This window comes from Thermogemmatispora aurantia, from assembly GCF_008974285.1.
Classification (GTDB): Bacteria; Chloroflexota; Ktedonobacteria; order Ktedonobacterales; family Ktedonobacteraceae; genus Thermogemmatispora; species Thermogemmatispora aurantia.
In genome coordinates, this window is the sequence record NZ_BKZV01000004.1 from 223,699 (window position 1) to 281,369 (window position 57,671).

At 63.0% G+C, this 57,671-nt stretch carries 39 protein-coding genes (1 of these 39 running past the window's edge); 18 read left to right on the top strand and 21 right to left on the bottom strand.

The genetic code is table 11. The annotated features are described in order from the left end of the window. Window positions 1-82, bottom strand: partial view of an L-rhamnose mutarotase gene (locus KTAU_RS13515; protein WP_112432160.1) — the 5' end (the start) only. The gene continues 242 nt to the left of window position 1, outside the view; 82 of the gene's 324 nt are visible here — the first part of the coding sequence; the start codon lies at window positions 80-82; its stop codon lies beyond the left edge, outside the window. Between the two features lie 110 nt (window positions 83-192). Next, window positions 193-1,527, bottom strand: coding sequence for an L-fuconate dehydratase (locus KTAU_RS13520; RefSeq protein ID WP_228026461.1), 1,335 nt, complete (start codon window positions 1,525-1,527; stop codon window positions 193-195). 1,193 nt (window positions 1,528-2,720) lie between these two features. Here KTAU_RS13520 and KTAU_RS13525 point away from each other — a divergent pair. The 4 genes from KTAU_RS13525 (at window position 2,721) to KTAU_RS13540 (ending at window position 7,768) form a co-directional block, all read left to right on the top strand. Further along, window positions 2,721-3,500, top strand: coding sequence for a GntR family transcriptional regulator (locus KTAU_RS13525; protein ID WP_151728884.1), 780 nt, complete (start codon window positions 2,721-2,723; stop codon window positions 3,498-3,500). Window positions 3,501-3,818: 318 nt separating this feature from the next. Further along, on the top strand, window positions 3,819-5,339 hold the full coding sequence (locus tag KTAU_RS13530) for a sugar ABC transporter ATP-binding protein (RefSeq protein ID WP_174844068.1): 1,521 nt from the start codon (window positions 3,819-3,821) through the stop codon (window positions 5,337-5,339). Further along, on the top strand, window positions 5,336-6,364 hold the full coding sequence (locus tag KTAU_RS13535; RefSeq protein WP_151728885.1) for an ABC transporter permease: 1,029 nt from the start codon (window positions 5,336-5,338) through the stop codon (window positions 6,362-6,364). The genes KTAU_RS13530 and KTAU_RS13535 overlap by 4 nt, the downstream gene beginning before the upstream one ends. 372 nt (window positions 6,365-6,736) lie before the next feature. Beyond that, a complete protein-coding gene (locus tag KTAU_RS13540; RefSeq protein ID WP_151728886.1) occupies window positions 6,737-7,768 on the top strand; it encodes an ABC transporter substrate-binding protein in 1,032 nt (343 codons plus the stop codon). Between the two features lie 734 nt (window positions 7,769-8,502). On the opposite strand, the gene KTAU_RS13545 is transcribed toward KTAU_RS13540, so the two are convergent. From KTAU_RS13545 to KTAU_RS13585, 10 genes are all read right to left on the bottom strand, one after another. Next, window positions 8,503-8,727 carry a hypothetical protein gene (locus KTAU_RS13545; protein WP_112432173.1) on the bottom strand — a complete coding sequence of 75 codons (225 nt, stop codon included), beginning with the start codon at window positions 8,725-8,727 and terminating at the stop codon, window positions 8,503-8,505. A gap of 359 nt (window positions 8,728-9,086) precedes the next feature. Next, window positions 9,087-11,378 (bottom strand): Eco57I restriction-modification methylase domain-containing protein, encoded by a 2,292-nt coding sequence (locus tag KTAU_RS13550; RefSeq protein WP_151728887.1) that lies wholly within the window; start codon window positions 11,376-11,378, stop codon window positions 9,087-9,089. A 297-nt stretch (window positions 11,379-11,675) separates the two neighbouring features. Further along, on the bottom strand, window positions 11,676-12,899 hold the full coding sequence (locus KTAU_RS13555) for a sugar ABC transporter permease (protein ID WP_151728888.1): 1,224 nt from the start codon (window positions 12,897-12,899) through the stop codon (window positions 11,676-11,678). After that, window positions 12,896-13,678 (bottom strand): ATP-binding cassette domain-containing protein, encoded by a 783-nt coding sequence (locus KTAU_RS13560; RefSeq protein ID WP_151729152.1) that lies wholly within the window; start codon window positions 13,676-13,678, stop codon window positions 12,896-12,898. Before KTAU_RS13560 ends, KTAU_RS13555 begins: the two co-directional genes overlap by 4 nt. Window positions 13,679-13,976: 298 nt before the next feature. Continuing rightward, complete coding sequence (locus KTAU_RS13565) at window positions 13,977-15,092, bottom strand: sugar ABC transporter substrate-binding protein (protein WP_151728889.1); 1,116 nt, start codon at window positions 15,090-15,092, stop codon at window positions 13,977-13,979. Between the two features lie 89 nt (window positions 15,093-15,181). Further along, a complete protein-coding gene (locus tag KTAU_RS21605) occupies window positions 15,182-15,346 on the bottom strand; it encodes a hypothetical protein (RefSeq protein ID WP_170293283.1) in 165 nt (54 codons plus the stop codon). A 209-nt stretch (window positions 15,347-15,555) separates the two neighbouring features. After that, entirely contained in the window at window positions 15,556-16,959 is a 1,404-nt protein-coding gene (locus tag KTAU_RS13570; RefSeq protein ID WP_151728890.1) for a PTS sugar transporter subunit IIC, read from the bottom strand. Next, window positions 16,956-17,288, bottom strand: coding sequence for a PTS sugar transporter subunit IIB (locus tag KTAU_RS13575; RefSeq protein WP_112432183.1), 333 nt, complete (start codon window positions 17,286-17,288; stop codon window positions 16,956-16,958). Before KTAU_RS13575 ends, KTAU_RS13570 begins: the two co-directional genes overlap by 4 nt. Window positions 17,289-17,753: 465 nt before the next feature. Beyond that, on the bottom strand, window positions 17,754-20,870 hold the full coding sequence (locus KTAU_RS13580) for a sigma-54-dependent transcriptional regulator (RefSeq protein WP_151728891.1): 3,117 nt from the start codon (window positions 20,868-20,870) through the stop codon (window positions 17,754-17,756). Between the two features lie 289 nt (window positions 20,871-21,159). Next, window positions 21,160-23,130, bottom strand: coding sequence for a glycosyltransferase family protein (locus tag KTAU_RS13585; protein WP_151728892.1), 1,971 nt, complete (start codon window positions 23,128-23,130; stop codon window positions 21,160-21,162). Window positions 23,131-23,423: 293 nt separating this feature from the next. Between KTAU_RS13585 and KTAU_RS13590 the strand changes: the two genes are divergently transcribed. After that, complete coding sequence (locus tag KTAU_RS13590; protein WP_151728893.1) at window positions 23,424-23,996, top strand: DUF1697 domain-containing protein; 573 nt, start codon at window positions 23,424-23,426, stop codon at window positions 23,994-23,996. Between the two features lie 143 nt (window positions 23,997-24,139). Here KTAU_RS13590 and htpG read toward each other — a convergent pair whose 3' ends face one another. Continuing rightward, the gene (gene htpG, locus KTAU_RS13595) at window positions 24,140-26,020 is read right to left on the bottom strand and encodes a molecular chaperone HtpG (protein ID WP_151728894.1); all 1,881 of its coding nucleotides are present in this window, start codon (window positions 26,018-26,020) and stop codon (window positions 24,140-24,142) included. A gap of 413 nt (window positions 26,021-26,433) precedes the next feature. Between htpG and KTAU_RS13600 the strand changes: the two genes are divergently transcribed. Then, complete coding sequence (locus KTAU_RS13600) at window positions 26,434-26,763, top strand: hypothetical protein (protein WP_151728895.1); 330 nt, start codon at window positions 26,434-26,436, stop codon at window positions 26,761-26,763. A 109-nt stretch (window positions 26,764-26,872) separates the two neighbouring features. Here the strand turns inward: KTAU_RS13600 and KTAU_RS13605 are convergent, their stop codons facing one another. After that, the gene (locus tag KTAU_RS13605; RefSeq protein ID WP_151728896.1) at window positions 26,873-28,549 is read right to left on the bottom strand and encodes a thiamine pyrophosphate-binding protein; all 1,677 of its coding nucleotides are present in this window, start codon (window positions 28,547-28,549) and stop codon (window positions 26,873-26,875) included. 418 nt (window positions 28,550-28,967) lie between these two features. Between KTAU_RS13605 and KTAU_RS13610 the strand changes: the two genes are divergently transcribed. Next, the gene (locus KTAU_RS13610; protein WP_151728897.1) at window positions 28,968-30,737 is read left to right on the top strand and encodes an ABC transporter substrate-binding protein; all 1,770 of its coding nucleotides are present in this window, start codon (window positions 28,968-28,970) and stop codon (window positions 30,735-30,737) included. Between the two features lie 31 nt (window positions 30,738-30,768). Here the strand turns inward: KTAU_RS13610 and KTAU_RS13615 are convergent, their stop codons facing one another. The 4 genes from KTAU_RS13615 to KTAU_RS13630 all read right to left on the bottom strand — a co-directional run bounded on the left by KTAU_RS13615 (window position 30,769) and on the right by KTAU_RS13630 (window position 35,393). Next, complete coding sequence (locus KTAU_RS13615; RefSeq protein WP_170293284.1) at window positions 30,769-31,653, bottom strand: DegV family protein; 885 nt, start codon at window positions 31,651-31,653, stop codon at window positions 30,769-30,771. Between the two features lie 136 nt (window positions 31,654-31,789). Continuing rightward, window positions 31,790-32,704 (bottom strand): glycerol-3-phosphate acyltransferase, encoded by a 915-nt coding sequence (locus KTAU_RS13620; protein ID WP_170293285.1) that lies wholly within the window; start codon window positions 32,702-32,704, stop codon window positions 31,790-31,792. Between the two features lie 547 nt (window positions 32,705-33,251). Further along, window positions 33,252-34,310 (bottom strand): hypothetical protein, encoded by a 1,059-nt coding sequence (locus KTAU_RS13625; RefSeq protein ID WP_151728900.1) that lies wholly within the window; start codon window positions 34,308-34,310, stop codon window positions 33,252-33,254. 117 nt (window positions 34,311-34,427) lie between these two features. Then, complete coding sequence (locus tag KTAU_RS13630; protein ID WP_151728901.1) at window positions 34,428-35,393, bottom strand: aromatic ring-hydroxylating dioxygenase subunit alpha; 966 nt, start codon at window positions 35,391-35,393, stop codon at window positions 34,428-34,430. A gap of 376 nt (window positions 35,394-35,769) precedes the next feature. On the opposite strand from KTAU_RS13630, the gene KTAU_RS13635 reads away from it, so the two are divergent. From KTAU_RS13635 to KTAU_RS13685, 11 genes are all read left to right on the top strand, one after another. Then, the gene (locus KTAU_RS13635) at window positions 35,770-38,073 is read left to right on the top strand and encodes a DUF8189 domain-containing protein (RefSeq protein ID WP_151728902.1); all 2,304 of its coding nucleotides are present in this window, start codon (window positions 35,770-35,772) and stop codon (window positions 38,071-38,073) included. 305 nt (window positions 38,074-38,378) lie between these two features. Next, window positions 38,379-39,266: a class I SAM-dependent methyltransferase gene (locus KTAU_RS13640; protein WP_170293286.1), complete on the top strand. Its 888-nt coding sequence runs from the start codon at window positions 38,379-38,381 to the stop codon at window positions 39,264-39,266. Window positions 39,267-39,408: 142 nt separating this feature from the next. Then, window positions 39,409-39,810 (top strand): secondary thiamine-phosphate synthase enzyme YjbQ, encoded by a 402-nt coding sequence (locus KTAU_RS13645; protein WP_223258410.1) that lies wholly within the window; start codon window positions 39,409-39,411, stop codon window positions 39,808-39,810. Between the two features lie 276 nt (window positions 39,811-40,086). Continuing rightward, window positions 40,087-41,676 carry a serine/threonine protein kinase gene (locus KTAU_RS13650; RefSeq protein WP_151728904.1) on the top strand — a complete coding sequence of 530 codons (1,590 nt, stop codon included), beginning with the start codon at window positions 40,087-40,089 and terminating at the stop codon, window positions 41,674-41,676. 168 nt (window positions 41,677-41,844) lie between these two features. Continuing rightward, the gene (locus tag KTAU_RS13655) at window positions 41,845-42,729 is read left to right on the top strand and encodes a VWA domain-containing protein (protein ID WP_151728905.1); all 885 of its coding nucleotides are present in this window, start codon (window positions 41,845-41,847) and stop codon (window positions 42,727-42,729) included. Window positions 42,730-42,818: 89 nt separating this feature from the next. Then, window positions 42,819-44,009: a protein phosphatase 2C domain-containing protein gene (locus tag KTAU_RS13660; RefSeq protein ID WP_151728906.1), complete on the top strand. Its 1,191-nt coding sequence runs from the start codon at window positions 42,819-42,821 to the stop codon at window positions 44,007-44,009. A 5-nt stretch (window positions 44,010-44,014) separates the two neighbouring features. Beyond that, window positions 44,015-47,080 carry a protein kinase family protein gene (locus tag KTAU_RS13665; RefSeq protein WP_151728907.1) on the top strand — a complete coding sequence of 1,022 codons (3,066 nt, stop codon included), beginning with the start codon at window positions 44,015-44,017 and terminating at the stop codon, window positions 47,078-47,080. Between the two features lie 126 nt (window positions 47,081-47,206). After that, the gene (locus tag KTAU_RS13670; RefSeq protein ID WP_151728908.1) at window positions 47,207-48,565 is read left to right on the top strand and encodes a TRAFAC clade GTPase domain-containing protein; all 1,359 of its coding nucleotides are present in this window, start codon (window positions 47,207-47,209) and stop codon (window positions 48,563-48,565) included. Window positions 48,566-48,659: 94 nt separating this feature from the next. Continuing rightward, window positions 48,660-51,605, top strand: coding sequence for a GAP1-N2 domain-containing protein (locus KTAU_RS13675; RefSeq protein WP_151728909.1), 2,946 nt, complete (start codon window positions 48,660-48,662; stop codon window positions 51,603-51,605). Window positions 51,606-51,711: 106 nt separating this feature from the next. Next, the gene (locus tag KTAU_RS13680) at window positions 51,712-53,256 is read left to right on the top strand and encodes a hypothetical protein (RefSeq protein WP_151728910.1); all 1,545 of its coding nucleotides are present in this window, start codon (window positions 51,712-51,714) and stop codon (window positions 53,254-53,256) included. A 142-nt stretch (window positions 53,257-53,398) separates the two neighbouring features. Beyond that, window positions 53,399-53,953 (top strand): hypothetical protein, encoded by a 555-nt coding sequence (locus KTAU_RS13685; protein ID WP_151728911.1) that lies wholly within the window; start codon window positions 53,399-53,401, stop codon window positions 53,951-53,953. 92 nt (window positions 53,954-54,045) lie between these two features. Here KTAU_RS13685 and KTAU_RS13690 read toward each other — a convergent pair whose 3' ends face one another. The 3 genes from KTAU_RS13690 to KTAU_RS13700 form a co-directional block, all read right to left on the bottom strand. Further along, window positions 54,046-54,942 carry an ABC transporter permease gene (locus KTAU_RS13690; RefSeq protein ID WP_170293287.1) on the bottom strand — a complete coding sequence of 299 codons (897 nt, stop codon included), beginning with the start codon at window positions 54,940-54,942 and terminating at the stop codon, window positions 54,046-54,048. Between the two features lie 437 nt (window positions 54,943-55,379). Continuing rightward, entirely contained in the window at window positions 55,380-56,273 is an 894-nt protein-coding gene (locus KTAU_RS13695; protein WP_151728913.1) for an ABC transporter permease, read from the bottom strand. 6 nt (window positions 56,274-56,279) lie between these two features. Then, window positions 56,280-57,362: an ABC transporter ATP-binding protein gene (locus KTAU_RS13700; protein ID WP_228026463.1), complete on the bottom strand. Its 1,083-nt coding sequence runs from the start codon at window positions 57,360-57,362 to the stop codon at window positions 56,280-56,282. Between the last annotated feature and the right edge of the window lie 309 nt (window positions 57,363-57,671).

Sequence of the window (57,671 nt, forward strand, 5' to 3'; positions counted from 1 at the left end):
CCGGCCAGACAGCGGCGTGCAAACGCTCGTAGGTCTCGATAGCGTCTGGCTTGAGGCCAATGATCTGTCCAACTCTGCGCATGGCTGGCAATCCTCCTGTTATTGTAGCGCGCGCGGCAGGCAGGTGGAAAGCCTTTCCCTGTTCGGTCCAGGCCAGGCTCCGCGGCGCCGCACTTGGTAGCCGATCAAGCCTCACTCGCTCAGTTGCTCAGCTTCGGTACGCCGCATCTCCGCCCAGACCGGCCCATTGGGAAAAGAGTAGGCCGCAATCGAGTCGGCATGCATCGTTGCGCTGTAGCCTGGGGCCAGCGGCGGCAGATAGCGCCCGTTGCGCATCACCACTGGGTCAACAAAATGCTCGTGCAGGTGCGGCGTATACTCGATCATGCGCCCCTCCAACGAGCCGCTGACAGCGATATAATCGAAGATCGCCAGGTGCTGCACATACTCAGAGAGGCCCACGCCGCCAGCATGGGGGCAGACCGGTATCCCGTATTTGGCGGCTAGCAAGAGTACAGCCAGCACCTCATTGACACCACCCAGGCGACAGGCGTCAATCTGACAGAAGCCGATGGCCTGAGCCTGAAAGAGCTGCTTGAAGATGATGCGGTTCTGCACATGCTCACCCGTTGCCACCCGCACGGGAGCGATGGCGCGGGCGATGGCGGCGTGGCCGAGAATATCATCGGGGCTGGTTGGCTCCTCAATCCACAGCGGCTGGAACTCTGCCAGCTCCTGCATAACGGCGATGGCCTCTCCCACCTCCCACACCTGGTTGGCGTCCATCATCAGCGTGCAGTGGGGGCCGATCTCCTCGCGCATGATGCGGGCGCGCTGGCGATCCCGTTCCAGACCGAGGCCGACCTTGAGCTTGAAATGGCGCCAGCCCTCGGCCAGTGCCTGGCGACAGAGGAGCCGCAGCTGCTCATCGCTGTAGCCCGACCAGCCGGCTCCAGTCGTGTAGGCCGGATAGCCAAGCCGCAGCAGCTCCGCCTCTCGCTCAGCGCGCGTCGGCGCCAGACGCTGCAGCAGCTCCAGAGCCTCGGCGGGCGAGAGCACGTCGCTCAGATAGCGGAAATCGATGCAGGCCACCAGCTGCTCGGGCGACATGTCCACCAGCAGCTTCCAGAGCGGCTTCCCCTCGACCTTGGCCCACAGATCCCAGACCGCGTTCACCAGAGCCGCCGTGGCCATGTGAATGACCCCCTTCTCCGGCCCGATCCAGCGCAGCTGACTGTCGCCCGTCATGTGGCGCCAGAAAGCGCGCATATCGGTGGTAAACTCCTCCAGTGTGTGCCCACGCACCAGCGGCGCCAGGGCCCGAATGGCGGCTACACAGACCTCGTTGCCGCGCCCGATGGTGAAGGTAAAGCCGTGTCCCTCTAGCCCGTTGGGATGATCGGTCTGCAGGATCACGTAGGCCGCCGAGTAGTCGGGATCGGCATTCATGGCGTCAGAGCCGGCCAGCGTGCGTGAGGTGGGGAAACGAATGTCGTAGGCCCGGACATCAACGATGGTTACTGTCAATACACCACTCCTTTTTACCTGGCTGGCAACGCGCTGCCCCTCCGCCCGAGCAGACAGGCGAACTGGAGACCTTGCCCTGAATCTGGCTGCTCTCCCTCTCTCCCCTGCTGAAAATCCCGTGATCCCCCAGGCCCTCCCGCAATCCCAGCATGGCCCTGACCTGGCGGGGAGCGCCGGGGGCCTCTTCCACCGCATGGCTCGCCGGAGGCAGAGGGGCGAGCGCCTGCTTGACGCTGCGCCATCTGAAGGTATACTATATTCTGTATTCAGAATACAGTACAGCCAGTGGCAAAGTCAAGCAGGCTGGAGCCGTGAAAACAGCAAAAGGGAAGCTCTAAAGAGATGCAGCAGGTTGGAGAGACCCGCTGCATCGAAGCGCAGCCTTTCCCTGTAGCGTGCCTCAGACCAATCAAGGCAGAGCCAAAGTGGTCGGCAAGGGGGCCTGACGGCTGGCCTCTCTACCAGACCTGGTGCTCTAGAGGCGATGAGCGACCTTCCAGATAGCGAAGACTACTCCAGCGACGATGAGGAGTACAATCACGGTGAGCGGAGTGAACACTACTTGCATAAGCTAAACCACCCTTTCTCTTGACTGGCTGGCTGGCAGGGGAACAAAGGGCTTTTCTCTCCAGCTGGCGGCGCAGAGCCAATGCACCAGGCGGCGATCGCTCGGCTTGGCGCTCTACCTTCCAAGCAAGATATACGTTCAAGACGAGTGAAAGTTGTGCAACCGGGACATACAGATAATAGTGTCTCTTAATCCGAGAGGTTATTTTCCTGCTCTCTCATACAGAGCATCTCTTGCTCGAATTTTGCCTTGAGTTGAGCTATTTCTTGAACGCGCAGGGCGCCATGCTCGCTGGAGCGTCGCGAGCATCTGCGAGTTGGACGTTGGAAGGACTGGAACGGCGATAGCTGCCTTGACCTGGGCGGCCCTTCTGGGTATACTATATTCTGTATTCTGAATACAGCACACTCTTTACAAAGTTGGGCGGGCGCGCCAAAATAGAGGGGCGCACCGCGGGCAGGCTCGGAGCCAGGCGGTTCAGAGCAAGCGACGGAGGCAGAGATGGGTCGCTGGGGCCGCGGGGCGTAGCGGGTCCGAATCTCGACCCTGGCCCAATGGAGAGAGCCGGGATCGAAGCGAGAGGAGGATCAGGTGAGACCAGCAAGCAAGACAGGAGCGAGCAGGTATGAGGCAATCTGAAGCGGAAACCAATCATCGGCAGGGGGCAACGGCAGCGGTTGCCGACGTTGTTGACGAGCGCTTCGTCAGCGAACTCTTTGACCTGCTCTGGGGGCAAGAGCGCACCGCCACCCCTACCGTCGCCGACTACGCCTACGAGCAGCTCTGGAAGCGAGTCATCCTGCTTGGTGGTAGCGAAGAGCAGCGCCTTTCTGACGTGGCTCTTGCCGAGCAACTGGGCGTCAGCCGCACGCCAGTACGTCAGGCCCTGGAGCGGCTCGTTCAGGAGGGGCTGGTGCGCTCCGATCCGCGGCGGGGCTACTGGACGCGTACCTTCACCGCTCAGGACATCCACGAAATCTATGACCTGCGCGAGGCGCTGGAGGTGCTCGCGCTGCGGTTAGCGGCGCCGCATCTGAAGCGCGAAGAGCTGCAGGCTCAACTTGATGAGCTAGAGGCCATCCGTGCCGAGCTGGCCAGCAATCCCTTTCTGCGCTTTCTCAAAGTCGATCTACTCTTTCATCTCCTGATCACACGGGCCTCGCGCAACGGGCGCCTGATTCACTGTCTCTCGGAGCTGCGCAGTCAGCTCTGCATGTTCCAGATGCGCGATAGTTTCTATCCGCGCCGCATTGAGATCGCGCTCAACGACCATGAGCAGATCCTGCGGGCCTTACTCGCCGGCAAGCCCGGCGAGGCTGCCAGCCTGTTAGCGGCCCATATCCGCCACTCCAAAGAGGGAGTGCTTGCCGATATCTTTGCCGAAGAGAGTCAACTCCCCTCCTAGTCAGTCGGAGAGAGACAAGGGGCCGTGTCGTGTCGCGTCGCGTCGCGTCGCAGCGCCCGCGGCAGCGGCCAGCTGAAGTAACCGGCTCAAGCCAATTCTGAATGGCTGGCGAGGCTCTTCCGAAACCGGGCAATGAGGGCAGAGCGCCGCCTGGCAAGCGGCGGAGCCAGACAGCACGGGCCAGCGGCCGGAGACAGGGAGAGGTGGGGCGAGAGGCTAGGAGAGGCTAGATGTAGATCGGGGAGGCAGGGTAGAAGCAGGGCACAACGAGAGCGGGCGGGGCTATGAAGCTGCTGCCACACTCGCAGGGAGGTCGTCATGCCTTCGACTTCGATGGAGACGGAGCAGTCACCGATCATTCGCCTGCGCAAGATCACCAGGCGCTTTCCGGGCGTCACCGCCGTCGCCGAGGTTGACCTCGACATCTATCCCGGGGAAGTTCACGTCGTGGCCGGCGAAAACGGGGCGGGAAAATCGACGCTCATGAGAATACTCTATCAAGTGGAGCGTCCCGACGCCGGTCAGATCTATCTCAACGGCGAGCCTCTCAGTTTTCACGGGCCGCACTATGCCCGCGCGCTCGGCGTCGCTATGGTGCACCAGGAATTTGCCCTTGCGCCGCACCTCTCCGTCGCCGAAAACCTCTTCCTCGGGCGCGAGCCGCTGCGCTTCGGCTTCATCCGCCGACGTCGCGAGCTGGCCGAGGCGCGTCGCCTACTCGAGCAGGTTGGTCTCGACCTGGACCCGCGTCGCCTGGTGGCCTCGCTCTCCGTGGCCGAGCAGCAGCTTGTTGAGATCGCTCGGGCCATCAGCTTCAATGCGCGCGTCCTCATCCTTGACGAGCCGACCGCCACCCTCACTGAGCAAGAGATTGCCCGCCTCTTCGAGGTCATTCGTCAGCTCACGGCTCAGGGAGTGGCCGTCCTCTATATTTCCCATCGCCTCGATGAGATCTTCCAGATCGCTGACCGCGTGACTGTCATGCGCGATGGGCGCGTTGTGGCCACCCTTCCGCTGGCCGAACTCAGCGAGCAGAAGCTGGTCCAGCTCATGGTCGGGCGCGCCATCACCAACCTCTACCCGCGGCCCGAGACCCATCCGGGCCCTGTCCTGCTGCGCGTCGAAGGACTGAGCCGACGCGGCCTGCTGCACGACTGCTCATTCGAGGTGCATGCTGGCGAAATTCTGGGCCTGGCCGGGCTGATTGGCGCGGGACGGAGCGAGCTGGCGCGCGCCGTCTGTGGAGCTGACCCTATCGACAGTGGGCGTATTCTCCTCGACGGCCACGAGCTGCACATCCGCCGTCCCGCTGACGCCATTCGGGCTGGACTTGCCTACGTCACCGAGGATCGCAAGCGCGAGGGATTGGCCCTTGATCTGGGCGTCGATCAGAACATTACCCTGGCCAGTCTGCCCGCCCGTCTGGGGCTGCTGCTCTTGCGTCGCGAACGCAGTGTAGCGCTGCACGCCTGTCAGCGTCTCAATATCCGCACTCCTTCGGTACGTCGCAAGGTGCGCCTCCTCTCGGGTGGCAACCAGCAGAAGGTTGTCGTCGCGCGCTGGCTGGAGACGCAGGCCAGAGTCATCTTTTTCGACGAGCCGGCGCGCGGCATCGATGTCGGCGCCAAAGCTGAGATGTTCGCTCTGATCGGCAGGCTGGCAAGCGAGGGGCGGGCCATAGTGCTCATCTCCTCCTATCTCCCCGAGCTGCTCAACATGTGTGATCGTATTGCAGTGATGCGCGAGGGGCGCATCGTCGGCACGCTCTCGCGGGGACAGTTCAGCGAAGAGCGCATCATTGCCCTGGCGACTGGGGCCAGTGAGGTGACCATCCCATGAAGGAATCTCTGAGCAGGAACGTTGCCAACGAGCCGGGCGCGGAGGCCGGCCTCTCCTGGCGCCGGCTGGTGCCGACCCAGATCTCCGACCTTATTTCACAATTCGCTGCGGCGGGCGCGCTGATCATCATCTGTATCGCGCTCTCCATCGCATCGCCGGTCTTTCTCACCCTCTACAACCTCTTCAATATTGTCTCACAGACCGCCGTCACGGCCATTATCGCCCTGGGCATGACCTTCGTCATCATCACTGCTGGCATCGACCTCTCGGTCGGCTCGGTAGCAGCTCTGGCTGGAGTGTTGGGCGTCAAAATGATGGTCGATCTCGGTCTGAGCTGGCCGCTGGCGGTCCTCGGCGGCACCCTGGTCGGGGGGCTGGCTGGTCTGGCCAATGGCCTGCTGATTACCCGGGCCCGCCTGGCGCCCTTCATTGCCACCCTGGGCATGATGAGCGTGGCCCGCGGCCTGGTGAACATTATCACCGGGGCAACAGCCGTCTTCGGCGTTCCCGATTCCTTCCGCCTGCTCGGCCAGGGCATGATCGACGGCGTGCCCATCCCCTTGATTACGCTGATAGTGCTGGCTGTGGCGGCCCACCTGCTCTTGAGTCGCACACGCCTGGGACGCTACACCTACGCCATCGGCTCCAATGAGGAGGCGGCCCGCCTGGCAGGCATTCGCGTTAGTGCCTATCTGGTGGCCGTCTATGTGCTCCAGGGCCTGCTGGCCGGCTTCGGCGGTATGGTGGCCATGTCACGTGTGGCCTCGGGCCAGCCCAACTTTGGCGACGGCCTGGAGCTGGATGTGATCGCCGCCGCCGTCATCGGAGGCTGCAGCCTCTTCGGCGGCCAGGGCACCATTCTGGGCACACTGATCGGTGCCTTCCTGATGGCAGTGATCCGCAACGGCGCAGTCCTGCTCAATATCGATACCTTTACGCAGAGCGTCATCATCGGCGTCATTATCTGGCTGGCAGTGATTTGGGACCAGTTCCGCCGCCGTCGCTTTGCGGAAAGCACCCGCTAAGCGCGATCCGATCCGCGTCGCGCCGCGCGCTCGCCAGCCAGCGGCTGTGCTTTCTCAGGACGCTCTACACAACATTGTCGACCAGAGAAAGGGGGTGGCCTCTCTTCTCGCACATGCTCTCTGATATCTCTGAGACATCTCTGACCGGCTGCCAACTCTTCTGGCGGGCCTGTCCGCTCACTCACAAGCGGACAGGTTGAGCCGGCGATGATGATCTGTGATTGGCCACTGCCGCATGAGGCGCAGACAGAGAAGATATGGCATCAAGGATGATGAGCGATCGGCGCGGCCTGGGTTGGCGAGGCCCGCCGCTTCAGTGAGGAAACAGACGACCGCGGGGCACCGCGGTCAAAGGCAAAGGAGGCTGTTCTGATGCGACAACTTCTGCGCAGACTGGTGCGGGATATCTTCTTTCCTCTCTGGCTACTGCTGGTGGCCGGCCTGGTAAGTGCCTGTGGCAGCGTCACTGTACAGTCATCAGGCAGTAATAACAACACTACTGCCTCTGGACCGCTCAGGATTGCGGTCATTCCCAAAGCCATCGGCTTCGACTTCTGGGAGCAGGTGCACAAAGGGGCGGAGTGCGCCGCTTCGAAGCAGCAGCAGGTCTCAGTGATCTGGAACGGCGTGACCGCTGAGACCGACGTGACCGGGCAGATCGACCTGCTGACCAACTATATTACGCAGCGTGTCAATGGCCTGATCTACGCCGCTACCGATGCGCGAGCCCTCTACCAGGTGACGCAGCAGGCCCTCAAGGCAAACATTCCCGTGGTCAATATCGACTCGGGCACCTATCCGCAGCCGTCCAACGTGCCGCTCTTTGCCACTGATAACATCGCCTCAGCGCGCAAGGCTGCCGATCTGCTGGCTCAGCAGCTCAACGGTCATGGCAAGGTCGCCCTGATCGAGTTCCAGCCGGGCAGCGCCACCAATGATCAGCGTGTCCAGGGCTTCAAGCAAGAGCTGGCCAAGTATCCGGGCATTCAGCTCGTCGCTGACCAGTCCAGCCACAGCGACTACAACCAGGCGCTGAGTGTGGCCGAGGATATCCTGACGGCTCACCCTGACCTGAACGGGATCTTTGCCGCCAATGAGCCAAGCGTGCTCGGAGCGGCGGAGGCAGTGCGCCGCATTGGCAAAGCTGGCAAGATCACGATCATCGGCTGGGATGCCGCGCCCGACGAGGTCAAGGGAGTGCAGCAGGGAACGATTTCGGCCCTGGTGGTGCAGAACCCCTTTAGGATGGGCTATGACAGCGTCAACGCAATGGTGCGCATTCTGCGCCAGCACGCCACCGTCCAGAGCGAAGATACCGGGGTGACGATCCTCACCAAGGCCAATCTGAACGATCCCAAGGTGCAGGCAGTGCTCAATCCGAGCTGCCAGAATCCTCCGCTGTGAGCCGGCCAGGCTGTTGTGTGCCGGTGAAGGCTCAAACGACTCGGACCAGCTCACGACAGCCCAGATAGAGAAAGGTCCAGCGCCCAGGGAAGGGAGGCGACGAGGAAATGCAAGGTGGGCAGTTGCTCGCGCTTCCTCCCTGGGTGCTGGACCATCTTGTTCAAGTCATTTAGACCGCCTGTCTGCTCTGTTGCCCTTTCCGCTCGCAGTGCCTGAGCGAGGCAGGCACGATCAGTCTGGATCGCTCTCCTGCCGGCTGACCAGCTCAGACCGCCAGACAGGTGTGCCAGAAGATCATTCCTTGATCGGCCGGCTGACGGGAGCTGTCTACCCCTGGCACGCGTGGCGTGGCTATGCCGGCGGAGGTGCTTCCTGCCTTCGTTCGTTCGTTCCCAGTTCGCTCTGCAGTGAGTGGGTGGCTTGACGGAAGGTCAGAGCTTCGGCGAAGCAGAAGCGGGCCAGATAGACGTCATCCTGTCGTGTGCTCTCTGCCAGCAGTCCCCAGGCTGCTGGAAAGGGTGAGAGGCTAGCCAGGCTGGCCCTCGTTGCCTCAGAGTTGCCGTGCTTAGCTGTCACACAGCGATCGTCGCTGCTGGACGCGGACCGGTCGCAGTCAGTCAAGTCCGATCACGATTCAGGCGCGAGATTGCCGTACTGGCTTGCGTCTTTCTTGATGAGCGCGCTCTCTCAGACCAGGCGAGACTACCCAGATGCGCGTGGCTTGCACTGCGCGCTCAAGGCTTGATCAGGGCCTCATAGTAGTCTGCACAGTCGTCGCAGAGGATTGTCGCTATCTTGGTGATGTAGTCGCGAGTAGACTGCTGATGCTCAGGGCACACGGGCATCTGGCAGCGCGCACATAGAGCTGTCGCCTTGGCCCCACACACGTAGCATTTCCTGGGATCGATCTTGCCTCCCTCGTTCTCGGGAGGGATCTCTGTGATCTGCTCTTCTAACATGGCTCCTCCTTCGTGTCCATGATGACGCGCTGTTTCGGCTCGTTGCACTGACCGATCCGACCGCCCTGCGTCCTGACTGACAGGCGCAAAAAAAGCCCTGACTCCTATCGTTGTACGCGAAAATCTGCTCTTCTGTCAAGTTGCTGCAAGCTGTACCATGACGGTTCAACGCCTACGGGCTGCCCCCCTTCTGCCGGGCCGGCTGGCTCCCGCCCCTGCCTGGGCGAGATATCACCCAGGCGCGAGCATCACCCAGACGGCGAGCACTGGGCCAGAATAGGGTCAGTCCCCTGACGAGGCGGATAGACAGGCCTCCTGCCCGCTTCTCTCCCCGCTCTCGCCGACGTTACCCTCTTATTTTATACCGCGCTTTCAAGCAGACGCGTTTCAGCCTCGCTGAGACCGTAGAGGCGAAAGACCAGGGCGTTGATCTGGGTCTCCAGCGTCTGACGTTGCTGGTAGAGGGCCAGGCGCTCCTCCGACCTGGTACTGGATGCCAGGCGCTCCTGGAGAGCCATCATGGCACGCGCGGCGGCGATCAGCGGCTCCTGGTGGGCCGCCAGATGCCGCGGCAGAGGAATGGCGGCCAGCGTTGTCTGATTGAGCTGAGGAAATAAGCGTTTGTAGGCTGTAAATGTCTTGTAGAGGTAATAATCGATCAGGCGGCTGTTGAGAATTGCGAGCAAAGCCTCATAGGCGAGGCGCTCATCGAGCAGATGCAGGTTATAGAGTGACTGCATGGTCGCCAGGCCGGCGGTCTCCAGCGCGGCCACGCAGCGCCGGCCCGTTTTAACCACCACGATTTTGGGCGCCTGGTAGCAGCTGGCAGGCTTCGTCAGAGTATGGACAAAGCGCGTTGGGGGAGCGATATAGTAGCGGGTCACATTGTCGCCGGCCAGGATCGGCAGCGGGCCTGTCGCAGCCACGTGCCGCTTGCCGATTTCCTCGCCGCGTGAGATATGCACCCGCTGGCCGAGCGGCTCGCCCTCGCGCTCCAGGCGAGCCAGCAGCGCTGCCTCTTCATCGCTCACGTGCACCAGCAGGCGATGGCCGGCGTCATCCAGAAAGCGCTGCCGGCTGCAGAGGGCACGTGTATACACCGGCAGTGCTGGCAGGCCCTCGCTGGCAGGAGAGGCTGCCGCTGGCGCTGGTACATCGCAGGCGATCGTCGATGGCTGAGTGCCGCGCTCGACGACCAGCACGGCGGCGGAGACGCAGGCGCGGAAGACAGGGCCGCAGTGGTAAACGCGGAGCAGCCCCTCGCGTAGCAAAGTAGCGCGGGCCTGGCGAGCCTCATCGCGTGCCAGCAAGGCGTCGGGCACCACGAAAGCAAAGCGCCCACCGCGGCGAGTCAGCTTAAGACCCTGCTCGATAAAGAGCCAGCATGCATCGTACTGGCGACGCGCCAGGGTGAAGGCCGCCTCCAGATAGGGGCGCGCCGTCTGCGGGCGCTGCTCGCCGAACAGGTAGGGTGGATTGCCAATCACCGCATCAAAGCCCCCCGTCCCGCTCTGGGTCTGCCTCTTGAAAACCTGCGGAAAGGCTATCTGCCAGTGGAATGGGGTGACCTCTGGACTCAGAGGACTGCCCAGAGCGTTGCCGCAGCGGATCGTCATCTCCAGGCGTGGCAGTACCCTGGCTGCCTGGACCCGCTCGCGAGCGCTACTCGTGCATTCCTCCAGGAGGAGCAAGAAGAGCGACAGACGTGTTACCTCCACCCCGCAGCGATCGAGATCAACCCCATAGATCTGTTCCAGGAGAATGCGCCGGCCCTCGGCCAGAGTCAGGCGCCAGCGGCCCTGACCATCACGTCGCAGCGCCTGGGGGAAGCGTTCCGCTCCCTCTGCCACATACCGCTCGCGGAACCAGTGCAGGAGCAGGCGGTAGAGGCGTATCAAGAAGGAGCCAGCGCCACAGCAGGGATCGAGCACGCGCAGCTGGGCGGCGCGCGTCACCTCCCTCTCCCGCTCAAGCAAGGCTACCACGCTATGGGTGAGGATATAATCGACAACCGCGGGAGGCGTATAGTAGATGCCGTCGGCCTTCTTCGCAGCTCGTTCCTCGCTCAGGACCAGGCGGCCTGTGGCATCCGTCGTCAGGCTCTTCTCCAGAAAATGCTCATAGAGGCGACCGAGCACCGAAGGTGAAAGACAGGCAAAATCGCAGGGAGCCAGAGGAGGATAGAGAGCCTGCAGCAGCCTGCGCAAGGTCTCATCGTCCAGTCTTAGCCGTGAGAGCAATCCCTCTGTCATCTTGTGGGGAGCACCGGGCAGGCCAGCCAGTGTGCTGCTCCCAGCGACTGGGGTCCTGGCGCAGAAGAGATCGGCGGCGTAACGCCGTCCTGCCGCCTGAAAGCGCCGCAGCAAACGCGCGTAGATCATCCGCTGCTTGCTCAGCCGCAGCAGGCTGCCTGGCGGTTCCAGGCCGCGCTCCTCACAAAAACGTAGAAAGAGCAGGCGCGCCAGCAGCAACTGCACGGCGCGGTTCAGATCGTCAGGTGTCAGGATTGCGTTACAGCGTACCAGGCCCTCGCTGAGCCACAGGCGCCACTCTGTCGCTGCGCGCAACAGCGTCTCTTCAGCCGTTGCGCGCTCTGCATCCTCGGCCAGCAGGGAAGCCAACAGGGACATAGCCGGGGCTGGAGACTCCATACCAGATTCTGAGAACGGCTGTGAGAGGCCTTGCAGCACGCCTGGCTCTTCCTCCTTCTCTTGCGATCAGCATGGCGAGCGACGTGCGAGACGCCGATCCAACTAATCCTTCCAGCCCGCATGTGATCCCGCCCCAGGCCAGTGCCTCGCCTTGGAGTCGGAGCGGGCGGAGAAGCGAGGCGTCGGCATCACCGCTGGGCTGGGCCAGGATTGAGATCGTCCGCTGGTCGACCGGCGCAGCAAGGCAATGGCCGCTGCGCTGTGCTGCGCGGCCCGGGCGGCAAGTAGACGGACAACCTAGCGGCCACGACGAGCCTGAGCGCGGCGGATCAGGGCGTCGGCAGCCACGGCGATCACCAGAACCACACCCTCCACCATCTCCTTCACATCGGTACCCTGGCTCTTCAGGTCGAGGCCGTTCTCCAGGCTGCCAATGATCAGCGCGCCAAGGATCAGGGTCCAGACCGAGCCTTTGCCGCCAAAGAGGCTCACACCGCCGATCACTGCCGCCGCGATCGAATCGAGCAGCAGCGTCGGGTCAATCTGACTGGCCACCGCCAGACCGCGCGAAGCCGCCAGCACGCCGCCGATGGCCGCCAGCGTCGAACACATCGTAAAGACCGCCACCCGAATCAGTGGCACATTGATACCAGCGCGGCGCGCCGCCTCGGCGTTGCCTCCAACGGCATAGACATAGCGCCCGAAGGGCGTCTTAGTCAGCAGGAGCCAGCAGAGCAGGATCAGCCCGGTCAGGAAAATCACCGACTGGGGCACGCCCAGGTAGGACTCGAAGAGAGCTACTGCGCCCTCGACAATCACCGCCACGGTCACGATCTGCAGCAGCAAGCGCGGCAGCGGTTGTGTACGCAGGCCGGCGCGCTTGCGACGCATATAATTGAAGACTACAAACCCAATATAGAGCAAGAGCGCCAGTGTTGGCAAGCCGATACCCAGCGCATCCGGCAAGTAATTATTCGCCAGCGAGACGATGAAGGTATCGTGGATAATCAGCGTACTCTGTCCGGCGAGCAGGTACAGTAAGAGGCCAGAGTAGCCGATAGAGGCCGCCAACGTCACAATGAAGGAGGGAATGCGGATGAAGGCGACCAGCAAGCCATTAATGAGTCCGGTGAGGGCACCCGTCACAAGGGCGGCCAGAATCGCCCAACCGGCAGACACTCCCTGGCGCTCGGTCAGCACGCCCATCACCACAGAGCAGAGCGTACTTACTGCCGCCACCGACAGATCGATCTCACCCAGCAGCAGCACCAGTGTACTGCCCAGAGCCAACACGCCGATCTGCGTAATCTGAAGCACCAGATTCGAAAGGTTACGCGGTGTCAAAAAGAGGCCATCGGTTGTCAAAGCAAAGTAGGCGGCAATGACCAGCAACGTCAGTAACACGGGCACAAAGCCCAGGTCGGTGCGCAGGAGCTGGCCCACCGTGGGACGCGGCAGCCTGGAGGGCACCTCAACGCTGGTTGTTGGAGCTGGTTGCTTCTGCTTCACAGCTTCACTCATGACTGCGAACCTCCTCCATTCGAGCCATTCGCGTCCACCTCAGCGCCGAACTCTGCGCCAGTGATGGCCGCTACCACGCGCTCAGGCGTCGTCGACTTCACATCGAAAGTAGCCACACGTCGCCCCAGGCGCAGCACAATCACGCGGTCCACGACCTCAAAAACATCGGCCAGATTATGCGAGATCACCACGACGGCCAGGCCCTGCTCGCGCAGGCGCTTGATCAAATTGAGTACCTGGCGCGTCTGGGCCACGCCCAGGGCCGCCGTCGGCTCGTCCAGGAGCACCACCCGGGCCTGACGCAGAATGGTCTTGGCGACCGCGATGGACTGGCGTTGGCCGCCCGAGAGCAGCGAGACCGGCACGCGCACCGAGGGGATCTTGACATCGAGCACGCTGAGCACGCGCAGGGCCTCGCGCTCCATAGACACCTCAGAGAGCACGGGCCAGATATCAAGTTCCTCGTGGCCGAGGAAGAGATTAGCGACCACATCGAGATTGTCGCAGAGCGCCAGATCCTGATAGACGGTCTCGATCCCCAGGCGTGTCGCTGCGCTGGGACCAGTGATCTTCACCGGGGTGCCCTCCAGGAAGATCTCGCCGCTGTCGGCCTGCTCGACGCCGGAGATTATCTTGACCAGCGTCGATTTGCCGGCGCCATTGTCGCCCACGAGGCCGACAACTTCGCCGGCGTAGACCTCAAAGTCGACATTCGAGAGGGCCTGCACGGCCCCAAACGCCTTACTGATACCGGTCAGGCGCAGACGTGGCTCAGCCACGCCCGTCTGGCCGGGCCGAGAAGGAGCGGTGGGTGTACTGATAGAACTGTCTGCCATGTGGCCTCCACAAACAATGAGCAAACTAATGACACACATGGCTCATCGGCGAGCAATGGGAGAGGCAGACAGGCCAAATGGCCGACTGACCGGGCGCCCTGCTCGCCGATGAGCTGGTAATCATGCCCGTTTCGCCTGCCGGTGTGCTGTCGCGATCTGTACTGCTATTATATAGCAGTGGCGAGATCGAGAGCAGCCCGAAGCGGAACCACACAGCGGCAGGCGGCCAGGAAGCAGGGGCTTAGCAGATGCCTCCGGTCCCTGGCGGGAGGCCCTGACAGATCTGCTCTTTGGTCACGAAGCCGTCAGCGAGGACCGTCGAAGCGATATTCGACTTATCGACGGCAACCGGTGTCTCCAGGACCGATGGAATGTTGCCGCCGTCCTTGGTCTTGGTCTGGCCGTTGATCAGCTTCGAGGTGTCTTCCCCTTTGCTGATAGCCGCCACCAACTGGGCGGTCGCGTTAGCCTCCTTGGTGATGGCCTTGTAGACCGTCATCGCCTGCTCGCCCGTCAGGATGTTCTGGATACCAGCGACGGTGGCATCCTGACCGGTGACCAGCACCTTCTTATCCAGGTGCTGAGCCTTGAGGGCGGCGATCACCGAGTTGGCCATACCATCGTTGGCCACATAGGCGATCTGGATATTGTTCTGGTTGGCCGTCAGGGCCTGATCCATCTCGGTGCGCGCCGTGTCGTTATCCCAGCCAGGCGTATAGGTCTCGTAGACCAGCTTCAGCTCGCCACTCTGGAAGAGCGGATCAAGCGCCTGGTGCGCGCCCTGGCGGAAGAGGATGGCGTTGTTATCGGTCTGAGAGCCGTTGATCATCACCACCCGGTCGCCCTTGTGATGATGCTGCACAATGTACTCGCCCTGCAGGTAACCGACGCGCACGTTATCGAAGGAGACGTAATAGGCCAGGTCCTTGGACTGGATCAGGCGGTCGTAAGCGATAACGGGAACGCCTTGCTGCTTGGCCTTAAGGACGATGGCGGCAGCGGCATCGCTATCGACGGCGCCCACCACCAGGATGCAGTCGCCGCGCGTCAGGTCGGCCTCGGCCTGGTTGAGCTGCTCGTCCTTGTTGCCCTCAGCGTTGTTATAGTCGACAGTCGCCCCGGGCAGGGCCGCCTTAATGCCGTTGATCAGCGCCGGCCTGTCCTTGGCATCCCAGCGCTCCGAGGTGGCCGTCTCCGGCAGGAGAATGCCGATTTTCATGCACCCTTTGCCATTAGCTGCTCCAGAGGACGAGGTCCCACCTGTGCTACCACTGCTGCCACAGGCGGCTAAAAGGAGAGATAAGAGCAGCGTGATCGCTACGGCAGCAAATCTGCGCTGTCGGATAAATAACGTCATTGTTCGCACCCTATCCTTTCGTAGAGAACTCTGTGCAATGAGCTAGACAGCAGGCATTGCCTGGTCGCAAGACAGGCCGCGGGTGAAAGTTACGCTACGAGTGCTGCCTGTCTCACTGAAGATGACTCCTCGCTGCCCCCGAAGGGGTAAGCGAAGCGGGCCGACATCGGCTCTGGCAGCAGCGCTCCTGCTCGGTTGCCCGAGGCCGCTGGCGGGCGCTTTGCCAGGCGCATGAGCAAGAGCACAGCGCTCATGCGTTTGTCCGTTTGTTCGCTCGTATGTCTGTCTTCAGCCGCGTGAAGCCCAGTGCTTGCCATTGACGGAGTCGGTCAGGGAGGGAAGGGAACTCAGGCTCCCCTCTCCTGCCGGGAGAGCTATCTACCTCCTTTCTTTCACCTCGCCTGCGCTCGGAGACGGAGTGGCCAGGACACAGCCGCTCTGGCAGCCATTGGCCCTGCCCTGGTTAGCGGCTCAGTGCCCCCCGACCGGCGCCGCTGCTGACCGATGCCACGGCTTTGGTTGCTGTAGCGCGCTCGCTTTCGCCGCGGGCCGCCGCCTCTTCGCGCGCGATCAAGATGCGTTCCCAGGCTTTGAAGAAGGGATAATAGAGTACAGCGGAAACAGCGAGATCGAAGAACTGCAAGAGGCTGCCACGAATGTCGCCCCCGGTAGCCACAAAGCCGCTGATTCCGACGGGAACGGTGAAGGGCTGCATCACCATCGGCACATGGACCAGGCCGAAGGAGAAGGCCAGGTAATTGATGGTGACGATGGTGACGGGAACCAGCACGAAGGGGATCATCATCAGCGGGTTGAGCGCCATAGGGACCCCGAACGTGACCGGTTCATTGATATTGAAAATCGCCGGTCCCAGGGCGACCTTGCCAACGGTCCGCAACTGGGCCGAGCGCGAGCGTAGCATATAGATCACCAGCGGCCAGGTCGCGCCTGAGCCGCCCAGGTGGGCGAAAATATGGAAAAACGGCTCAGTGACGATGCCGTGGGCATGAGCCGGGCCGGCGGCGGCGTTGGCGGCCAGTGTGCTGAACCAGAATGGGGCCGCGATAGCCGTGACGATATTCATCCCGTGGATGCCCACCGACCAGAGCAACATCATCAAGATGATCTCCAGTAGGGCCGCTGGATAGCTATCCTGCACCACCACCAGCGGCTCAAAGACCTTCATCAGCAGGATCGGCAGCGTCAATTGCAACGTCACGCGATGGCCGCTGCTGTCAGTCGTCGTCACTGTATGCGAGCTGACGAACCACTCCAGCAGCCAGATCGCCGTGATGAGCAGCACGGCGGGCACCAGCGCCTCGAAGGCGCGCTTGACATTGGCGGGCACGCTCTTCGGTAGGCGAATGGTGAAGCGCGAGCTGCGGAACCAGCGCATGACCTCACTGGTGAGGATGCCGATCAGGATAGCGATGAGCAGGCCCTGACCGCCGAGGTAGGGCAGGATGGTGCCCAGCGTCAGGCTGTTGAGGTTGGTGACCGGCATGCTGGCGACGAGGAAGAGGACCATCGCCAGGACGCCCGGCTGTACCGGCTCTGTGCGCCGGTACTGGGCGACGCTGTAGGCCACGCCAAAGGCCAGGAAGAGTGCCATGAGCCCAAAGGACAGGTTGAAAGGCACCAAAATGGCGTTCTGAATGCCAGGATGGGCCTGGAGAAATTGGGCAAAGGCGGGAATTGGCGGATTGGCGATGATCAGAAAGATGCTACCCGCGATGATCAGCGGGAGCGTGAAGATGATGAAGGCGTCGCGAATCGCCTGCAGGTAGATGTTGCTGGCGATCGCGCTCAGCGGCGGTACCAGATAGCGCTCAAACCAGGCGCTACTCTTTTCGATCATCGCATTCATGGCTGTGCCTGACCTTCCTGCGTCTCTTGCAGGAGCAAGAGCACTTGCTCCAGCACGGCCTCACCGTTCATCGTCGCATAGTGAAATGGCTCAATCAAGGCCACGGGCTTGCCGGCTTCCTGCGCCAGCTTCTCGATGCTCTTGCGCAGATGGCGAATCTGCGGAGCAATGAGCACCACATCGCACTCGTCCAGCCGGTCCATGTATTCACCGGCGCTCAAAGCCTCAACGCTGAGTGTGTAGTTGCGTGCCGCTGCCGCTTCGAGCATGCTTTCCACCAGCAGGCTGGTGGACATGCCCCAGCTGCAGACAATCAGGACTCGGATCATGCTCGCTCCTTCCCGCCGCACACTGGTTCGCCACCGCTTCCCTTGCCTGCCTGTTCCTGTTCTGGCCCTCCTCAATCCCGGTCCGACCAGACCAGCCACCGAGGCGAGGGGAAGGTCAAGGCTACCACCGCGCTGCGGGGTCACTCTTCTCTCTAGCAAGAACTATGCCAGGAATGTGTGTAGCACAGATAGCACACTGGAGGGACGCGCTAGCCTGTTGCATGAGTGCAATGGATGGGCTTGAGTCGGTCCGGCTGGGCCGGGCCGGGTTGGATGGTGCTGGACTGCATCGCTGGCAGGAATGGCCGCAAGCCAGGCGCGCCCCCGGCTCCCTTGAGAGATGTCGCTCGCTTGACTAAGGGTGCTCTGGACTTCCTTTCGCCTTTATTATACGTAGCCGGGCGGGAGATGACGCAGCCCTACTCTGCCATGTCGGGAATGGAGGAGAAAAGGCGCCAGACAGCGTCAAGAGCGGGCGGCGAAAATATCGAGCTGGCGCAGGATGCAAACGATATTGTAAGCCTCTTCGTCGGGTAGGAAGCGCCCGACCTGCTCTCCTAGTAGCTGCAGAGCATGGCGACAGATGGAGAGGTCACGGGCAAATTGCTGCTCGACCAGGCGGCGTACTGCCTCACTCACCAGCATCCCTTTGTAGGGAACGCCCCGCTCCAAAATGCAGGCCAGGTGAAGCATCAGGCCGGCCAGGACTTCCATGGGAAAGCTCTCGCCGACCTCGACCTCGATCAGTTCGATGACGCGATCGAGCAGGGGCATGACGCGCGCCGGGTTGAGAAAAATCATGCGCTGGCTGAGCGTCTCCGTGAGCTGGCGCACCAGATCGGCGCGGCGGGAGAACAGCTGCACCTGGTCCCGCTGGACCCCATTGCCATCGCTGAGCGCTTCCCCGGGGGAGAGGCGGCCCGCGGCCACCGCGCTGGCCAGGGACAGCGTCAGGGGGGGCGCCGCCCCTGGTCCCTGCTCGTGCCCGGCCTGCAGCAGCGCTGGATCGATGAGCGTCTCGCCGAGCAGCGTGCGCAGGCGGGCCAGGCCGTCGCCGAAGAGCAAATCCGTCAAGGGAATAAAAGGATAGTCGTCCAGGTGGGGGTTGATGGTGCCCACGACGGCGATCACCTGACGGTTGCCGACGAGCTGCTGGATGTCCTCGCGTGTCTTGTAAGAGAGGGTAATATCCATGCACAAAATCTTGATACCCTGCTCGTGCAGGCCGGGCAGGGCCTCGTTGATCAGCTCGGCGATCTTCGCGGCGCTGCCAAGGCCCGTCAGGCACACTGAGAGAATGACGCGCCCGGCCTCGCGGCTGGGGCCGGGGTCTCCGAAGCCTGGGGTGGGCAACGGCTCAGTGTGGCGCTCACGATCGCCGCTGCGATTGCTGATCGAGCGCGTCAGGGTCAGGCTCTCGGCCAGTTGATCGAGGCTCAGGTCGCGCGAGCGCTGGGCGCGGCGCACTGCCTCGATAACCAGGGGAGCGCTGACATCGGAGACCGTGCGCACACGGACACCGGTCTGTTGTTCGACCAGCTCGTTCAGGGAGAGCAGGGAGACGAAGTCGACGAGGAGCAGGACGCCGGCCCCCTGATCGGCCACGCGCACCCAGCTGGCGACCTGAGCCACCAGCTCGTCGGGGGACTGCTCCAGTGACAGCTCGACCCAGCGCACCGTTCTGACGCCGACCAGGGTATTGGCCAGCTCGGCCAGGCCAGCGGCGATGCCGCGCCCGTGGGCGGCGACTACAATACCAACGCCGGGCTGCTCGCTGCTGAGCAGGCTATCGGCATGGGCGAGGAGCACGGCCAGCACATCGACCTCGCTCTCGGGCAGCGGGGCCTGGAGGGCGCTGCGCAGTTGAGCCAGGGCGGCGCGCGCTACCTCATATTCGCGCGGATAAGTTTCGGCCACGGATTCGATAACGGAGGTGGGAACTTGATGACCGCGGGCCAGATGCTCCAGTGTGCTGGTGACGTGCATGGCCAGTACAAGCGCCAGCTTCTCGGGCAGGTCGCGCTCCAGGCGCTGGGAGGCGAAGTCGACCACGGAGCTGCAGGCGGCGGCGACCTGCTCGTCGACTAGATGCGGAACCGCTTCCTGACGGGCGCGCGTTACCTCGTCGGCGAAGCGCTGGAAGTAGTGTTGGATCTCTAGCTGCAATAACCGATTGACTTCGCTGTCGGTGAGGCCGCTGCGCCTCAGCGTGCGCACCTCCTGGCTGATGGTCTCGTAGAGGTCGCGGGCCGAGTGCGGGAGGACATCGAGGCTGAGGCCGGTGGGGGTGAAGATGTGAGCGACCTTGAGGACGTCAAGCAGCGGCTCCAGCGAGCGCTGCAGCTCGGCGGTACGCAGGAGGCCGCGGCGCACGTGGTCGGGCAGGCTGCTGACGTCAACGTGCAGCTCGCTGAGATTGCGCGTGCGGTAATCCAGATAGGCCCGGGCGCACAGCAGCTGGATGTCGGTGCGCAGTTGCCCGATGTTGCCGGGACATTCGTAGAGCAGGAGGGCCTGAATGACCTGCGGTTCAACGTGGATGTTGGCGCCGATGCTGCTGCATTCGGTGGTGAAGAAGGCGCGGATGAGGGCGTAGCGCTCCTGCATCGAGCGCTCAGCCAGACCGGGCAGTGTGATGAGCATAGGAATGCGCCGGCGGAAGGTTGGCAGCAGGGTGATGTTGGGGTCCTCGGTGGTGGCGGCAATGAGTAAAATGCTGGCCTGCCGCTCCTCGACGTCGCCGAGGCGACGGAAGCGCTCGCGGTCCATCAGATAGAAGAGCATCTCCTGCCCCTCGGGAGGGAGGCGGTGCACTTCGTCGAGGAAGAGGATACCGCCGCTGGCCTGCTCGACGAGGCCCGGGCGGTCGCGCTCGGCGCCGGTGTAGGCCCCGCGAACGACGCCGAAGAGGTGGGCCATGAGCAGCTGTGGATTGCCGGCGTAGTCGGCGCAGTTGAAGGAGACGAAGGGCGCGTTGGGAGGTAAAGCCCCGAATTCGATGGCAAAGGCATGCATCAGGCGCGCAAAGGTGGTCTTGCCCACGCCACTGGGGCCGCAGATGAGCGTGTGCAGCCCGTGCGGAGGGTAGAGCATGGCCGCCTTCGCCTGCTGAATGGCGACCTTCAGTCCTTCGTCGCTCCCGACCAGCGTTTCAAAGCTGGTAACTATGGCTCCACTCTGCATGGAGGCCACCACCACTGGCAGCTTGTTGGGAGCCTCTGGTCTGACCAGCTTCGGCAAATCAGACGGGCGGGTAGCCGCCGGGGCCTGGGTCTGCTGGGTCTGCTTCTGCTGCGACTCCCTGACCGGCGGTGGCTGTGACCCGACCGGCGACAGTGGCGGTTGGGGGGAGAGGCTCCTGACGGCAAACAGGACAGGACGGCCAGGAATACGCTCGACCTTCCCCTCCTGTGCTAACTGATTAAGGTCACGGCTGGCATTGGTGCGATCGATAGCGGCGCGTTCCGCGACTTCTTCGGCGCTGAACCCTCGCTTGCGCCTGAGCGCCGTGCCTTCGGGGGCAGCGGCGGCCTCCGCACACATGGCGCGCAAGATTTCAAAGACGCGATCTTTGCGCAGCAAGCGATGTCTTCCTTCTGACTGACCTGCTTAGCTCAGCTCAGCGGTTCCCCTGTCTGTTCAGTGTTCAGTTTAACATCACTTGCCCGTAAATACAACCGGGCGGCATTCCTGTCCCGGGACGGAAAGAGCTGGACCGGCCACCGCTGCGGCGATTTGGTGACGGACCTGTGAGGTGGCTGTACACCTGCCGCCCGCAGGCAGGTGTTGCTGGAAAGGGGTGAGCCTGGCAAACAGGACTGTGCTGACCTCATGGGCTGTTTGGCTCGGCGGGCGCTCTAAAGACAGGCTCTCAGGCATCGCAGCGGTTATAGATCTGGGTGAGTGCCTGGCGAAAGGCGGGATCAGTCGGTGAGACATTGTGGTCCGGGGTGATCACGACCATCAGTTCCCAACCGGGCACCGTTGGGAAGCGTTTCAACGTATAACGCCAGTGCTGTTGCTGTAGTGCCTGCACAATGGCTGGCTTGCTCTGATCCTGATGGACGAGTAGTAGCAGGGCATAGTGAGCTGCATGGAGCACTTTCTGACTATAGGCCGGTACACGTGCACGTGGCTCAGTCACCAGAATCTGCTGATTGGTGACAAAGGTGATGGGGTTGCCGACCCAGGCGGTCGCCAGGGCGTAGCTGATGTGCTGCTGGCGCAGATAGGTGATGATGGGCGTATAGTCACCCGGTGCCTGAACGCAGCCGGAGGTCTCGAATGTATTATGCGTGTTGGCCACCGCGTAGGCCGAGAACTGTGTGCTGAAGTAACAGATCAGCAGCAGCACCAGGAGCGTGGGACGCAGCAGCGACTGCCAGAGGGCGGGCTGCTTGCCCGGATGGGGCGCGCGGGGCTCTGCCCTGGCTTCTGTGTTGGGTGAGGCAGCTCTAGAAGCGGAGGCACCCTGGTCTGTCGCGGCGGCGCCATGCCAGCAGACAGTCGTGGCTGCCGCCAGGAAGAAAGGCAGCACTATGACCAGCGGCACCACGTAGCGCCCGGTCAGATCCCACGGCCCGCAGCCTGAGTAGACGCTGGCCACCGCCAGCGGATCGAGGCAGTAGATCACCGTCAGGCAGAGCGCGAAGAGGAGGGGCAGCAGCGTCAGGCGGCGCAGGCAGAGCAAGGTTGGCCGGGGCCAGATCCATGAGAGAAACAGGGTGCCAGCGGCCAGCGTCATTGCCAGGCCATTGATGACCAGTCCTGGCGTGAGAATGGCGGGATGGTTTTGAGTTACATAAGGCTCGGTTGGCAATGTGCCGCCGATGACGCGCGGGGCTATACAACGTGCATAGAAAGTGACAACTTCGCGCAGTATGTGGAGCCGGCTGCCTGGGGCGGCGATAGGATGTCCGCCGTGCAGCATATAGAGAAAATTCTCCCAGCTATGTTGTGCGCCGTAGATGAGCGCCGGCCCCAATCCCAGCAGCAGTGACGGCAGTGCCGCTGGTGCTGCAAAGAAGCCTGCTTTTAGCCAGGCCCATTGACTGCTCTTGCTCTGGCCTCCCTCGCTCTGCTTGTGCTGTCGCGGCCATGCCTGCCAGAGGAAGCCAGCGAGCCAGAGGGCCATCGTGGCCAGGGCGTAGGCGATCAAGGGATCGATCCAGAGGCCCAGGCCGATCAGCAGACCGATTCCTGCCCAGCGCCAGGCTAGCTCACGCCGGCTGGCGCCCTGCTGCCAGCGCTGAGTCAGGCGCAGCGTTGCCCAGAGCAGCCAGAGCATCACGATCATGGCCTCGGTATAGCCGCCGTAGGAGCGTAGTTCCAGCACGGCATCGTAAAGAGGGGGCAGAGCAGCGATGGCTGTCGCCACTATCAGGAAGAGCCGGCGTGGGCCTGCTCGTAGGCCCGCCTCGCAAGCGAGGGCCTCGCCAAAGCGCCAGGTGAGCCAGACGAGGAGCAGCGAAGTACAGCTCATCGCGATGCGCAGGACCAGTACCGATGGCCCGGCGATGGCGAAAAACAATGCAATGATATAGGCTTCCAGGCTCCCCATATAGGGCTGCCCGTAGTAGTAGATTGGCCACTCGCCATGCAGGATGTTCTCCGCCTGGATGCCGGTGAGCGCCTCGTCTCCTTCAATGACCGGGTTGTGACGAATCGCCAGAAAGAGGCGCACAGCCAGGGCCAGCGCCAGACAAAGCCAGAGTGGCCAGGCCTTTACCAGGTCCTGGCCTTTGTCTTGAAGACGGGCCAGAACCGGCTTGTTGGTCCGGCTCTCCCATCGCCGCCGGGTCTGCTGGGGCGCCTGCATGATCTCGCTTCCTGCTGACAACATGCGAGCTGTTCCTCCTCGCTTTGACTCTCCCCCTTGTTATTGCTGCCACAACTATACTCAGTAATCGCCAGATAGACAATCTCTATCGCTCTTTTTGTCTAAGTATATCCAGGTAATCATCTCTCCTCTTCCTATCGCTCGGAGCGGAAGCAGAACATATACATAAAAAAGCTGGCTACTCTCTAGCACCAGTGCAGCAGAGCCAGGCGGCGCGGGCCGACCTCTAGTTAGCTCAAGCGTGCTGCTGGCTGAGCGGCCAGCCAGCGAGCAGAAATGAAGGGAGCTTCAGAGAGATGACAAGCTATGTGGCCTTTTTTCGCGCGCTCAATGTTGGTGGGCACGGGGTGGTCTCCATGCCAGCTCTGAGGACGATGCATGAGGCCCTGGGACTGCAGGCAGTCAGTACCTATATCCAGACGGGCAACGTGCTCTTCACCAGCGCCGAAGGTGACGTCTCAAGTCTGGCTCGTCAGATTGAGGGGCGCTTCCTCCAGGAGTTTGGCTTCGCCAGCCGGGTCGCCCTGCGCAGAGCCGCTGATCTGGAGGAGACCATACGGGCGAATCCTTTCTTGCAAGAGGCCGAGCAGGCGCCTGAGCGTCTCGTCGTGCTATTCCTGGTTGCAACCCTTTTGCCAGAAGCAACCACAGCCTTGCAGCGACTGGCGGCTGCGGGACCCGAGCAGCTGCAGCTCTCGGCGCATGGTCAGGAGCTGTATGTCTGGTATGCCCATGGGATCGGACGCTCGAAGCTGACGACTCTGGCCCTTGAGCGTGCCCTTGGCTGTCCTGCCACAGGACGTAACTGGAAGACCTTGCTCCAGATAGGGCAGCTTCTCCGGCAAAGGCAAGAGGGAGAGTGGGCGTAGCCTGGGAGAGAGCGGCATCAGGGGGTCAGAAGAAACCAGCTCGCCCGCCCCGCTGTCCTCTCGGCGGAGCACCGGACCGGCTAGAGTAGCGCCCTCCTGGCTTGGGACAACGGTTGCGGGCGAGGCAAAAGTGAGCTGCGACTTCACTCTGTTCCCAGACGTGTCAGCAGATTGTTCAGACGGTTGACGAAGCTGATCGGGTTCTCCAGCTGGTCGCCGCTGCTGAGCACAGCCTGGTCGAAGAGCACCCAGGCCCAATCGGTGAAGCGTGTCTCATCCTGCTCCTGGCGCAGGCGTTTGATGATCGGGTGCTGCGGATTAATCTCCATGATCGGCTTGTCGGCGGGCACGGCCTGGCCGGCGGCCTGCAGCAGGCGCTTCAAGTTGGGATCGATGCCGCCCTCGTCGACCACCAGGCAGGCCGGCGAGGTTGTCAAGCGGCTCGTCGTGCGCACATCCTTGACCTTCTCGCTGAGGACCTTCTTAAAGCGCTCCAGCAGGTCGCGTACCTCGTCAGCGCTCTTTTGGCGCTCTTCCTGCTCCTGCTTATCCTCTAGCTTGCTCAGATCGACCTCGCCACGGGCGATCGACTGGAAGGACAGGCCACCGTACTCCTGAAGCTCGTGTTGCACGAAGTGGTCGATAGGATCGGTCCAGATCAAGACCTCGATGCCCTTCTGCTTAAAGATCTCCAGCAGCGGGCTATCCTTGGCGGCTTCGTAGCTTTCGGCCAGCAGATAGTAGATCTTATCCTGGCCCTCCTTCTTGCGCGAGACGTAGGTCTCCAGAGAGACATTCTGCTCGGGGCCACTGACCGTCGACGCGAAGCGCAGCAGGCGGGCGATCAAGTCGCGGTTGGCCTTATCCTCGACCAGGCCCTCTTTGAGCACGCGCCCAAACTCGCGCCAGAAGATAGCATACTTGCCCGGCTCCTTCTCAGCCATATCGCTGAGCAGGCCCAGGATCTTCTTCGTCGCCGTGGCGCGCATCGTATCGATCAGGCGGTTCTGCTGTAGCATCTCGCGCGAGACGTTGAGGGGCAGGTCATCGGAGTCGATGACGCCACGCACGAAGCGCAGATAACGCGGCAGCAGCTTATTCTCGATATCGTCCATGATATAGACGCGGCGCACATACAGCTTGACGCCGTGATGGCGCTCGCGCAGCCAGAGATCGAAGGGCGCCTGAGAAGGAATGAAGAGCAAGAGCGTGTACTCGTGGGTGCCCTCCATGTGGCTGTGGACCCAGGCCAACGGGTCGGCGAAGTCGTGCGAGATATACTTATAGAAGTCCTTGTATTCCTGCTCGCTGATCTCGCTCTTGGGGCGGGCCCAGAGGGCCGAAGCCTTGTTAACGACCTCCTCCTCGTCCTTCCCCTCAACTTTCATGACGATGGGCAGCTGAATGTGATCCGAGTACTTACGGATGATCGAGCGCAGACGGTAGCCGTTGAGCAGCTCGTCCTCGCCCTCGCGCAGATGCAGGATGACGTCGGTGCCACGAGTTGGCTTCTCGATGGTCTCGATGGTATACTCACCCTGGCCATCGGACTCCCAGCGCACTCCCTGGTCAGCGGATAAGCCGGCGCGGCGCGTCAGCAGGGTGACGCGGTCGGCTACCACGAACGAAGAGTAGAAGCCGACACCGAACTGACCAATGAGCATGGCATCTTTGCGCTGATCGCCGGTCAACGACTGGAAGAATTCGCGCGTGCCCGACTTGGCGATGGTCCCAATGTTCTGGATCACCTCCTCGCGCGACATACCAATGCCGTTGTCGCTGACAGTGATGGTGCGCGCATCGCGGTCGTAAGAGACGCGGATCTTGAAATCAGCGTCGCGCTCGTAGAGGTCGGGATTCGAGAGCGCGTCAAAGCGCAGGCGATCGATGGCATCTGATGCGTTAGAGATAAGCTCGCGTAGGAAAATCTCTTTATTGCTATAGAGTGAATGGATCATGATGTCAAGCAATTGCTTGACTTCTGCCTGAAAGCCCAGCCTTTCTTTATGGGTTTCAACTGGCATGGCACACCTCCATGTTAGCTACGCAAATCCCCTGGGAAGCGAGATACGTCGTGTCGGTCGTAGTCGTAGCAAGTTGTCTACTGTGGTCTGTTCCGCTCTGCGGTGGTACACCTCTCCACGGTACATATGATGCCATAGGCTGTGTTAGAAGAGTGTGGGAGGAACGTTAGAAATCTGTTAGCGCCTGACTCTCTGTCAGGCTCAGGTGAACCGACTCTGCTCGCGTGCATCTCATGCTGGAGACAGGGCGGCTTCTCTCTGAGAAGGACAGGGCCAGGAGAAGGAGGGGCCCGCCGTGCAGATGGACGTTAGCCGGACTGTGGCCAGCGCTTATGGATAAGATCCGATGCTCGCTACCATCTGGCTCTGGCTTGATCGATGGCTGTCGGAGACCAGGAGGAGCGTAGGCGCTGATGAGCGGACTGATCGAGATTGGGAAGGAGGGCGACGTCGGATCTGGCCCTGAGCTGCCCGGTTGGGTTGGGGCCTGGCCTCGCGGTATCCTGGCACCTTGCTCTCGCCTGCTGGCCTGCCGACTGGGAGGTGGCGGTCAGTGCGCTACCAGCAGCTCAGCGCCGGGCGAGGCTGGCCTTGAGTGGCCCGACAAACTGGTGCAGGCCAGCGCGACTGGAGCTGTGAGTTCCTCGGCCCGCGCAGGAATCTGCCAGCGTGAAAGAGAGGTCGTGCGGGTCCGACTCGGAGACGCGGGTGAAGAGCAGGCTCTCAGCTCGCTCTGGCCATAGATGCACACCGTTGCAGGGTATTGGTTATTGGTCGAACGAAGGCAAGAAGGATCTGCCCGCAGCGCCAGTCTCTGACAGACCTCAGCGACTGTGGCTCTGCTGGTTTGCCTCAGCGCTGTGTCAGCGGCACTTCGATCAGCAGCGGGCGTGTCTCTTCCAGCGGCAAGGCCAGCCGCGCACGCAGCAGCTCGGCCAGCTCATCGGGCGTCTCAACGCGTTGGCCCTCGATGTGGAAAGCGCGGGCCAGGCTCACAAAGTCAGGCGGCTTCAGCGTTGTCGCGATGCTGCGTCCAGGAAAGCGTTGCAACTGATCGTTCTTCACCGCCGTATAGCTGGCATCATTGAAGACGATGGTGACGACCGGAATACGCTCCTGTGCTGCCGTGGCCAGCTCACCCACATTCTGCAAAAAGCCTCCATCGCCGCAGAGAGCTACCACCGCGCGCTGTGGTGCAGCCAGCTGCGCCCCCAGTGCCAGCGGCAGGCCTGTTCCGATGGAACATAGCTCGGAAGCGTGGATAAAGCTGTGTGGCTCATAGACTGGAAACGCCTGAGCGGCAGCATAGCCAGCCATCGTCATATCGGCCACCACGATCCCCTCGCGCGGCAGGGCTGTCCGCAGGGCCTCCAGCCAGGGCATCACCTCGCCGTAGATCCGCTGCGCTCGCTCGCGCAAAGCAGCGCGCACGGCGGCCACCTCCTCGCGGCGGTCCTCGTACTGCCCTGCCCTTTCCTCCAGTCCTGCCAGGAGGGCGCTCAGGGCCAGGCGAGCATCACCAACCAGGGCAACGCTGGCCGGATAGCGCTGGCCAATCTCGCCGGCATCGATATCGATGTGGATCAGCTTCTCTGGCAGAGGCAGGCGCCCCGTATCTGCCTGAGCCTGGCCGCTGCGGCTACGCTCCAGGGCGGGCAGCGTCGTGCGTTGCATCCCTAGCTTGCTGCCAACGACTAGCGCCAGATCGGAGCGGCTCAGCAGTGGGCCAAGCGTACGCGACGGGGCGCCCCGGGTTGTGATGACCAGCGAGTGATCGTTAGGTAAGACGTCGTGACTTTTGCCTCCAAGCAAGACCGGGGCCTGCAGCAGCTCGGCCAGGCGCAGCAGCTCATGATTCGCGCCGGCGGCGCTCACCCCGGCCCCGGCGATAATCACAGGTCGGCGCGCCGCCCGCAACAGCTCCAGGGCGGCCTGAACTGCCTCCTCACTGGGCGCCACCGCTGGCTCTCGGCCCTCTTCCAGCGCGGGCAGTGCTATCGTCTCTTGCGCTTCAAGCACGTCTAGTGGAATCTGCAGAAAAGCGCCGCGGGGCCGACCTGTGCGCATCTGGCGCAGAGCCTCAGCAATGGCTTCAGGAATCTCCGCCACGCGCTGCACTTCGTGGCTCCAGCCAACCAGGGCCTGTGCCAGACCGAGCTGGTCCTTAAGCTCGTGCAGACGGCCCCAGGAGCGCCCGCCAGTCTTGCCTGGCAGGCTGGTGGCGATGACCAGCAGCGGCAGCGAATCGGCATAGGCGTCGGCCAGTGGCGTAGCAATATTGGTCACTCCCGGTCCCGTAATCACCAGGGCCACGCCAGGGCGCCCGGCGATGCGCGCGTAGCCGTCGGCCATATAGCCCGCGCCCTGCTCGTGGCGTGCCAGGACATGACGTATCCCCGGCTCATCATAGAGGGCATCATAGATGGGCAGATTATGTACCCCCGGAATGCCAAAAACGACCTCAATATGGTGGGCGCGCAGGCTGGCTACCACTGCCTGCCCGCCTGTCAATAACACACTGTGCTGCATTGCTTCCTTGTTGCTCCTCGATGATCTTTCCCTTCCGCTCTGCCGGACTCAGTCGCCAGCGTTCCTTCCGGCGACTGTGGCCTGACTGTGGCCTGACCCTCTCTGGCCTCCTTGCCTGCTGGCGAGCGAACGAGCGAGGTGAGAGCCTGGTGGCGCTGCCGCGCTGGGGGATAATCCTCCTCACGGCGCTGCTTTCACCTTCAGGCCCGGGCCGCTATGCTTTTATCATAGTACAGGCCGTTCCTCTATGCCAAGCTGACGCGGTGCTGTCTCTCCGGGAGAGAAAGGCACAATAGGCAGACACTGCCCGATAGGCTATAATGAGCAGCAAGCCGCCGTCTTCCGCTGCGTCTATCTACATCAGGAGAGGTTTATTAGTCCTGAACGTTCCTTCCAGGAAAGGAAGGAGGGGACCAGCATGAGCAGACGTCTGGCCCAATTGGGCTTTCTGCTCCTGTTCATCATTATCCTCTGTTGGCTCTGCTACAAAGCGAGCGGCTCCGCTCAGCTGACGGCTTTCATCGGGCTTTTGATCGGCGTCGTTGGAGTTGTCCTGCAGTTTCATGAGGCGCGCATAGGTTTCATTCGGCTGCTGAAGGCCCTCGGAGAGGATCTGGCCACGCTGGTGGCGAAGACGCGCTTCTGGGTGATGCTCACGTGCGTGCTCTTGCTGGTCTTTCTCGGCTGGAATATCATACCGCGCGTCTGGCCGTATGTCCCCTCGGCGACGAGTTGCAGTCTGCCGCGCAACAACCTGGCCTCCTCGGCCTATCTGGGTGTAACGAAAACTCCCACGGGAGAGCTGATCGGCATCAGCGATGGCTCCGTGGTCTTGGATACCAGCCAGCCCGACCTGGCCCGCAAGCAGGAGGCGGCGCAGCAATATAGTGCTGGCAACTTGTCTGAGGCGCAGTCGCTCTGGCAAAACGCCGCCGAGCAGGTAACCAACGATGCCGAAGCGCACATCTATGCGGAAAATGTCTCCGTTGAGCAGAGTGGTCTGCCCAGCATCACCCTGGTGGTGGCAACGCGCTTCACGCCGCACTATCTTGGTGGGGCGCGCGATATCCTGCAAGGAGCCTATGTAGCCCAGCGCGTTTTTAACGATAGCCACACGCTGCGCCTGCGCCTGCTGCTGGCCAATGCCGGCAGTGGCGGAGTAGTTCAGGTCACCTGTCAGATCATTCAGGCTGCAGTGGTCTCCTCAGCCAGTGCGCCCATCGTGGGGATCGTTGGCTGGGAGCTAAGCCAGGATGTCAGCGAGAGTGTGACCCTGGTTGATCAGGCCCATCTACCGATGCTCTCGCCGACCGCCTCCGGCAATGATCTGCGCAACCTGCCCTACTTCGCGCGCATCGCTCCACCGGACGCTCTCCAGGGTGAGGATGCCGCTCTCTACGCGCGACAGACACTGGAGGCCCGGCGCGTTGCTCTCTTCGAAGACCCGCGTGACAAGTACAGTCAGAGCCTGGCCGCCTCCTTTCGTCTGGCCTTCGAAGATGCCAGCCATCACATCACGGTTACCGAAGAATATCACGTTGGCCAGCCTGACAACCTGCCCCAGCTCCTGCAGGATGCGCTGCGTACTCAGCCAGACCTGATCTACTTCGCGGGCTATTCTGCCGATGTCAGTGTGCTGCTGGCTGCTTTGCCGTCCTGCCAGCCTGTGGCTGCACTGGCGACAACGATGTGCCCGCTGGTACTGGGAGGCGATGCCCTCTACATTTATGGGAACTATGCCCAGGAGGCGCGGCCCTCCTTTCACAGCGGACGCCTCTACTTTACGGCCTTTGCCTTCCCTGATGAATGGCAGGGGCAGCCCCTACCGCAAATGGAGACATTCCTGGAGACCTACGCAGCCAGCTTTGGGCCGACGCCAGCAGGTCACAGTCCATATAGCTACACCCGGCCTGATGCCGATAGCATGCTGGCCTATGATGCTGTCTCCGTCCTGGCGGAAGCCTGCTATCGCCTCTTCCAGCAGCGTCAGCCTTTGACTGGGGCGCACCTCCAGCAGGCTCTGCTGCAGATGAAGGGCGAGCAGGCCTGGCAGGGCATCACGGGGGTCATTGCCTTTGGCAGCGATGGCAACGTCCTCAACAAGCCAGTGCTCTTGCTCCACCTGGACCAGGCGGGCCATACCCAGGTTGAACAGGTCTGGGGCTGCCTGCTCAAAGAACGATGCTGAGGCAGAGGATGAGCTGCAAGCGGTGTCAGGCTCAGGCTGGCGGCTCATCCTCTGCGCTCCGGCCCAGCGTTAGCGGCGAGCGACTGACGACGGCCACGGCGGCGGTCCCGGGGCCGGTATTGAGGGCCAGAGCGGCCCCCAGTGAGTAAATGGGCAGCTCACCTGGATAGATGGTCTGCAGCTCGTGGCGCAGGTCGTCGGCGGCCCCGGGACTGGACTCGCCCAGGATGATGCGCTCGATGGGGCGCATTGTGCTGATCAGCTGGACGATCTGACGGCAGGCGCGCCGCCGGCTGCGAGCCAGGCCCGCGGAGACGATGTTGCCGCGCTCCAGGACCAGGATCGGCTTCAGGTCAAGCAGATCCCCCAGGGTGGCCAGGACACCATTAAGGCGTCCATTGCGACGGACGAACTCCAGCGTCTCCAGCACGCCCAGGAAGTGAGTGCGAGCGAGGACTTCCTGAGCATGGGCGCGGATCTCGGCCAGCGTACGCCCCTGGCGGGCCTCCTCGGCGGCCTGCAGCACGGCAGGCAGCATACCGATGGCGGCGCTCTGCGAGTCGATGATCTCGATTGGCACCTGGCGTAGCTCGCTGGGCAGCAGCTCGCGGGCTAGCTGGGCGGTCTGGTAGGTGCCGCTGAGACGCGCGGAGAGCACAATGACCAGAATGCCCTCGGCCCCCGCGGCGACCAGACGGCTGTACGCCTGGACAAAGGCGGCGGGCGAGGGCTGGGAGGTATGAGGAAAGACCGGCGCTGCCTCTAGACGGCGGAAGAGGGCGGCGCTGTCGAGATCGATGCCGTCTAGAGCAGCTTCCTGGTCGAAGAGAATGACCAGCGGCACGATGGTGATGCCGAGGGACGCGGCCAAACCTACAGGCAGTCCCACCGTGCTATCGGTGATGACCCCTATCATTGTTTCTGCTTGCCTCTTCTCAGCTCCTTCAGGCTTTGTGGCGGCCTGCTGCTCGCTCATCTTCTCCGATCTGACCGGCGTGCCTGGCCTGCGCCAGGCTGACGGGACCTGTCTGCTGGCTCTCTCTGTTCGACCTTTAATCGGGCGTATTGCGGTCGTAGAGTAGGCGGTAGAGCAGGGCCGAGGGCTGGCGCGTCGGGCCGTGCTCGGCATCGTCGGGCAAGGGAGCGGTCAGGCGGCGCAGCAGGAGCAAGGCGGCCAGCAGGGGAGGAATGAGTTGCTGGCGCTGTGTGCGCTCATGCTCGCGCAGGCAGACGAGGGTGAAGAGCAGGATCGCGGCCAGGCCGCTAAGAGGTACCACCTTGCTGCGGGCCGTGGCGTAGCCGGAGCCGGCCCAGGACCAGCGGGCGGCCTGCATGGGAGCACGATGGTGGGAGAGCAACGAGCCGAGGCGCCAGAGGACACCGCTGGCCAGAGTCGAGAGGGCCAGGACGCCGGCCCGGCGGTTGATCTGCAGCGCGGCCCCGAAAAAGGCACTCAGGCCGCGTCCGCCGTTGAAGCGCAAGAAGAGCGGCCAGCACTGGCCCATGACGCCGCAGACGCCGGCCAGCTCGGCTACCTCACGTGGGTAGCCCAGGCGGCGGCAGATGCTGATCGGCAGGTAGCCTTTGGAGGCGTCGAAGAGCGCGGCTGGCACTGCCCAGCGTCGTCCCCGCTTACCGCTGCTGAGCAGGTTGGAGACGCCGACATTGCCCGAGCCGCTTTTGCGCAGGTTGACGCCGCTGCGTCGTCCGAGCCAGTAGACGAGCGGCAGCGAGCCGTAGAGATAGGCGGCAAGCCAGGCGAGCACATAGCGCGAGAAAGCAGCGCGCCGCCAGACGGGGGCGCGTTGGCGTGTCACCTGGACCGCTCGCCGGCTGGCGCGGCCCAGCGAGCCGAGGTAGCGGACATAGCGCACATAGCGGGTCGATCGGCCCTGTCTGAAGCGACTGCCCCGGGCGCGTCTGCGGCGGGCGTGGCTGCGGGCTTCACTGATGAGAGGACTGCTCACAGGTTCGCGGACCTCCTCTCTCCTGCTGCTGCATTGCGTTGCGTCGCCGTGATGGCTGGCCAGTGCAGGCCCAGATCAGGCCTGGCCAGCACAACAAACGGGCGCCTGTGGCTGGGCTGCTCTGGCCGCGCGGACGGCACTGTCGTTGTTGTGATCTAACGATGGTACGGGATTGGTCATAAGTCCAGCTCTGTTCTGTTATTCTGCTGTTCATGGAGACCGTCGGCGCTGTGCAGCCTCACAGGCCGTGTTTTCTATCATTGTACCGGTAGAGGCCGCTTTCCTGCAAGCGTTAGCGAGTGCACTGGCGGCAGCGAGACGAGCTGCCCGGCGGCGATTGAGCAAGCAAGGCGGGTCTGAAGAAGAGAAGGAGGGAGAGCAAGGCCGGGGCCGGCGACAAAAAAGGCGGCCAGAGCAGGTGCCGCTGGCCCTAACGCCGCCTTACAACACCGCTCTGGCCGCCTCCCCTCGCATCGCAAAGGGACGAGCTGCGAGTAGCAAGTAGCTGAGGAGAGCAAGAACGCGCTCAGCCAGGGCGCGCCCTCGCTCAGGAAGAACGCTCCTGATCCTTTGAAAGAAAGCGGCGACTCGCACGACGCTCCTGCTGGGACGGGCGAGCCGCCGGAGCCGGCGCCCGCTGGTCTGCCGCATATGATCCCTGCCCCTGCTCGCCCGGAGCATAGCCCAACTGCTCCAACGCATCAGCCAGCTGGCGGTAGATCTCCGCTGCATCGCCACGCTGATGAGGCATACGCCCCAGGCTGGTGGCCGCCTCCGCCAGACGCAACAACACCGCCGGAATATCCGCCTCCGGAATGCCGCTGACCTTTGTCCCACGGTAATTGCTCAAGATTGCCTGAATCGCCTTCGGCAAGCGGCGCTCATCGATCGTGCCATCAGCCAGCCGATACGGCAGCTTCCAGGTCTCCGGACGGCTCGGACTGCCCACATACGCGAAGCAGGCAGCAGGTAACCGATACTTTGGATGCAGCAGCTCCGCCGCTCCGGCCTCCAGCGTCAACGCCGGCGCCGCCTCCGGCAACAGCCGCAGCGGCTCCACCGTTCCTGCGGACGAAAGCAGCGCCGGACGCGGGCGATAGATCCCATGCACACTTAACCACCACAGGTCAAGCGGCGGCTCCACATCCGTCAGCGACACAAACACCCGATCTTCTAACCCACCGTGGCGCGGATGGGCTGCATACAGCATCACCCCGTCGCTGATCGCGATGCATTTCACCCGCTGCTCCGCCGCATAGCGCCGCGCCTGCTCCAGCGCCCGCTCAACCGCATGGCGGTTCCAGGCCAGCGCTCCCGGGCGCTTCACCTCCACCAGCAGGTACTTAATGCCCTGGTGCGTCAGCACCAGATCCGCATACTGTACCTGATGGTTCAGGTCGGTCAGCTCCCAATCGAGCACCAGTGTGAAGAGATCCTCTAAAATGTTCTCGGCCACCTTCTCCGACGCCTTGCCGTAGCGCTCCTGCTCGGCCAGGCGCTGGCGCCGGCGCTCCAGAAAAGCCGGCCAGGCGCTATGAATACGCTCCACGCAGCGGCGGTACGAAGCCAACCGCGTTATCTCGGGCGGGTGAGAGGCTGTGCTCATGAGTTGCCCCTCTTTGTGTGCCTTCTTCTATTGTAGGGAACGAATAACACGACCGGTAGTAACAGGTTCTACCAGCTTCTTCCTGTTACACAAGTAAAAAGGACAGGTCACATCGGCCTAGGCTGTCCCGAAGGTCACGCCCAGGCGGCGCAGCCAGCGGCGGTAAGCGATCGCCGTGCGATCCGAGCGCAGATGCAGCTCCGCCTGCAGATCCAGCGGCAGCAGCTCGGGACGCTGCGACTCAATCACACGAACATCCTGCTGCATCACCATATCCTCAAAGCGACGGATCTCCTCCTCACTCTGCTCCCCATAGTTCAAAGCCACATACTGCCAGGCGATGCAGCGGCGCTCGCTCACCGGCGTCACCGTAAAAAACATCGCGAAGCGAGGCCCCTGCGACGTCTTCACAAAATACGCCGTCAGCGGACGCAGCACGCGGTAGGTATAGGTCACCTCCGCACCCTGGCCGCTGCCATCGGGATTCGGCTGCCAGACCGTAATATCGCGCGCCGTAATCCCGTCCTCGCCCGTCTCCACCGTATAATCATTGATGGCTGCGTGGGCCGGATCGCCCAGGAGGCCCGCATGAACGTAGGGAAAATGCGCCACATCGAGGAAATTCTCGATCGCGCGCGGCCCACTGGTCTCAATAGAGTACGGGCCGGTATGCACCTTGCGGAAACTGGCATCATCCCACTCGGGAAAAGCTGGCACCTCATGCTGAGGCTCCCCCAGCGTCACCCAGACCCAATCGTAGCGCAGGCAACTCCGGTAGACGCGCGCATGGGCCGTCGCCGGCGGCTTCTGCTCAGGATGGGCCGGGAAGCGCACACAATGCCCCTCCTCATCGTAGGTCCAGCCGTGATACGGACAAATCAAGCAGCCATCTTCGACACGCCCCAGCGAGAGGCGCGCGCCGCGATGCACACAGAGATCGCGCCAGACATGGACACGCCCGTCAACCTTCCACAGCACCAGGTCCTCATCGAGTAAGCGCGCCGCCACCGGCTGACGCTCAGGTAAAGCCGGCGCGTAGGCTACCACATGCCAATCGTTGAGCAAAACGGGGTCATTCAACATAGGGCCGTGCTCGTTGCTCCCTTCTTACCTCACAAGCTAGCTGCAGGCTACCAGTGGAGTGGCCGCTGATCCCTGGCCTGGGCCTCGGATCAGTAGCCAACTGGCTGGCACGCTTCAGTATACCGGGTGGCTGCAGGCGACGGCAACTGGCAATCAAGCGGTCAATCAGACAAGCGGAGACAGTGACGCTATAAGTACTATTTTCTCCCGTTCAATGGGACTTTTGTCCCGAAAAAAGGGAGCGTACGCTATAATAAGCCCGAGGGGGGCGGGAAGGCGGTTGCGCCAGCGAAGCGCACCACGGTGAGACACAGCGAAGCACAGCATAGCACACAAAGCATGCAATGCAACCATAGGACAGGGTCGAGACGGGCCGATGATAGACTATGCAGGGCAACGACTCGGTAACTACCGTCTGCTCAAGGTGCTTGGCAGCGGCGGCTTTGCCCGCGTCTACCTGGGCGAGCACATCTATCTCAAAACGCCAGCAGCGATCAAGGTGTTACAGACGCGCCTGACGCAGGATGCCCTCAATCAATTTCTGGCTGAGGCGCGCACGATTGCGCGTCTCTCGCATCCGAACATCATCCGCGTATTGGAATTTGGCATTCAGGACGAGACACCCTATCTTGTGATGAACTACGCCCCCTACGGCTCACTGCGCCAGCGTCATCCTGCCGGCAGTGTCTTGACACCGGGGCGAGTGCTCTCCTATGTGCGCCAGATGGCAGCGGCTCTACAGTATGCGCACGAGCGCCAGATTATCCATCGCGATGTCAAGCCTGAGAATATGCTGCTCGGCGATAATTTCGTGCTGCTGCTGAGCGACTTTGGCATTGCCATGCGCGCCCCGGGGACTGGCGTGACGCGTACGCCCTATGCGCCGCCCAACGCCGCCGGCACGACAACCTATATGGCGCCAGAGCAGATCGACGGAGCACCAACGCCGGCTAGCGATCAGTATGCCCTGGGGGTGGTCGTCTACGAGTGGCTTTGTGGCAGTCCACCCTTTGTTGGCGGGGAGATGCTGGTTGCCCTGCAGCATCTGCAGGCCTCCCCACCGCCGTTGCGTGAGAAACAGCCCACCATCTCGCCAGCCATCGAGATGGTGGTCCTTAAGGCCCTGGCCAAAGACCCGCGCGAGCGCTTTGCCAGCGTCGCCGACTTTGCCCGCGCCCTGGAAGCGGCCTTCGCTCAGGCCGCCGATGAGCCGACCGTTGAGGTCCCCGCGGCCCGGCTGGCAGTTGCTGCTCCCGCCGTACCAGAGGTGGAGGCATGGCGTCCAGGCAGGCCGCTACTCTTACCCGCGCGCCTGGCCCCAGCGACTGAAACAGGACGCCAGCCAGCTCAGCCCGCCGCTCTAGTGGCGCGCGCCGAACGTCCGGAGAGCGCAGAATCATCCGCCGAAGCGCTCTCCGTCGACTCTGCTGAGGCGGCTCCAGCAGTGCCGTCCTCCTCTGCTGGCACCGAAGCTGACACCGCCAGAGCCGACGCCAGCAGGCCGCGCTCAGCGCCGCTCGCGCTCCCGGCGATGCCCGTGACCCCCGCGCCCCCCTCTCAGCTACCACGGCGCTGGCTCCGCTGGCTGCGCCCGGCCCTGGAGGCCCTGCCCCTGGGCAGACCGCTAACTCCCGCGCAGCCGCTCTCGCGCCGCCAGGCCCTGATCAGAATCGGGGCCCTGGCCCTGCTCAGCGCCGCTACCTGCGATCTTGCCGTGACCACTCTGGAGGAGCAGCTAGCTTCGCTGCGTGGCCTGGGTCAGCCTCCGGCTCCAGCCTCTCACCCGCGTCCTACGGCTACCGCCCAGGCCAGGCCATCACCCTCGCCTACCCGGCAGCCGGCCAGCCCAACCCCACAGGCCCAGGCGACCGCCCAGGCCCTCATCATGGGCATTAACAGCCGTCCTGCCCTGGCCTCCTGGGGTGTGCGCCAGCTCGATCTCTTTATTCGCGCTGTCGACAATACGCTCTGGCATCGCCATTTCGACGGGCACTGGCACAACTGGGAGCAGCTCACTGGCTCGCTGGCCTTCGATCCCGTGGCCGTAGCCTGGGGTCCTGAGCGCTTCGATCTCTTTGTGCGCGGCGTCGACAATAGCCTGCTGCATTGCTGGTTTGATGGCTCCTGGCACAACTGGGAGAGCCTGGGCGGCTCGCTGACCTCGAATCCGGCAGTGGCCTCCTGGGGGGCCGGACGCCTGGATGTCTTCGCCCGCGGCGTCGATAACGCCCTCTGGCACAAGTGGTACGACGGCCTCTGGCATGACTGGGAGTCGCTGGGCGGCATGATCACCTCGGCCCCGGCAGCCGTCTCCTGGGGCCCGGGCCGCCTGGATGTCTTCGCCCGCGGCGGCGATAATGCTCTCTGGCACCGCGCCTTTGACAACAGCTGGGGCCCCTGGGAGTCCCTCGGCGGCAGCTTCATCTACGATCCTACCGCGGCCTCGTGGGGCAGCCACCGCCTGGATGTCTTCGCCTGCTCGCCCGCCGGCTCACTCCTGCACCTGGCCTACGACGGCAGCTGGCACTCCTGGGAATCATTCGGTGGACATCTGGTCTCGTCGCCGACCGCCATCTCCTGGGGGCCTGCCTATATCGATGTATTTGCGCGCACTGACACAAATGCTCTGCAGCACCTGTGGTTCGATGGCAGCTGGCACCCCTGGACGCTGCTCAACTGAGCCAGGCTACTACGCTGCATCTTCCTGCTTGACGTGCCATCCCTGATGGTCTATCCTGGAGCATGTCCCTGTGGGTTGGCCGCATGCAAGAAGGAGGAACTGCCGCCTGCCGTGCCCACGAGAGCTTGATTATGGCCGATGTGTAGGTATTTGCCTGCTATGCCGACGCAGACCGGTAGCGTGAGAGCAATCGACAGCGCTGAGTAGCTCCTCGGGCGACTGTTTTCCTGTTTGCCTGCCTGCCCTGGATGCGCCTGGCCTCACCGTTCGCTGGAAGTTCAGAGAAAGGACGGAACAGAAACGCAATGGCTACCTCTGATCATCCTGCCCCCTCTCCCGAGCCTACCGCCCAGAGTCAGTATACGATCGATGCTGAGGATGCTGCCGAGACCTCGCGCCTGATGATGCAGGACCAGCTGCTGACGCAGGCTATGGGGGGCTTGCTGCCCGAGTTGACAGCGGAGGAACTCGGCGGCGTGCGCCGGGTCCTTGATATCGGCTGCGGCCCCGGTGGCTGGGCGCTGGCGCTGGCGGCTGCCTATCCCTCGATGGAGATCGTCGGCTTCGATATCAGCGAGACGATGATCCGCTACGCCTTTGCTCAGGCACGCGTGCGCGGCCTGACGAACGTCTCTTTCGAAGTGATGGATGCCCGCCAGCCTCTGGCCTTTCACGACGCCTCGTTTGATCTGATCAATGCCCGCTGGATCTTCGCCTTTATGGATCAGGAGAGCTGGCGCTCACTGATCGCTGAATGCTGGCGCCTGCTGCGCCCTGGCGGCCTACTGCGCCTCTCAGAGCCTGAATTGACAGTGACGAATAGCCCGGCGTTTCAGGAGATGATGGGCCATCTCTACACGGCCCTGGCTCGCCTGAAGCGTACCTTTTCGGTCGATGGCCATACCAGCGGCGTGCCCTATATGCTCGGCAAGCTGCTGTCGGAGGCCGGCTTTGTAGCCATCCGCAAGGCGCCGTATGTTGTCGATGGCTCCTATGGCAGCGAAATGTATGCTATCAGCGTGAAAGATGCAGAGGTGGCTTTCGCTCTGACGAAGCCATTCTTGCTGCGCTTCGCCTCGCTGAGCGAAACCGAGTTTGATGCCCTCTATGAACGGATGCTGTTGGAGATGCTGAGCGAAGACCACGTTGGCCTCTGCTATGCCCTGACCATCTGTGGACGCAAGCCCAGCTAGCAACCTGGATGCCTGCCGGTAGAGGTCGCGAGCTGAGATCGGCCAGCCCCGGACAGAACAGACTCCCGCCCCGGCGCGGGCGGCTCTGGTCGGGCCTGGCGAGATGGAGAGACGCTACTGCAGAATACTGGAGGATCAAGCTATGGCTGAAATGAAAATTCTGGCCGTCGAAACCCGTGACAAGGATCAAGTCATCGATATCACCGATACAATAGAGCAACATCTGCGCAACGTGCAGCAAGAGAATGGCCTGTGTACAATCTTTGTGCCACATACGACCTGCGCGGTGGCGGCGATGGACCTTGATCCGGGCACCGACCTCGATTTTCTAGATGCCTTGCGCCGTCTGCTGCCGCCGATCCGCTACCGGCACCCCCACGATCCGGCCCATGCGCCCGACCATATTCTGGCGACCCTGATTGGACCATCGCTCGTCGTGCCCTACGCCCGGAGCCGCCTGCTGCTGGGTACCTGGCAGCGCGTCGTGCTGGTTGAGCTGGATGGACCACGGCGCCGCACCCTGCACCTGACTTGCTCCAGTTAATTGTCCGCCTGGAGATGACTCCCGGGAGGCTGACTTCACTTCAGCCTCCTGACTCTGACCTTGACCCGTTTTGCTCCTCCCTCTGATGGTCGCTGCTCTCCGGTGTGCTATCCTAAGAAGCGGCCTCTCTTGCCAGGAAGATTTTGGTGTGCTATGCTCTCCACAGGAATCAATTTGTTAAATATAACTGCGCTTTCATTCTGTTTCCGTTGCTATGTGTTGTTGAACAGAGGCCCTGGACAAGCCTGGTAAGCGCTCCTGAGCAAGGGGGGCCCCATGAGTATCGAGATTAAGTGTTCAGATCTGCTCGGCCAGCGCGTCGGCCACTACCAGCTGGTCGAGGTCCTTGGGAGCGGTGGTTTTGCCTGCGTCTATCGCGGCCAGTGGGGAGCAGGCCAGGAGGTAGCGCTCAAGATCAGCCGGCGCTCGCTGGATTCGCCAGAGAGCCGCTCGGACTTCGAGCGCGAGGTGCGCATCGTTTCGCGTCTCAATCATCCCAACATTATCAGACTCCTCGACTATGGCATCTATGAGGTGGAGCTACACGGCCAACAGCTCGCCCTCCCCTACCTGGTGATGCCGCTGGCCCCCGGTGGCAGCCTGCGTCAACTCATCCCCCGTGGCCAGCGCCTCCCGCTGGAGCAGGTGGTAATCTACGTCCAGCAGGTGGCCGCGGCTCTGCAGTATGCTCACGACTTCCGCGAGCCTGATGGGCGGGCGAACGCTATTCTGCACCTTGACGTCAAGCCGGCGAACATGCTCGTCGGGGAGCGCGGTCAGATCTGGCTGAGCGATTTCGGTATTGCCATCATCGGACATAAGACGCTGCGAGCCGCTGATCCGCAAGCGGCTGCTCAGGCCTGGCCCACAGAGGAAGCGGTGTGGGGCTCGCCCGAATACATGGCGCCCGAGCGATTTGATGGTCAGCGCCGCCGCGCCAGCGATCAGTATGCGCTGGCTGTGACCTGCTATGAATGGCTGGCTGGCGCTCCGCCCTTCAGCAGCAGTGCTCCGGACCTGCTGGCTCGCCAGCAAGAACTGATGCGGCTCCAGCGGACGCAGCCACCGCCATCGCTGACAGCTCGCTTTGGTGATATTCCCCCAGCAGTTGAGGCCGTGATCTTGAAGGCCCTGGCCAAGGAACCCGATCTGCGCTATCCATCGGTCAAGGCGTTCGCCGAGGCCCTGGAGCAGGCTGTCGCCCAGAGCCGCCCGTCGCAGTTCAGAGCCAGGCCCGCGCCTGGGCCCATGACTGTCGCTCCACCCCCGCCTCTCTCCCCTCCGCCCTTCCCACCTCTTTCGACGCCTGGTCCCATGCCGACCTCAACGCCGGCCTCGCCATCGCCAGCGATCTTCCTCGGAAGCCAGTCCTTCCTCCCAGGCGCCGGCGCTGTCTCGGGCACGCTCCCCGCGTTCTCCGCTGGCTTCCTCAAGGAACCCGCCTTCTCACTGGTGCCGCCGGTGGCCAAACCTGCGCATTTCTTTAGCGGTCACCGCTCCTTTCTTCTTCTACCTGATTTCAGACTATTCCGCTTTACTCATTGTCTGCTCATTGTCCTGGCCGGACTGCTTCTACTGGTCACACTGCCGAAACTGTGGCCTCTGATTCTGCTCGCCATTCCTCTGATGATCGCTTTCTTTTACCTGTCGATTAGTCGTCGTAAGCCCCTGGCGATGCAATTGCTGGCGTTACCCGTGGCTCTCTATTATGCCGTGAGTTGTGGGCAGCTCTGTATGTGGCTGATCGCGCGATTCGGGCCTGGGCTGCCGCTCCTCTCCCTGGTGGCGCTGCTGCCAGCCCTGGCCGCTTGCGGCGCCGCGCTCTATAGCATCCACCGCTATGGAGTACAACGCCTGCGCTGGTGATGGGTGGAGGAGCACGGCCCAGCGAAGCACGGCCTGGTGCCTGGCCAGCGCTCGCGCTGATCCGCATCTTGATCTAGGTAAAGATACGCAAATTTATCGCTTAGATGGCGTTCTCCCGGTAGGAGATCAAGCGTCAGCTGTCAGCGGTGAGAGAGGAGCAGAAGAGTTATGCCCTATAGCCAGCCGTGGAATAGTCGTCAGCCTGGCTGCCTTATCCTGCTGCTAGACCAATCGGGGTCGATGGATGAGCCGTTTGGCCTGCAACAGGCCGGCGGTGGGCGACGCAAATGCGAGATGTTGGCGACGGTCGTCAACGGTTTCCTCAACGAGCTGATCACGGCCAACACGGTCATCGACAAGAACGGCATGCCCGAGGTGCGTCCGCGCGCGGAGGTGGCCATCCTTGGGTACAGCGGGACAAGCGTGACGTCGGCCCTCAAAGGTGGGCTGGGGCGTAAGGAGTTTGTGTCCCTGGGTGAGCTGCAAGATCAGCCCCTGGCGGTGGAGCGGCGCAAGAAGCGCGAGCTAGATGAAACGGGGACCGTCTACGAGGTCGAGGTCTCCTTCCCGATCTGGGTGAAGCCGGTCGCTGGTCAGGGAACGCCGATGTGCGCGGCCCTGCGGCGCGCAGCCGAGCTGGCCCAGCGCTGGGCCGCGGCCAATCCCCAGAGCTATCCGCCGGTAGTGATCAATGTGACCGATGGCATGTCCACCGATGGAGATCCGACCGCCATCGCCCAGGATTTATGTCGCGTGGCCACTGCTGACGGTCAGGCCCTGCTGTTTACGGTCCACCTGACAAATCTCAACAGTGCGCCGGTGGAGTATCCGGCCACGGAGAGCGAGCTGCCCAACGATCCCTATGCGCAATTGCTCTTTCGCATCACCAGCCCAGTGCCTGAGACCAGCCTGGCGCAGCTCTCTGCGATGCTGCATCGCGATCTCAGCCCGGGGGCGCGCGGCCTGATCTTCAACGGCGATGCCGTCTCGGTGCGTCTGATGTTCAATTTCGCCAGTATTCCAGCGACCCAGCTCCTTGATCCGAATCGCTGAAGGACCAGGCTCTGAGTGATGAGCTGGCACACTGACCAGGCTGAACTCTCTGCGCCATGCCGGCGGGGGGCTGAGGAGGCGATCAGCCAATGTTTGCCGAGATCTCGATTCTGGAATACTGGAAGTCGGAGCACGACCTCAATACGCTGGAGGATGCCTGCGCTCTCGATGCTGGGCGCGGACTCTTCGCTGTGGCCGATGGTGCCGGGACGACGCTCTTTGCGCGCCAGTGGGCTATGACGCTGGTGGAACTCTTTGTGTCCTGCCCGTTGCTAAGCGCCGATCCCTTCGAACTGGACTGGTGGCTCGGCCAGGCCCGCGCGCGCTATACGGAGGGGCTGCCGGCGCCCGAGCGGCTGCCGCCGGCGGTGCGCCAGAAATGGCAGCGTGAGGGTAGCCAGGCAACGCTGGCGGCGCTGCGGGTCGTCGAGTCGGAGCCGGAGTATGCGCTGGTCAAACTGCTGGCGATCGGCGATAGTTGCCTGCTCTGGCGCCGGGCAGGCAGCGAGGTGGTGGAGTCCTTCCCGCTGCGTTCTCCGGCTGAGTTCGACAGGCCACCGCTCTGCCTGCCTTCGCAGGCGGCTCTCTTCCGACGCTCTTTCCATCGCCTGCAGGAGCAGTGGCTGAGGCTCGGGCCGAACGATTGCGTCATGCTGGCCACTGATGCACTGGCGCGCTGGATTCTGGCCGGCGGCGATGGCAGTCTGACCCCCAATCAGTGCTTTGAGCTGGTGGCCCGGCAGATGCCATCTTCGTGGCAGACCTTCGTCGAGGAGGGCCGTGCGCTGCGAGGACTGGCCGATGACGATTGCACTGCGGTGGTCCTGACCTGCCGCCGTACGCTGAGCGAGCGCGCTATTCTGCTGGGAACAACGCAGTCGTATCAGGCCACATTGCTGCAGGAACGTCGTCGCGCCTTTGAAGAGGCACGCCGCGCGGGAGATCGTCGGCGGATGGCCGTGCTCTACGGGGACGGAACCGCTTTCCAGGAGCAGGATCTGGTCATCCTCCCTGGGGAGATCGAGCTGGCCCGCTGTGTGGCCGAGGCGCTCGATGAGCTGCTCTGGCAGCTACGTCCGCTGCTCAATCGCGCCGATGCGGCTGAGCAGGCGGCTCTGCTCTGGCAGAGCTATGCCCCGCTCCTGGCTGCTGAGCCATGCTCCGCCTCGCTGCGGCGGACGCTGGCGGCGCTGGGCGTGCCCGGGGTCGCGGTTGAGATCAATGACAGTGAAGAGGCTCAGCCGGGCGAGAGGCCCGTCCGGGGAGAAAGGACGGAATAGCGCCTATGCCGGGACGTCTGGCCTTCGATGAGGCGATGCAGTTTCCACGCAGCCGCCTGCTAGTGCCGGACCCTGAGCTGCGTGAGGGACAGGTCGAGATGGTTGAGATCAAGACTCGCCGGGGCCTGATCCGACGTCCCTGGGGCCTGGAAGGTGGCTTTGCTGTTGTCTACAAGTTTCGCACGCGCAGCGGGCAGGCGCGTGCGCTGCGCTGCTTTCATGTAGACATGAAACCCGACACCGAAGAGCGCTATCGCCGGATCGCCGCTTATTTCGCCGCGCAGACAGCACTGCAGGCCGTGACGGTGCCTTTCACCTACTATCGTGAGGGGATTGTGGTAAAAGAGCAAGGTCGCGGCGAGGTCTGCCCGCTGATTGCCATGGAGTGGGTGGAGGGGCGTACTCTCTGCGAGGCGGTCCATCTCTATTGCAACCAGGGCAACCGTGTGGCGCTCAGGGAGCTGAGCCAGCGCTGGCAGGAGCTGGTCCTGGCGATGCGGGCCTCGCGCATGGCCCACGGAGACCTGGCCGGCAGCAACATCCTGGTGCGCGACGATGGGCGGCTGGTCCTGGTCGACTATGACGGCGTCTATATCCCGCCGCTGGCTGGCTATCCTCCGGTACTGGCCGGGCAGGAAGACTACCAGCATCCCCAGATGCGCCAGCGCCCCTATAATGAGGAGACAGACGCTTTCTCTGCTCTGGTGATCACGACCGCATTGAAGGCACTGGCCAGTGATCCGACGCTCTGGCAGCGCTATGCACGCCTCGACGCCCAGGGTAATCCGTCCGAGTCGCTGCTCTTTACTGCCGAGGACTTCGCCGACCCGCAGCATTCGCGCCTCTTCCAGGAGCTACTGCGGGCGCGCGAGCCGCTCGTACGCAAGCTGACCGAGGAGCTACAGGCGGCCTGCCTCCAGCCGGTCCAGCAGGTGTGCTTTCCCTTCGCTCTGCTCGATCCCAACTACGGGTACAAGCAGGCGCTCAAGGGTCTGCAAGAAGCCATTGCCAACGATGACGATGAGGCGATTATCCGGGCCTGGCAGCCACTACTGGAGAAATATGGGCCGGCTCAGTCCGCCCTGCCGCGGGTGGAGCTGGCCCGGCGCCGCCTGGCCGCCCTGCGGAGCTGGCGCGCTACGATCGCCAGCTCCGCCTCATTGGCGGCGATACTGGCCAGCTACGATAGCGTTCTTGACGGCACGCGCGCCCTCACCGAGAGCGAGCGCTGCCTGCTCAGCGAAGGACGACGCTTGCTGGAGGCGCTGACCCGGCGGGACGATGAGACGGCGCTGGAGGCCGCCGCCGCTCTCAGTCAGTACTATGGGCTGAAGCTGCTGAGCGCTCAGGAGCAGGCCCAACTGCAGGAGGCCCGGGAGCGTCAGCGGCTGCGCCAGAGCTGGAGAGAGGCGCGCCGCTCGGGCGAGATCGAAGCCGTCGCCCTGGCTTACCTACAGGCGCAACGCGCTGGTCTCTTGCCGTCGGAGGAAGAAGAGCGACTGGGCAAGCTGGCCGCCCGTTTCTGGGAGCTGGTTACCGATCCTGCTGCCGATGATGAGGCCCTGCTAGAGGCTTACGAGGCGATCGCGCTCTCACCATTGGCGGCAGAGCTGCACATAAGCGCCGAGCAGCGGCAGCGGGCAGAACTGGCCGAGCGTCGCCTGGCAGCTCTGGCCCGTCTGCGCATGGCCCTGGGCAGTCGCCGCCTGCGGGCCGTCGCTGAGGCAGATGACCCGCTGCTGGAGACGTGTACGGCCCTCGCGCCCGAAGAAAAAGAGCGGCTGGAGCTGGCGCGCCGCTTCTACGCAGCCGTCGAGGCAAACGATGATGCCAGCCTCGTCATGCTGGGCGAGCAACTGGAACAGGAGGCCGCCACGAGTACGGGCCTCAGACTGAGCCCCGAGGAGTGGACCCGGCTGGAGCTGGCGCGTAAACGCTGGCGGGCCTATAGTCGTTTCCTGTCGGCGCTGCATTCGCGCCAGCCGCGGCTGATCGCCGCCGCCGCTCATCCGCTGCTCGCCGAGATGCAGCTCAGCGCCAACGAGCGGACGCTGTTGGAGCTGGCTCAGGAGTTCGTGGCAGCCTACGAGGATGATCGCCGTCTGGTCGCCTTCTATGAGCGCTTGCTCTCCAGCCCGCACAGCGCCTTTTTCCAGTTTTCGCCCGAAGAGCAGCAGCGCCTGCATCTCCTCTGGAAGCAAGAGCAGCAGTGGCGGACCTTTGAGCAGGTGCTGGCGACGGCCCCCCAGGAGCCTGCTGAAGAGGGACCACGCCGCATACTGGCAGCCTATAACGCCCTGCCGGAGGCTCTCCTTGAGCGCCTCTCGGCTGAGCACAGGTGCCTCCTGGAGCAAGCGCGCCAGGCCCTGGAGCTGCTCCACCTGCTCAGGCAAGAGGCCAGCCCTGAGCAGCTGGCTGCGATCTATACGCCGGAGCTGCTGGAGACGTTCCCTTCCCTGCTGAATAGTGTCCAACGCCAGCGTCTGGAGAGGGTCTTGCTCTTGCAGGAGCTGCAGCGGGCCTGGCGCGCTTGCGATTACCGGCGCATGCTACTGATTGCCAGGGCTATCCCGCAGCCGCAGGAGCTGGAACGCTATGGCCTGCAGCTGCGGGTCGCCGCCCGGCGCCTGGCGGAGATGCTGCAGCCACCAGGCGTACTGCTAGCCCTGCGTCCGGCCATCGATGGCAACCATCTGATCATCTCCTGGCGCTGGACCACCGACCCCTTGCTGCGCCATGTCCTGATCTGCTGGCACACGCAGGCGCTGCCGCCCCTACCGCAGCCGCTCTACCCGGGCCAATTAGAGCAAATAGGTCACTATCGAATCGTGAGCCATCCCGAGCCAGCCGGCCAGGGTACGGCCTCGCTCAACCTGACAGTTGGCTCCTGCACTCTACTCCATGTAGTCGTCTGTGCCCTTCTTCCCGAAGACTGGGGGCAGGGCACGAGCGGCAGGTTCGTGGAGCAGGATGGACGCCTATCAGATTGGCAGGCTGCAGACAGGCCCTGGTGGCTGGGGCGTGCCCTCTGCGCTTCGCTGGTGCTCGGAACTGAGGTGGCTCTCAGCTGACCGAGTGAGCAGAGCAAGGCGCTGGCGCTGACGATCTGGCTGGCCTGCGCTGGTCCTTCCTGTGCCGGCTCTGGCTGCAGCGTGAGCGTGCATCAAGCCCATTCTTATGAGACGGAGCAGTGCCATATGAGCTTGAGGCAGATTCTGCGAGAGGCAACAGGCTTTCTCGGAAGCAAGTTGAGCACGCTGCTCTATCACGGGCGCAGCGTCCTCTGCCCCTCGTGCTGCGAGCGCATCTATCCCGGGGCCTGCGCCATTGTCAGCCTCCCGGAACTCCAGTCGCAGTCGCTGGCCACCCTCGTCCCGCTCCGGGAAGCGCCACGTGGCCTGCGGCGCTTCTTCTCTATTCTCTTCCCCACCTCGCTGATGAGCGAGCAATTTACCAGGAAGCAGGCGGTACGCATCTGTCCCCACTGTCAGTATCCCCTGCCCTACAATATCGAGCGCACGCGCCAGGTGACCATCGCCATCATTGGCGATGTCAGCTCGGGCAAGAGCGTCTACATCGCCGTGCTCCTGCGTCTGCTGGAGCAGGGGGCCTTTCTCCCCCGTGACTTGCCGGCCAGGCTGCCCTGTCTGACGCCCGAGGCCCGCGAGCGCTACGAGCGCGACTACGGCAAGCCGCTCTTTGTCGATCGGATGGTGCCGCGGGGCACGCCGCGCGCCATCGATACCACCCATCAGCCCATCATTTACGAGATTGGTATGCGCCTGGAGCCTGATCTACCTCCTGTGCTCTTTAATCTGGTCATCTATGATACCTCGGGAGAAGATTATGTCATTCAGGCCAGGCAGGTCCAGTATGCGCCCTACGTGCTCAATGCCGACGCTATCATCTTTATGCTCGATCCGGTGGCTATTCCTCAGATGCGCGCTAGTCTGCCGAACGATCCCCATTTTCGTTACGGCCACAACCTGGCCTTGGGGCATCCACTCGATAGCTTCTCGAAGATCGTTCAGCCGCTGGTCCAGGCCCGGGCGCGGAGGCCGCGCCCCCTGGCGATCACGCTCTCCAAGGCGGACCTGCTCAAGAAGCTGCGGCCTGTTGGCCAGCAATATGGCTTTCTCAAGCGTGCGCCGGACTACAGCGGCGGTCTTGACCTGAATGATCTGGCCAGCGTCGATCAGGAAGTGCGGCAATTGCTCTATGAATACGATCTAGGCCGCTTCCTGGCGACAGTCGAGTATTATCAGGGGCAGCTCTTTGCTCCTGTCTGCTATACTGCGGTCTCGGCCCTTGGCTATACCCCGGACGAGCAAGGAGGCATTCCAGCGGTCAGTCCCTGGCGTTGTCTTGATCCTTTCCTCTGGGTGCTGCATGAGCTAGGCCTGCTGCCGGCCCGTGCCAGGAGTGCAAGCGGCCCCGCCCTTCACGGCAGCGCGACAGTCCAGACTCCGGCCTTTCCCGTGACCCCGGCTTACCCCGCAACTCCAGCCTCTCCCTGGCAGGGCGCTCGGCCCAGGCAGCGTCTCAACTGGCCCTGAGCGCAGGGGGGCGGGCGAGCGGTAGGCGGATCGCAAAGCAAGGTAAGGCAAGCGAGCAAGGCAGCGCCGTCCCATCAAGCACGAGGAGCGGACGATGAACCAGCAAGCAGCGAGTTTGCAACAGATCGAGCAGCTCTGGTATACCTGGTCTGATCGGGGCCTGGAGAGTGCCCTCGCCGCCGGCTATCGCGTGCGGGCCTGCTCGCCGGGCTTGAGCAGCGGGGGACGCCTGGAGCAGCTGCGACCCTATCTCAGATATCGGCTGCCAGCCGATACTAATCTGACTAGCCTCAAAATCGAGGAGGCACCGCGGGCGCTGGCGCTCATTCAGAGTGGCAATGAGCGCCTGCTGCTCCACAAGGTCTATGCGGGACGCGACGGCGCCGGGCGCCCCGGCAACTATTTTGTCCATCTGCTGGCTGGCCTGGAACCCACCTTCAGCGCCGACCGCGCCATTTGCCTCTGGCGTTATCACGATGACCTGCTCTGGCAAACCGGTGATGACCCCAGACACGAGATCATGCTCCCGGCGATCCCGCGCAGCGAGTTGGAGCAGCGTCTGCGGGCGCGCTGGCGACTGGCGTACGGACCCGGCGTCGCGCCGCGCGGACCCGACTTTATCCTGCTGAGCGAGAGTGAGCGCAGCGTGGCCCTGGAGTTCTTGCCCTGGCTGCTGCTGGCCTTCTTCGACCAGCAAGAGCGCTGCGATAGCGCCCAGGCCCAGCGCGAGGCGGCGAAAGCTGCCTCCCAGCTCAGGCGCGGCGGTAGAGAGGCCCTGGCTGGCGAGGGCCAGGCTGAGGCGGGCGTCCCTCCCATCTATCTGATCGCAACTCCTGACCAGGCCGCCTGGCTGGTATGGGCCTTGATACAGCTCCTGCCGCCCGCTCTGGGCCAGCGACTGACCTTCAGCACCTACGAGGAGAGCAGCGACCTGAGCGATTCGCGCGTTATCCGGCAGGCGTTTGCCCTGGTGACCACCTGCCCGGGGCGGCCAGAGCAGGCGGCTACCTGCTTGAGCGAGCGCCTCTATCGCGAAGCCTGGACCTTCAATCTCTTTACCGGCCTGCCTGCTGCGCCTTCTCTGCGCGAGCTGCCAGAGGCCCGGGATTTTGTCGAGCTGGCCTGCTCCGCCTTCCGTGGGGGCGATCTGCGCCTGGTTGAGCAGCTCCATCACGATCTAGAAGGGGGCGTCACTGATGTCCAGAGCTTCTTACAGGAATATCGCCATTGGAAAAGCAATCAGGGCTTGTTGACACCTGACAAGATCGTCGAGATCGCTCGCTATCATCCCCGGGACTGGTCTCAGCTCATGGTGCGCCGCCAGGTGTTGCAGCAGCTCGGTGATGATCACCAGGGCGAGGCGCTGCTTGATCAGATGCTGGCTGATTTGCGCGCACTGGCAGAGCGGCGCCGGCAGGAGGCCCGGCTTGATCAGGCCCTGGTGCGCTTCGAGAATGAGGCGCACGATCTCTGGCGAAGTACCAGGCTCTCAGCGGCGGCACGTGTGCGCCTGCTGCTGGCGCTCGATGCCCTGAGAATGGAGCGCGGTCTGCTAGGGGAGGCGGTCAGAAGCGTGCTTGATGATCCGCAGGCCCATAGCGTCCTGCGGGGGAGGCCGGACCGCTGTAGCGGAGTGCTGGCCTGTGCGGCCCGCGTTCTCTCCAGGAGCGAGGCGGAGCGCTATCGCGAGGTGGTCGGCGAGCTGCTGACGGGTTACCGCAACTGGGAAGCTTGCCGCTCCTTGCTGTGGCTGGACTTACCGGGCGCCTGGCGGGGCCAGTGCTTGCGCCTCTTCCGGCGTGTGCTGACGGACCCGGTGGCGGCCAGCGGCGGGAAGCCGTTGCCGCTTGGCGAAGGCGACTGGAGTCAGCTGCTGCGGCTCTTGAGCCAGGCTCTCAGCGCAGGTGAGCGCGATGAGGTGCTCGATCTGGCGGCGGTGCTGCTGCGGGACCAGATGGCACCAGCTTTTCACTTGCTGACTCTCTGCTGCCAGCTCAGTCCTCTGCCCACCGAAAGCGAGATGCAGGAGCTACTCCGAGACTCGGCCCTGTTAAAAGAGTTGAATGAGCTGGAGCTGTGGCGCGCCGCCCGTGACTATCGCCAGGAGCGCCTCCGCTACTATGCCGGGCAGCTCCTGCTGCAGGCCGCCCTCTATCTACAGACGCGTCTGCCATCACTGGAGGCGCTCTGTCTGCGCCTCTTTCTTCTGCTCTCTTTCTCGTCCGAGGCTCCTAGAGAGGAGCTGCTGTCACTGCTCTTCTCTTATGCCTCCAATGCTCTGCGCGAACGCCTGCTGCTGATCTGGCCGGCGACGGAGGTCAAGGCCGTGACCGATCTGATATGGGACTGCGCCAGCAAAGGCGATCCCTTTTTCTTGCGCACGCGCTTGGGCCTGTTCTTCTATCATCAGGCCGTCTGTAAGGTGCTGACGCCCGAGGAAAAGCTGCAGTTGCTGACCACCTGGTTGGAACGTCAGCTTGACCCGCTCGATCTGCAAGCGCTGCTGGCCTATAGCGAGCTGACGCCTCCAGAAAGTGCCGTGCTGCTGGAGCGCTATGGTCATCTCTATCTCTTGCATCCTGACTATGCCCAGTGCTGGCAGCTGGCTAACCTGGCCCGCCTCTATCTGCTGAGCCTCGGACCTGAAGACCTGCGGAGGCCGGAGACGAAGAGGCTCCTGGAGACGCTGGCCATTCCCAAGGTGGCGCTTCCCTCGCCCCTGATTTCTTTGGCCTGGAGCTGGCAGTGTGTCGCCACCGCTCTGGAGCAGCGTCGGGCGGTGTCCAATCTTGACAAGGCTCTGCGTTATCTCCAGCGCACGCTCGATCGCGCGCGCTATGCCGCGCTTTATAAAGAGCTGGTGAGCGTGTTGAAGCCTTCAAAGAGTCTGAAGGAGAAAAAGGCAAAAGATGAAACTGCCCTGTCTATTCTTGGCCCGCTGAAGCCCGAGGGTCTGCCCGAGCGGCGTTCCTTTGGCCTCCCTTTGCTTAAAAGGACCGGCCTCTTTGCCCGGCGACGTGACCCCCGTCGACGCTCCTGAAACGAAGCTGGCAGGCCGCGGCTGAGGATCGGTGCGTTTAGCGGAGAGTCATCATCTCAATCATCTAGCTATACTGATGTTTTCTGCTTGATTATAGAGGTCATTTATGCCTGATCCACAGAAAATTCAGATCGAGTTGAGAGATCTGGAAGATGAGATCAGAACGTTCGACGAGGCCGGCGCTGATCGTCTGGCCGCTGTGCAGGCGGCGCTGACGGGGCAGGCTTCGCCCTCAGTCTGGAGCGGCGTCGATCTGCACTCCTATATTGCTCCTGGCCTGATCGCAGCAGCCTATCGCCAGCAGCAGCAACCCGAGCGGCCCCTGCTGCGGTTGCTGGAGGGGCTGCGCAACGTACTCGTCTTCGTGCCGATCATGGTCACCTGGTACGGCATCGCCCAGGCCAGCAACGCCTATCATGACCTGCTGCGGCCCTGTCTGCAGCAGCGGAGCCTCTGCCCGCCCGACGCTGGTCAGCCCTTTCTCTATCTCTGGCAGCAAGGCTTTGACGGGCGACTGGCTCCGCTGTGGAGCCTGAGCAGCGTCGGCCTCATCGACGCCTCGCTCTTGCTCCTGGTCTTTCTGCTGACTCTCTCTGTCCTGCTGCTGGAGCGGCGCGGTGAGCGGCAGCGGGAATGGAGCGCGATCCTCTTTGAGAGCCGGCTGACCCACACGGTCAGCGAAGCGGATCTGGTGCTGCGCAGTCAGCGCCTGGCCCTCACGCCGGGCGAGAATCTGGCCGACATAGCCCTGCGCATTGACCAGATGGCCGGCGATGTGCTCGCCAGCTTTGACCGTCTGGCCTCGCGCATTGGGCAGCGCTTCGAGAACATCGCCCAGGAGCTGGAACGGCGCTTCGGGCAGGCCAGCGACCAGCTGAAGACGGTGGCCGACGAGTTGCTGCGCTCCGTCGAGACTATCAACCAGCGCTTCGCGCAGCAGTTTGATCTTGGTCAGAAGCAGCTTGAGCACCTGGCTGACCTGCTCGACGGGAGCGGGCGCCTGGCCAGCGAGCTGCAGGGGACCGCCAGGAACTTGCAGGAGGCCAGCGGGGCCATTGTCCAGGGGCTGCAGGCGATCAGCGAGCCGGTGCAGCGCCTGGAGAAGCGCCATGAGCGCCTGCTTGAAGAGATCGTTTATGCCAATGACCGGCTTGAGAAGGTCTCGACCTCGCTGACGCCGCTGGCTCAGGACTGGCAGCGCCTGATGAATAGCATCGATACGCTCGATCTGGCGGTGGGTCAGTTGGCCAGCCTGGCCACCAGTCTGGAGAGCACCGCCCAGACCTGGCAAGGCTTTCTGAACGCCCTGTCCCAGGAGCGCCAGGCCCAGGAGCAGATGGCGCTGCGTCTGGGCGAGGCCCTGGCCAGCCTGCAGGACGCCATCGGGGCCCTGGGCCAGGGGGCCATCTATCTACGCAGTATCGCCGTCGATATGCAGGATACGCTGCGCCTGCAGGCGGCGGCTATTCAGGATGGACGCTTACCTGTGCCAGGCACACCCGGCAGCCTGAGCGAGGCCGTGCAGACCCTGCGCCAGGGCGGCGATGAGCTGCGCCAGGCGGCGACCTTGATCAGCGAGGTGGCCAACGCTTTCCACGCTCTGGCGCCCGTTGTGAGGCCGCGCCCCGAGGCCAGTGGGAGACAGCCCTGAGCGAAGAAGCGGCCTCTTCTGCCTCTCTCGCCGTTGCCGCCCGCTGCTCTCCGAGAGCGATAGAGAAGAGCGGATCAGGGCGGGTGCTGAGGGAGGGGCGGCGAGGCCCTGTCAGAAGCGAAGCCAGGAGGAGCATCTAACGATGTCCAGCTTTCCTCGTCCTCCCCGCGTGCGCGAGAGCACCTTGCTGGCCGGCTGGCTCTTCGCCGATCTGCTGCTCGGCCTGGCGGTCATCTTTCTGGCCGCCAATACCTATGCGAAGGTGCCGCCGCCGGTGACACCAACGCCGACGAGGCTGGCGGTCACTCCCTCGCCAACGGTGCTGCCGCGCCTGGAATTGCACCATCACCGCTTTACGGTGACGGTCGATGCCAACGGCTTGCTGACCAACGACGCCGGGGCTGTGGCGGCCTTCAAGCGTCAGGTGCGGGCGCAGTCCTTTCTCATTGGGCGCACGGCGGGCCTCGTCATCGTCTACGACGGTGCGCCGACGGTGGACGCCATTGGCACCTCCCTCGATGTGTCACGCAAGGTGATGAGCCTGCTCGCTCAGATGGGCAGTCAGGAGCACTTTGCCTTTACCTGTACCTCTTTCTACGATCCGCTCTATACGCTGGGCCAGGATCAGAGCACGGTGACGGTCGATGTCTACCTGTTTACGGAGCATCTTCAGACGTGCCCGCCGGCTCTGTTCTAGCCGCGCGCCGGCACGCTGAGCGGCCCCGTGTTGGGCCTTGCCGCTCTGAGTGGGGACCTCACGCCGCTCGGCTCGGACGGCCTGGCCCTCCCTTAGCGCTCGCGCTCGCTGCGGACAAAGAGGATCGTGCCCACGACCAGGCAGAGCAGCGTCAGGGCGCAGACAACCACCAGATTGACCAACGGTCCCTCCAGAACGATCTGGTTGTACTCGGGCTGGCCGCTGTAGACGACGTTGCGCAGCAGGTCGGCGGCATAGCGCAGGGGCGTGATCTTCGACAGGAGATCCAGGTACCAGGGCAGGTTGCGTATGGGAATGAAGACCCCGCCCAGGAAGAATTGCGGGAAGAGCAGCAGTGGAAAGATCTGGTTGGCGCTGCGCTGGCTGCTGAAGAGCGAGATGAGCAGGACGCCAAAGGCGCCGCCCGAGAAGCAGATCAGCAGGGCCACTGGCCCGAGCAGGAGCAGGCCCGGCAGCGAGACCGGGAAATGGAAGAAGAGGATGCCCAGCAGGGTGATCAGAACCCCCTGCAATAGGGAGGTCAGGGCCGCCCCCAGGATCTTGCCGAAGATCAGGGCGTAGCGCGAGATGGGGGCGATGAGCAGCTCCTGGGTGAAGTCGTTCTCGCGGTCTTCCAGGAGCGAAAGAATGCCGCTCATCGTGTACTGGTAGAGCGTGATGGCCAGCATGCCGGTGACAGCGAAGCTCATCAGGTTGTAGCCAGCGGCTTTGCCGAAGTTGCTCTGTAGCGGCCCGTCCAGCCCTAGGATCAGAAGGATGGGCATGACCAGGGCGAAGACGAGCTGAATGCGGTCGCGCAGGAAACGCGTGACCTCACGGGCGGCGATGGTCACAATGGCGTTCCAGGTGGCATTAAGTGGGCGCTGCGTCGGCGCCTCCATGATGAGGCGCAGTAGCTCGTCGTGGCGCTTGCCTTCAGCAGCGGAGCGTGTGCTGAGCCCAGACGATGGTTGGGTAATGGCGGACATAAAAACGTTGTTCCTCCTCACTGTTGCAGGTGTGCTGACCGAGAGGTGACGGTCAGGCATCTGCCAGGCCCGGTATGCTGGTGCTGCTGGTGCTGCTGGTGCTCCTCTGCACCAGGTTGAGCAGCGCGACGCCTCCGGGAGTGTGAGCGAGCGAGTTCTACCCTGAACCTGGCTGCTCTCCTCAATACGAACGTGTGGCCTGGCTCTCGCTGATGACAATCGTGTAGAGCTGTATTCGGCCTTCGTCCGGCGGTGTGATTCTCTTCATTTTATCGTATCTCTCCTCCGTGAGGTCAGTGCTGGCGGTAGTGCTGACGAGCTATCATCTGTCTCTCCTCCTCCTTTCCCAGGCGACCATCGGCCTCTTGTCTCCCTCTGTGCTGGGTTGAGCTGGCGTGGCGTTGGCACAGGGGGCGGACGCGCAGGGCGCTGCTTCCTTAGCGCTCGCGCTCGCTGCGGACAAAGAGGATCGTGCCCACGACCAGGCAGAGCAGCGTCAGGGCGCAGACAACCACCAGATTGATAAGCGGCTCTTGTAGGACGATCTGGTTGTACTCGGGCTGGCCGCTGTAGACGACGCTGCGCAGCAGGTCGGCGGCGTAGAGCAGGGGCGTGATCTTCGACAGGAGATCCAGGTACCAGGGCAGGTTGTGCATGGGAATGAAGACCCCGCCCAGGAAGAATTGCGGGAAGAGCAGCAGCGGAAGGACCTGGCTGGCGCTGCGCTGGCTGCTGAAGAGCGAGATGAGCAGGACGCCAAAGGCGCCGCCCAAGAAGCAGATCAGCAGGGCCACCGGCCCGAGCAGGAGCAGGCCCGGCAGCGAGACCGGGAAATGGAAGAAGAGGATGCCCAGCAGGGTGATCAGAACCCCCTGCAGCAGCGCGACTACCGAGGCCCCGACGATCTTGCCGAAGATCAGGGCGTAGCGCGAGATGGGGGCGATGAGCAGCTCCTGGGTGAAGTCGTTCTCGCGGTCCTCCAGGAGCGAAAGGATGCCTATCAGGGTGTGCTGATAGAAGGACAGGGCCAGCATGCCGGTGATGGCGAAGCCCATCAGGTTGTAGCCAGCGGCTTTGCCGAAGCTGCTCTGTAGCGGCCCGTCCAGCCCCAGGATCAGAAGAATGGGCATGAACAGGGCGAAGACGAGCTGAGTGGGGTCGTGTAGGAAACGCGTGACCTCGCGGGCGGCGATGGTCACAAAGGTGTTCCAGGTAGCGTTGAGTGGACGCTGCGTCGGCGCCTCCATGATGAGGCGCAGCAGCTCGTCGTGGTGGCTCGCTGTGGCGGAAGCCACGCTCACGGTGGCGGTGGAACGAGAGAGCGCGGACATCGCGATTTACTCCTCCTCATTTTCCAGCATGTGCTGGCCAATGATCTGCAGATAGGCCTCTTCCAGGGATGGCGTGCGCGTCTGCACCAGGCTGAGCGGCGTCTCCAGTCTCTTCAGCAGGTGCTGCACCTGGGGGCCGGCAACGGGCAGTTCAAAGACGGTCCCCTCCTGAAAGGGAACCCCGAGCTGCTGCAGCTCCTGGCGCAGGCGGGCGCGCTCGGGCGAATCCAGCAGGAGGCTGGCCTGCGTCAGATTGGTCTTGAGCTGCTCGGGGGTGCCGGCGGCCACAATCTTGCCGCGGCTCATGATGCAGACAGCATCGGCCTCTTCGACTTCTTCGAGATAGTGGGTGGTCAGGAAGATGGTTGTCCGTCCAGTGGCGCGCACGCGGCGCAGGTAGTCCCACAGGCTGTGACGGCTCTCGGGATCAAGCCCGGTCGTCGGCTCGTCGAGGAAGAGGACGGCGGGGCGGTGCAACAGGCCGCGCAGGATCTCCAGTTTGCGCTTCATGCCGCCGGAGAATGTTTTGACCGGTTTGAAGAGGCTGTCACTGATGCCGAGCAGCTCGGCCAGGGCCTCGACCTGCTGGCGATAGGCTGCGGGCATGAGGCGGAAGCCCGGGCGATAGGGATAGATGCCGTAGAGGGCAGCGTGCAGGCGGACATTCTCTTCGGCGGTCAGGTTCTGATCCAGGCTTGGTTTCTGGAAGACAATGCCGATGTTGCGGCGGATCTGAGGCGATTGCGTCTCCAGATCATAGCCGGCAATGCGCACGCGGCCCGCTGTCGGGCTGAGGGTGGTGGTCAGGATAGAGATGACGGTCGTCTTGCCGGCCCCGTTCGGCCCGAGCAGAGCGAAGAGGCTACCGGCGGGCACGCTGAAGCTGACACCATCCACGGCGTTGCGCCGGGCTTTTTTATAGCATTTGACCAGGTCCTCAACCTGGATAACAGGCTCGACGGTGGTCTGCCCCGGCTGGCGGGGCCGGTTCTCGTCGGTGACGGCGGTTTGCATGGCTGTTGTCCCTTCTTTCTTGGCTTTGGCGTGATTCCCTTCATCAGATGCCAGGGTGGCGCGTCGTTCACTCATTGCGCCTCGCTGCAGCAGGCGCGCTCTCGATGTGGCCTGAACTGGGTGCCTGTCCTCTCACTCGTCGGCGCGCGCTCCTGGGCTGGTCTGCCGTCGCTCTCTGGACGGGGGAAGGCCGGATCAGTGCTGCCACGCCTGGCTGGCCTGGGCTGGCCTTCCCCGGAGGTGTGAACTGTTGCGCTGCCGATGGTAGTGTAACCCATGCACAGAAAGAGGACATCATCCTTCTGGATGATGGGCTGGATGATTGTGCCGTCCGCTGCCGTCCGCTGCCGTCCGCGCGGCGACCAGCCTCTTGGAGAGGCTGGC

What these genes read in the sequence shown, in the direction of transcription:
- KTAU_RS13605 (WP_151728896.1), bottom strand. Translation starts at nt 28,549, where the DNA reads ATGCAGCACAGTGTGTTATTGACAGGCGGGCAGGCAGTGGTAGCCAGC.
- KTAU_RS13625 (WP_151728900.1), bottom strand. Translation starts at nt 34,310, where the DNA reads ATGAGCACAGCCTCTCACCCGCCCGAGATAACGCGGTTGGCTTCGTAC.
- KTAU_RS13525 (WP_151728884.1), top strand. Translation starts at nt 2,721, where the DNA reads ATGAGGCAATCTGAAGCGGAAACCAATCATCGGCAGGGGGCAACGGCA.
- KTAU_RS13655 (WP_151728905.1), top strand. Translation starts at nt 41,845, where the DNA reads ATGCCCTATAGCCAGCCGTGGAATAGTCGTCAGCCTGGCTGCCTTATC.
- KTAU_RS13570 (WP_151728890.1), bottom strand. Translation starts at nt 16,959, where the DNA reads ATGAATGCGATGATCGAAAAGAGTAGCGCCTGGTTTGAGCGCTATCTG.
- KTAU_RS13635 (WP_151728902.1), top strand. Translation starts at nt 35,770, where the DNA reads ATGATAGACTATGCAGGGCAACGACTCGGTAACTACCGTCTGCTCAAG.
- KTAU_RS13590 (WP_151728893.1), top strand. Translation starts at nt 23,424, where the DNA reads ATGACAAGCTATGTGGCCTTTTTTCGCGCGCTCAATGTTGGTGGGCAC.
- KTAU_RS13700 (WP_228026463.1), bottom strand. Translation starts at nt 57,362, where the DNA reads ATGAGTGAACGACGCGCCACCCTGGCATCTGATGAAGGGAATCACGCC.
- KTAU_RS13535 (WP_151728885.1), top strand. Translation starts at nt 5,336, where the DNA reads ATGAAGGAATCTCTGAGCAGGAACGTTGCCAACGAGCCGGGCGCGGAG.
- KTAU_RS13645 (WP_223258410.1), top strand. Translation starts at nt 39,409, where the DNA reads ATGGCTGAAATGAAAATTCTGGCCGTCGAAACCCGTGACAAGGATCAA.
- KTAU_RS13670 (WP_151728908.1), top strand. Translation starts at nt 47,207, where the DNA reads ATGAGCTTGAGGCAGATTCTGCGAGAGGCAACAGGCTTTCTCGGAAGC.
- KTAU_RS13660 (WP_151728906.1), top strand. Translation starts at nt 42,819, where the DNA reads ATGTTTGCCGAGATCTCGATTCTGGAATACTGGAAGTCGGAGCACGAC.
- KTAU_RS13530 (WP_174844068.1), top strand. Translation starts at nt 3,819, where the DNA reads ATGCCTTCGACTTCGATGGAGACGGAGCAGTCACCGATCATTCGCCTG.
- KTAU_RS13675 (WP_151728909.1), top strand. Translation starts at nt 48,660, where the DNA reads ATGAACCAGCAAGCAGCGAGTTTGCAACAGATCGAGCAGCTCTGGTAT.
- KTAU_RS13585 (WP_151728892.1), bottom strand. Translation starts at nt 23,130, where the DNA reads ATGTTGTCAGCAGGAAGCGAGATCATGCAGGCGCCCCAGCAGACCCGG.
- KTAU_RS13615 (WP_170293284.1), bottom strand. Translation starts at nt 31,653, where the DNA reads ATGATAGGGGTCATCACCGATAGCACGGTGGGACTGCCTGTAGGTTTG.
- KTAU_RS13565 (WP_151728889.1), bottom strand. Translation starts at nt 15,092, where the DNA reads ATGACGTTATTTATCCGACAGCGCAGATTTGCTGCCGTAGCGATCACG.
- KTAU_RS13610 (WP_151728897.1), top strand. Translation starts at nt 28,968, where the DNA reads ATGAGCAGACGTCTGGCCCAATTGGGCTTTCTGCTCCTGTTCATCATT.
- htpG (WP_151728894.1), bottom strand. Translation starts at nt 26,020, where the DNA reads ATGCCAGTTGAAACCCATAAAGAAAGGCTGGGCTTTCAGGCAGAAGTC.
- KTAU_RS13685 (WP_151728911.1), top strand. Translation starts at nt 53,399, where the DNA reads ATGTCCAGCTTTCCTCGTCCTCCCCGCGTGCGCGAGAGCACCTTGCTG.
- KTAU_RS13550 (WP_151728887.1), bottom strand. Translation starts at nt 11,378, where the DNA reads ATGGAGTCTCCAGCCCCGGCTATGTCCCTGTTGGCTTCCCTGCTGGCC.
- KTAU_RS13630 (WP_151728901.1), bottom strand. Translation starts at nt 35,393, where the DNA reads ATGTTGAATGACCCCGTTTTGCTCAACGATTGGCATGTGGTAGCCTAC.
- KTAU_RS13650 (WP_151728904.1), top strand. Translation starts at nt 40,087, where the DNA reads ATGAGTATCGAGATTAAGTGTTCAGATCTGCTCGGCCAGCGCGTCGGC.
- KTAU_RS13640 (WP_170293286.1), top strand. Translation starts at nt 38,379, where the DNA reads ATGGCTACCTCTGATCATCCTGCCCCCTCTCCCGAGCCTACCGCCCAG.
- KTAU_RS13575 (WP_112432183.1), bottom strand. Translation starts at nt 17,288, where the DNA reads ATGATCCGAGTCCTGATTGTCTGCAGCTGGGGCATGTCCACCAGCCTG.
- KTAU_RS13680 (WP_151728910.1), top strand. Translation starts at nt 51,712, where the DNA reads ATGCCTGATCCACAGAAAATTCAGATCGAGTTGAGAGATCTGGAAGAT.
- KTAU_RS21605 (WP_170293283.1), bottom strand. Translation starts at nt 15,346, where the DNA reads ATGAGCGCTGTGCTCTTGCTCATGCGCCTGGCAAAGCGCCCGCCAGCG.
- KTAU_RS13545 (WP_112432173.1), bottom strand. Translation starts at nt 8,727, where the DNA reads ATGTTAGAAGAGCAGATCACAGAGATCCCTCCCGAGAACGAGGGAGGC.
- KTAU_RS13600 (WP_151728895.1), top strand. Translation starts at nt 26,434, where the DNA reads ATGAGCGGACTGATCGAGATTGGGAAGGAGGGCGACGTCGGATCTGGC.
- KTAU_RS13555 (WP_151728888.1), bottom strand. Translation starts at nt 12,899, where the DNA reads ATGAGTGAAGCTGTGAAGCAGAAGCAACCAGCTCCAACAACCAGCGTT.
- KTAU_RS13695 (WP_151728913.1), bottom strand. Translation starts at nt 56,273, where the DNA reads ATGTCCGCGCTCTCTCGTTCCACCGCCACCGTGAGCGTGGCTTCCGCC.
- KTAU_RS13540 (WP_151728886.1), top strand. Translation starts at nt 6,737, where the DNA reads ATGCGACAACTTCTGCGCAGACTGGTGCGGGATATCTTCTTTCCTCTC.
- KTAU_RS13690 (WP_170293287.1), bottom strand. Translation starts at nt 54,942, where the DNA reads ATGTCCGCCATTACCCAACCATCGTCTGGGCTCAGCACACGCTCCGCT.
- KTAU_RS13665 (WP_151728907.1), top strand. Translation starts at nt 44,015, where the DNA reads ATGCCGGGACGTCTGGCCTTCGATGAGGCGATGCAGTTTCCACGCAGC.